At 71.6% G+C, this 54495-nt stretch carries 58 protein-coding genes (2 of these 58 cut by a window edge); 29 read left to right on the top strand and 29 right to left on the bottom strand.

Annotated features, from left to right (window positions below; translation table 11 throughout):
* The 3 genes from AC067U_RS01920 to AC067U_RS01930 form a co-directional block, all read right to left on the bottom strand.
* A protein-coding gene (locus AC067U_RS01920; protein WP_478827628.1) for an SCO6745 family protein crosses the window boundary here: on the bottom strand, positions 1-310 show its 5' portion. Its footprint begins 548 nt before the window's first position; the window shows 310 of its 858 coding nt (coding positions 1-310); it begins with the start codon at positions 308-310; its stop codon lies beyond the left edge, outside the window.
* Positions 311-450: 140 nt separating this feature from the next.
* Positions 451-954, bottom strand: coding sequence for an NUDIX domain-containing protein (locus AC067U_RS01925; RefSeq protein WP_478827629.1), 504 nt, complete (start codon positions 952-954; stop codon positions 451-453).
* Positions 955-960: 6 nt separating this feature from the next.
* Entirely contained in the window at positions 961-1185 is a 225-nt protein-coding gene (locus tag AC067U_RS01930) for a hypothetical protein (RefSeq protein ID WP_478827630.1), read from the bottom strand.
* Between the two features lie 195 nt (positions 1186-1380).
* Between AC067U_RS01930 and AC067U_RS01935 the strand changes: the two genes are divergently transcribed.
* Positions 1381-2934, top strand: coding sequence for a M1 family metallopeptidase (locus AC067U_RS01935; protein ID WP_478827631.1), 1554 nt, complete (start codon positions 1381-1383; stop codon positions 2932-2934).
* Between the two features lie 42 nt (positions 2935-2976).
* Here the strand turns inward: AC067U_RS01935 and AC067U_RS01940 are convergent, their stop codons facing one another.
* Positions 2977-3843, bottom strand: coding sequence for an oxygenase MpaB family protein (locus AC067U_RS01940; RefSeq protein ID WP_478828262.1), 867 nt, complete (start codon positions 3841-3843; stop codon positions 2977-2979).
* A gap of 142 nt (positions 3844-3985) precedes the next feature.
* Here AC067U_RS01940 and sph point away from each other — a divergent pair, with 142 nt between their 5' ends.
* Positions 3986-4978: a sphingomyelin phosphodiesterase gene (gene sph / locus AC067U_RS01945; protein WP_478827632.1), complete on the top strand. Its 993-nt coding sequence runs from the start codon at positions 3986-3988 to the stop codon at positions 4976-4978.
* A 15-nt stretch (positions 4979-4993) separates the two neighbouring features.
* On the opposite strand, the gene AC067U_RS01950 is transcribed toward sph, so the two are convergent.
* Positions 4994-6589, bottom strand: coding sequence for a recombinase family protein (locus tag AC067U_RS01950; RefSeq protein ID WP_478827633.1), 1596 nt, complete (start codon positions 6587-6589; stop codon positions 4994-4996).
* On the bottom strand, positions 6586-6780 hold the full coding sequence (locus AC067U_RS01955) for a hypothetical protein (RefSeq protein ID WP_478827634.1): 195 nt from the start codon (positions 6778-6780) through the stop codon (positions 6586-6588). The genes AC067U_RS01950 and AC067U_RS01955 overlap by 4 nt, the downstream gene beginning before the upstream one ends.
* A gap of 217 nt (positions 6781-6997) precedes the next feature.
* Between AC067U_RS01955 and AC067U_RS01960 the strand changes: the two genes are divergently transcribed.
* Positions 6998-7936, top strand: coding sequence for a hypothetical protein (locus tag AC067U_RS01960; protein WP_478827635.1), 939 nt, complete (start codon positions 6998-7000; stop codon positions 7934-7936).
* A gap of 54 nt (positions 7937-7990) precedes the next feature.
* On the top strand, positions 7991-8245 hold the full coding sequence (locus AC067U_RS01965; RefSeq protein WP_478827636.1) for a hypothetical protein: 255 nt from the start codon (positions 7991-7993) through the stop codon (positions 8243-8245).
* 51 nt (positions 8246-8296) lie between these two features.
* Here AC067U_RS01965 and AC067U_RS01970 read toward each other — a convergent pair whose 3' ends face one another.
* Complete coding sequence (locus AC067U_RS01970; RefSeq protein ID WP_478827637.1) at positions 8297-8848, bottom strand: flavoprotein; 552 nt, start codon at positions 8846-8848, stop codon at positions 8297-8299.
* A gap of 93 nt (positions 8849-8941) precedes the next feature.
* On the opposite strand from AC067U_RS01970, the gene AC067U_RS01975 reads away from it, so the two are divergent.
* From AC067U_RS01975 to tgmC, 5 genes are all read left to right on the top strand, one after another.
* Complete coding sequence (locus AC067U_RS01975) at positions 8942-10117, top strand: helix-turn-helix domain-containing protein (protein ID WP_478827638.1); 1176 nt, start codon at positions 8942-8944, stop codon at positions 10115-10117.
* 92 nt (positions 10118-10209) lie between these two features.
* Entirely contained in the window at positions 10210-10638 is a 429-nt protein-coding gene (locus tag AC067U_RS01980) for a DUF6415 family natural product biosynthesis protein (RefSeq protein WP_478827639.1), read from the top strand.
* Positions 10639-10723: 85 nt separating this feature from the next.
* Positions 10724-10978: a putative ATP-grasp-modified RiPP gene (tgmA, locus tag AC067U_RS01985; RefSeq protein ID WP_478827640.1), complete on the top strand. Its 255-nt coding sequence runs from the start codon at positions 10724-10726 to the stop codon at positions 10976-10978.
* Positions 10978-11943 (top strand): ATP-grasp ribosomal peptide maturase, encoded by a 966-nt coding sequence (gene tgmB / locus AC067U_RS01990; protein WP_478827641.1) that lies wholly within the window; start codon positions 10978-10980, stop codon positions 11941-11943. Before tgmA ends, tgmB begins: the two co-directional genes overlap by 1 nt.
* Complete coding sequence (gene tgmC, locus AC067U_RS01995) at positions 11940-13106, top strand: ATP-grasp peptide maturase system methyltransferase (protein WP_478827642.1); 1167 nt, start codon at positions 11940-11942, stop codon at positions 13104-13106. The genes tgmB and tgmC overlap by 4 nt, the downstream gene beginning before the upstream one ends.
* Positions 13107-13306: 200 nt before the next feature.
* Here the strand turns inward: tgmC and AC067U_RS02000 are convergent, their stop codons facing one another.
* Positions 13307-14188 (bottom strand): MmyB family transcriptional regulator, encoded by an 882-nt coding sequence (locus tag AC067U_RS02000; protein ID WP_478827643.1) that lies wholly within the window; start codon positions 14186-14188, stop codon positions 13307-13309.
* Positions 14189-14302: 114 nt separating this feature from the next.
* Between AC067U_RS02000 and AC067U_RS02005 the strand changes: the two genes are divergently transcribed.
* Entirely contained in the window at positions 14303-15334 is a 1032-nt protein-coding gene (locus AC067U_RS02005) for a zinc-dependent alcohol dehydrogenase family protein (protein WP_478827644.1), read from the top strand.
* 37 nt (positions 15335-15371) lie between these two features.
* Here the strand turns inward: AC067U_RS02005 and AC067U_RS02010 are convergent, their stop codons facing one another.
* Positions 15372-17012: an ankyrin repeat domain-containing protein gene (locus AC067U_RS02010; protein ID WP_478827645.1), complete on the bottom strand. Its 1641-nt coding sequence runs from the start codon at positions 17010-17012 to the stop codon at positions 15372-15374.
* Positions 17013-17046: 34 nt separating this feature from the next.
* The gene (locus AC067U_RS02015) at positions 17047-18885 is read right to left on the bottom strand and encodes an AMP-dependent synthetase/ligase (protein ID WP_478827646.1); all 1839 of its coding nucleotides are present in this window, start codon (positions 18883-18885) and stop codon (positions 17047-17049) included.
* A gap of 91 nt (positions 18886-18976) precedes the next feature.
* On the opposite strand from AC067U_RS02015, the gene AC067U_RS02020 reads away from it, so the two are divergent.
* Positions 18977-19714: a MerR family transcriptional regulator gene (locus AC067U_RS02020; protein WP_478827647.1), complete on the top strand. Its 738-nt coding sequence runs from the start codon at positions 18977-18979 to the stop codon at positions 19712-19714.
* Positions 19715-19744: 30 nt separating this feature from the next.
* On the opposite strand, the gene AC067U_RS02025 is transcribed toward AC067U_RS02020, so the two are convergent.
* Both AC067U_RS02025 and AC067U_RS02030 read right to left on the bottom strand, forming a co-directional pair.
* Entirely contained in the window at positions 19745-20317 is a 573-nt protein-coding gene (locus tag AC067U_RS02025; protein ID WP_478827648.1) for a YceI family protein, read from the bottom strand.
* 70 nt (positions 20318-20387) lie between these two features.
* The gene (locus AC067U_RS02030) at positions 20388-21278 is read right to left on the bottom strand and encodes a hypothetical protein (protein ID WP_478827649.1); all 891 of its coding nucleotides are present in this window, start codon (positions 21276-21278) and stop codon (positions 20388-20390) included.
* 255 nt (positions 21279-21533) lie between these two features.
* Between AC067U_RS02030 and AC067U_RS02035 the strand changes: the two genes are divergently transcribed.
* Positions 21534-22217: a maltokinase N-terminal cap-like domain-containing protein gene (locus AC067U_RS02035; RefSeq protein ID WP_478827650.1), complete on the top strand. Its 684-nt coding sequence runs from the start codon at positions 21534-21536 to the stop codon at positions 22215-22217.
* Positions 22218-22316: 99 nt separating this feature from the next.
* Here AC067U_RS02035 and AC067U_RS02040 read toward each other — a convergent pair whose 3' ends face one another.
* Genes AC067U_RS02040 through AC067U_RS02060 form a run of 5 tightly spaced genes read right to left on the bottom strand, consistent with a single transcriptional unit; the run spans position 22317 to position 29063 of the window.
* Positions 22317-24485, bottom strand: coding sequence for a 3-hydroxyacyl-CoA dehydrogenase NAD-binding domain-containing protein (locus AC067U_RS02040; RefSeq protein ID WP_478827651.1), 2169 nt, complete (start codon positions 24483-24485; stop codon positions 22317-22319).
* Between the two features lie 44 nt (positions 24486-24529).
* Positions 24530-25744, bottom strand: a complete 1215-nt coding sequence (locus AC067U_RS02045) for an acetyl-CoA C-acetyltransferase (RefSeq protein WP_478827652.1) — start codon at positions 25742-25744, stop codon at positions 24530-24532.
* A gap of 21 nt (positions 25745-25765) precedes the next feature.
* Positions 25766-26908: an acyl-CoA dehydrogenase family protein gene (locus AC067U_RS02050; RefSeq protein ID WP_478827653.1), complete on the bottom strand. Its 1143-nt coding sequence runs from the start codon at positions 26906-26908 to the stop codon at positions 25766-25768.
* Positions 26909-26922: 14 nt separating this feature from the next.
* Positions 26923-27948, bottom strand: a complete 1026-nt coding sequence (locus tag AC067U_RS02055) for an LLM class F420-dependent oxidoreductase (RefSeq protein WP_478827654.1) — start codon at positions 27946-27948, stop codon at positions 26923-26925.
* Positions 27948-29063, bottom strand: a complete 1116-nt coding sequence (locus AC067U_RS02060) for a CaiB/BaiF CoA transferase family protein (RefSeq protein WP_478827655.1) — start codon at positions 29061-29063, stop codon at positions 27948-27950. The genes AC067U_RS02055 and AC067U_RS02060 overlap by 1 nt, the downstream gene beginning before the upstream one ends.
* A gap of 354 nt (positions 29064-29417) precedes the next feature.
* Here AC067U_RS02060 and AC067U_RS02065 point away from each other — a divergent pair, with 354 nt between their 5' ends.
* The gene (locus AC067U_RS02065) at positions 29418-30686 is read left to right on the top strand and encodes an FAD-dependent monooxygenase (protein ID WP_478827656.1); all 1269 of its coding nucleotides are present in this window, start codon (positions 29418-29420) and stop codon (positions 30684-30686) included.
* Between the two features lie 65 nt (positions 30687-30751).
* On the opposite strand, the gene AC067U_RS02070 is transcribed toward AC067U_RS02065, so the two are convergent.
* A complete protein-coding gene (locus AC067U_RS02070) occupies positions 30752-31198 on the bottom strand; it encodes an anthrone oxygenase family protein (RefSeq protein ID WP_478827657.1) in 447 nt (148 codons plus the stop codon).
* 91 nt (positions 31199-31289) lie between these two features.
* Here AC067U_RS02070 and AC067U_RS02075 point away from each other — a divergent pair, with 91 nt between their 5' ends.
* The gene (locus AC067U_RS02075) at positions 31290-31868 is read left to right on the top strand and encodes a TetR/AcrR family transcriptional regulator (RefSeq protein ID WP_478827658.1); all 579 of its coding nucleotides are present in this window, start codon (positions 31290-31292) and stop codon (positions 31866-31868) included.
* A 64-nt stretch (positions 31869-31932) separates the two neighbouring features.
* Here AC067U_RS02075 and AC067U_RS02080 read toward each other — a convergent pair whose 3' ends face one another.
* Positions 31933-32343, bottom strand: coding sequence for an MmcQ/YjbR family DNA-binding protein (locus AC067U_RS02080; protein WP_478827659.1), 411 nt, complete (start codon positions 32341-32343; stop codon positions 31933-31935).
* 94 nt (positions 32344-32437) lie between these two features.
* Between AC067U_RS02080 and AC067U_RS02085 the strand changes: the two genes are divergently transcribed.
* On the top strand, positions 32438-33667 hold the full coding sequence (locus AC067U_RS02085; RefSeq protein WP_478827660.1) for a saccharopine dehydrogenase family protein: 1230 nt from the start codon (positions 32438-32440) through the stop codon (positions 33665-33667).
* A gap of 89 nt (positions 33668-33756) precedes the next feature.
* Here AC067U_RS02085 and AC067U_RS02090 read toward each other — a convergent pair whose 3' ends face one another.
* Complete coding sequence (locus AC067U_RS02090; RefSeq protein WP_478827661.1) at positions 33757-34434, bottom strand: endonuclease V; 678 nt, start codon at positions 34432-34434, stop codon at positions 33757-33759.
* Between the two features lie 26 nt (positions 34435-34460).
* Between AC067U_RS02090 and AC067U_RS02095 the strand changes: the two genes are divergently transcribed.
* From AC067U_RS02095 to AC067U_RS02105, 3 genes are all read left to right on the top strand, one after another.
* On the top strand, positions 34461-34760 hold the full coding sequence (locus AC067U_RS02095) for a YciI family protein (RefSeq protein ID WP_478827662.1): 300 nt from the start codon (positions 34461-34463) through the stop codon (positions 34758-34760).
* A 153-nt stretch (positions 34761-34913) separates the two neighbouring features.
* Entirely contained in the window at positions 34914-35795 is an 882-nt protein-coding gene (locus AC067U_RS02100) for a DUF7639 domain-containing protein (protein WP_478827663.1), read from the top strand.
* 109 nt (positions 35796-35904) lie between these two features.
* On the top strand, positions 35905-36561 hold the full coding sequence (locus tag AC067U_RS02105; RefSeq protein ID WP_478827664.1) for a DUF5701 family protein: 657 nt from the start codon (positions 35905-35907) through the stop codon (positions 36559-36561).
* A gap of 177 nt (positions 36562-36738) precedes the next feature.
* On the opposite strand, the gene AC067U_RS02110 is transcribed toward AC067U_RS02105, so the two are convergent.
* Positions 36739-37869: a WD40/YVTN/BNR-like repeat-containing protein gene (locus AC067U_RS02110; protein WP_478827665.1), complete on the bottom strand. Its 1131-nt coding sequence runs from the start codon at positions 37867-37869 to the stop codon at positions 36739-36741.
* Between the two features lie 341 nt (positions 37870-38210).
* On the opposite strand from AC067U_RS02110, the gene ssgD reads away from it, so the two are divergent.
* On the top strand, positions 38211-38627 hold the full coding sequence (ssgD, locus tag AC067U_RS02115) for a spore wall synthesis regulator SsgD (RefSeq protein ID WP_478827666.1): 417 nt from the start codon (positions 38211-38213) through the stop codon (positions 38625-38627).
* A gap of 226 nt (positions 38628-38853) precedes the next feature.
* The gene (locus tag AC067U_RS02120) at positions 38854-40512 is read left to right on the top strand and encodes an ABC-F family ATP-binding cassette domain-containing protein (protein WP_478827667.1); all 1659 of its coding nucleotides are present in this window, start codon (positions 38854-38856) and stop codon (positions 40510-40512) included.
* Between the two features lie 36 nt (positions 40513-40548).
* Here AC067U_RS02120 and AC067U_RS02125 read toward each other — a convergent pair whose 3' ends face one another.
* Positions 40549-40779, bottom strand: coding sequence for a hypothetical protein (locus tag AC067U_RS02125; protein ID WP_478827668.1), 231 nt, complete (start codon positions 40777-40779; stop codon positions 40549-40551).
* Positions 40780-40996: 217 nt separating this feature from the next.
* Between AC067U_RS02125 and AC067U_RS02130 the strand changes: the two genes are divergently transcribed.
* The 6 genes from AC067U_RS02130 to AC067U_RS02155 all read left to right on the top strand — a co-directional run bounded on the left by AC067U_RS02130 (position 40997) and on the right by AC067U_RS02155 (position 45326).
* Positions 40997-41290, top strand: a complete 294-nt coding sequence (locus AC067U_RS02130) for a hypothetical protein (RefSeq protein WP_478827669.1) — start codon at positions 40997-40999, stop codon at positions 41288-41290.
* A gap of 262 nt (positions 41291-41552) precedes the next feature.
* The gene (locus AC067U_RS02135) at positions 41553-42524 is read left to right on the top strand and encodes an acyl-ACP desaturase (RefSeq protein ID WP_478827670.1); all 972 of its coding nucleotides are present in this window, start codon (positions 41553-41555) and stop codon (positions 42522-42524) included.
* A 112-nt stretch (positions 42525-42636) separates the two neighbouring features.
* Positions 42637-42954 carry a hypothetical protein gene (locus AC067U_RS02140; protein ID WP_478827671.1) on the top strand — a complete coding sequence of 106 codons (318 nt, stop codon included), beginning with the start codon at positions 42637-42639 and terminating at the stop codon, positions 42952-42954.
* A 124-nt stretch (positions 42955-43078) separates the two neighbouring features.
* Entirely contained in the window at positions 43079-44098 is a 1020-nt protein-coding gene (locus AC067U_RS02145) for a hypothetical protein (protein ID WP_478827672.1), read from the top strand.
* Positions 44095-44715: a hypothetical protein gene (locus AC067U_RS02150; protein WP_478827673.1), complete on the top strand. Its 621-nt coding sequence runs from the start codon at positions 44095-44097 to the stop codon at positions 44713-44715. The genes AC067U_RS02145 and AC067U_RS02150 overlap by 4 nt, the downstream gene beginning before the upstream one ends.
* Positions 44712-45326: a hypothetical protein gene (locus AC067U_RS02155; RefSeq protein ID WP_478827674.1), complete on the top strand. Its 615-nt coding sequence runs from the start codon at positions 44712-44714 to the stop codon at positions 45324-45326. The genes AC067U_RS02150 and AC067U_RS02155 overlap by 4 nt, the downstream gene beginning before the upstream one ends.
* Before the next feature lie 13 nt (positions 45327-45339).
* Here the strand turns inward: AC067U_RS02155 and AC067U_RS02160 are convergent, their stop codons facing one another.
* The gene (locus AC067U_RS02160; RefSeq protein WP_478827675.1) at positions 45340-45588 is read right to left on the bottom strand and encodes a WhiB family transcriptional regulator; all 249 of its coding nucleotides are present in this window, start codon (positions 45586-45588) and stop codon (positions 45340-45342) included.
* 71 nt (positions 45589-45659) lie between these two features.
* A complete protein-coding gene (locus tag AC067U_RS02165; RefSeq protein ID WP_478827676.1) occupies positions 45660-46460 on the bottom strand; it encodes a VOC family protein in 801 nt (266 codons plus the stop codon).
* Between the two features lie 118 nt (positions 46461-46578).
* Between AC067U_RS02165 and AC067U_RS02170 the strand changes: the two genes are divergently transcribed.
* A complete protein-coding gene (locus AC067U_RS02170) occupies positions 46579-47247 on the top strand; it encodes a TetR/AcrR family transcriptional regulator (RefSeq protein ID WP_478827677.1) in 669 nt (222 codons plus the stop codon).
* Here the strand turns inward: AC067U_RS02170 and AC067U_RS02175 are convergent.
* From AC067U_RS02175 to ligD, 3 genes are all read right to left on the bottom strand, one after another.
* Positions 47210-48652, bottom strand: coding sequence for a DHA2 family efflux MFS transporter permease subunit (locus tag AC067U_RS02175; RefSeq protein ID WP_478827678.1), 1443 nt, complete (start codon positions 48650-48652; stop codon positions 47210-47212). The genes AC067U_RS02170 and AC067U_RS02175 overlap by 38 nt on opposite strands.
* Positions 48649-49575 (bottom strand): alpha/beta hydrolase, encoded by a 927-nt coding sequence (locus tag AC067U_RS02180; RefSeq protein WP_478827679.1) that lies wholly within the window; start codon positions 49573-49575, stop codon positions 48649-48651. The genes AC067U_RS02175 and AC067U_RS02180 overlap by 4 nt, the downstream gene beginning before the upstream one ends.
* Before the next feature lie 155 nt (positions 49576-49730).
* Positions 49731-50756: a non-homologous end-joining DNA ligase gene (gene ligD, locus AC067U_RS02185; protein WP_478827680.1), complete on the bottom strand. Its 1026-nt coding sequence runs from the start codon at positions 50754-50756 to the stop codon at positions 49731-49733.
* Between the two features lie 96 nt (positions 50757-50852).
* On the opposite strand from ligD, the gene AC067U_RS02190 reads away from it, so the two are divergent.
* Entirely contained in the window at positions 50853-51923 is a 1071-nt protein-coding gene (locus AC067U_RS02190) for an ATP-dependent DNA ligase (RefSeq protein ID WP_478827681.1), read from the top strand.
* 172 nt (positions 51924-52095) lie between these two features.
* On the opposite strand, the gene AC067U_RS02195 is transcribed toward AC067U_RS02190, so the two are convergent.
* A complete protein-coding gene (locus AC067U_RS02195; protein WP_478827682.1) occupies positions 52096-53199 on the bottom strand; it encodes a saccharopine dehydrogenase family protein in 1104 nt (367 codons plus the stop codon).
* A gap of 82 nt (positions 53200-53281) precedes the next feature.
* Here AC067U_RS02195 and AC067U_RS02200 point away from each other — a divergent pair, with 82 nt between their 5' ends.
* Positions 53282-54289 carry a helix-turn-helix domain-containing protein gene (locus AC067U_RS02200; protein ID WP_478827683.1) on the top strand — a complete coding sequence of 336 codons (1008 nt, stop codon included), beginning with the start codon at positions 53282-53284 and terminating at the stop codon, positions 54287-54289.
* Here AC067U_RS02200 and AC067U_RS02205 read toward each other — a convergent pair.
* Positions 54276-54495 carry the 3' end of an NAD(P)/FAD-dependent oxidoreductase gene (locus AC067U_RS02205; protein ID WP_478827684.1) on the bottom strand. Its footprint extends 1235 nt past the window's final position, so the window shows 220 of its 1455 coding nt (coding positions 1236-1455); the start codon falls outside the window, past its right edge; its stop codon occupies positions 54276-54278. The two genes, AC067U_RS02200 and AC067U_RS02205, sit on opposite strands and share 14 nt — an antisense overlap.

The following is a 54495-nucleotide window of genomic DNA, read 5'->3' on the forward strand; positions in this document are numbered from 1 at the left end:
GTCGCCGCAGGGTGGCGTCGGCGGCGCTCAGGCGGGAGGCGAGGACCTGTCCGGGCGTGGCGGTGTCCCAGACGGCCGGAAGGTGCCGGGCTATGAGCTCGTAGCGGTAGTTGTAGAAGGCCGCGGCGACCGTGCCGGCACCGACCGCACCCATGGCGGCGGAGCGGGAGGCCAGGTTCTGTGCGAGGCGGTCGGTGATGCCGAGCTCGCCGAACGCGGTGACGGCGTCCGGCGAGAAGTAGACGGTGGAGTGCATCGGATTGATGGCGCCGTGCCACACGCGGCGGGCGGCTCGCGGGTCAACAGTCATGGACCGGAGGTTACCGACTGCTTAGTCGGTGGGGAACCCTGCCCCGGGGCAACCCCGTTGCCCGCGGCTCCGCCCCCGCGCACCGGCCCGGGGGCACCGGTCCCACCGGCCGGCGACCTCGGTCGTACCGGCCGGGTACCTCAGTCCCCCCAGTCCCAGGAGTCGAAGTACCCCGTGGTCCCGGACGTTCGTGCCCGCATCACCGCCTCCAGTCGCGCGTAGTCACGCGGGGGCATCAGCGGGCACCACTCCTCCAACGGGAGCACCCGTACCTCGTCGTGCTCCTCCGGGTTCAGCACGATGTCCCGCACCTGCCCGTCGGTGAGCCAGCCGCCGTCGAAGACGAATCCGACGGTGCTCAGCGGCCAGGTCTTGCTCGGCAGTCCGAACACGGTGGCCAGCAGTCGCCGGGGTCCCCCGTACACGATGCCGGTCTCCTCCCGGCACTCGCGCAGCGCGGTCTCCCACGGCCTCTCCCCCGGGTCCATGCAGCCCCCCGGCCACTGCCAGGGATGGCTCTGCGAGTACACCGCCCGCAGCTGGACCGGCCGGTCGTGCTCGTCGGTGAAGAACATGGTTCCGAACACGCTCGCCTTCGGCAGCGTCTCGGCGAACTCCTCGGGCGGCAGCCAGGTTCCGGCCATGCTCGCTCAGCCGCCGATCGTGCCGTTCCGGGCCTGCTCGGACAGCGAGGACAGGTCGCCGGCGAGGGCCTCCACGTCCACCGGGGGCCGTTCGACGAGGTTGCCCGCCGTCGTGCCGGCCTCCGCCACGGCCCGTTCCACCGGGACTCCGTCGGCGAGGGCGGTGCCGGAGAAGCCGAGGGCGGCGGCCCCGGCGGCGAGGGCGACGGCGAGGGTCTTCTTGATCGTCATGCCCGGACCAACGAGCGCCGCCCCCTCGGGACACCCCTGCACACCCCCTGGTTTTCGGCCGTTCCGAGCCGGTCCAGCCAAGATCGTGACGGCCGAATGGCGATCGTGTGACAGGAGGGGCCATGGACACCACCTGGGCCCGGGACGGTGAATACGGTCGAACGGAACAGCGCCCCCTACCCCTTGGAGCCTTTCGTGCACCGCAAAGTCATCGCCCCGAGCGTGCTCGCCGCCTCCCTTCTGCTGGTGATCCCGGCGTCGGCGGCGACTGCCGGTCCGGGCACGCCGGGTCTCGGCGACACCTACTACCCGGCCAGCGGCAACGGCGGATACGACGTCTCGCACTACGACCTGCGGCTGAAGTACGAGCCGAAGACGGACCTGCTGGAGGGCACGGCCACCCTGCTGGCCACGGCCAAGCAGGACCTGTCCCGGTTCAACCTGGACTTCGGGCTCAAGGTGAGCGAGGTCCGGGTCAACGGGGCCAAGGCGAGGTTCGCCACCTCCGGGACGCAGGAGCTGGAGGTGACCCCGGCGAAGCCGCTGGCGAAGGACAAGCCGGTGACGGTGGTCGTGAAGTACGCCGGGAAGCCCTCGGAGCTGAAGGTGGACGGCTGGACCGCCTGGCACCGCACGCCCGACGGCGGGGTGGCCGCGCAGGAGCCGGACTCGGCGATCTGGTGGTTCCCGAGCAACGACCACCCGCTGGACAAGGCCACCTTCGACGTGTCCGTCAGCGTTCCGGACGGCACCCAGGCCATCAGCAACGGCGTGCTGCAGTCACAGAGTTCACGGCTCGGCTGGACCCGCTGGAACTGGCGGTCCAACAAGCCGCAGGCCACGTACCTGGCCACGCTCGCCATCGGCAGGTTCGACGTCACCACGGACACCACCGCGAACGGCCTGCCGATCCTCAACGCCTACAGCAAGGACCTCGGCGACAACGACGGGGCGGCGCGCGCCAGCATCGAGCGGACCGGCGAGGTCGCGGAGTGGCTGGAGGGCGTGTTCGGCCCGTACCCGTTCAACGCGCTGGGCGGCTACGTGCCCAACGTGACCAGCGGCTACGCGCTGGAGACGCAGACCCGTCCGTTCTACAGCCCGCGCCAGTTCGCGAACGGCGCGAACGTGTCGGTGGTCGTGCACGAGCTGGCCCACCAGTGGTACGGCGACAGCGTGTCGGTGGACAACTGGAAGGACATCTGGGTCAACGAGGGCTTCGCCCGCTACAGCCAGTGGCTGTGGTCGGAGAAGGAGGGCGAGGGCACCGCGCAGGAGCTCGCCGACTGGGTGTACGCCTCACGGCCGGCCGAGGACCCGTTCTGGCAGGTCAAGCCGGGTGACCCGGGGGCGGCGAACCAGTTCCACCTCGCCGTCTACGACCGTGGAGCGCTGGCCCTGCAGGCGCTGCGGAACGAGGTCGGCGACGGGAAGTTCTTCGAGATCCTCAAGGGCTGGCCGACGGAGCGGAAGTACGGCAACGCCAAGGTGGGCGACTTCGTCGCGTACGCGGAGCGGGTCTCCGGCAAGAAGCTCGCCGCACTGTTCCAGACCTGGCTGTACACGGCGGGCAAGCCGGCCACCGGCCCGGCCCCGAAGGCCGCCAAGCCCCCGAAGGGGCGTTCCTTCGCCGCCCCGGCCGCGCCCTCCGCCGAGCCCAAGTCGTGGAAGAAGATCGCCGCGACGAACACCGTGCACGACCACGGCGGCGACGGCGGCCACGTCGGCCGTGACGGGCACGGCCACTGACCGTACGGGCAGGTACGGAGACGGTGCGCCGCCGCACGCTCCTCAGCGGGCAGCGGCGGCGCGCCACCGCGCCCGGGCCTCCCGGGCCAGCGGCAGGTACCGCCACCGTTCCGGCAGCAGCGGTACGAGGTGCCGTACGGCGAAGCTGAACCGGCGGAGCCGGCGTTCCTGGGCCTCGGTCCACTCCAGTCCGATGGCGGCCCGCGCGTCGGGCGGCATGTAGCCGACGGTGACGAAGGCGCGGAAGCGCAGGAACAGGGTGCGCAGCAGCGGCCAGGCCAGCCGGGTGAGCACCCGCAGCGGCAGCGGCCCGCCCTCGGGCCGGGGCAGGGGGACATCGGTGGCGAGGAGTTCCCGTGCCACCTTGGTGTTCTCGATCTCCTCCGCGAGCATCCGCCGGTAGTAGGGCCCGAACTCCTCGATGGTCTGCGGCATGTCCCGGTCGCGAATGCCGAGGATGCGGCCTACCTGGAGCCATTCGCGGTAGAGCTGCCGTTCCTGGGCCGGGGTGAAGGGCCGGTAGAGGTAGCGGGCGGCGTGCGAGTAGACGGGGTAGCCGGTGGCGTGCACCCAGGAGTAGCAAGCCGGGTCGAGGGAGTGGTAGCGGCGGCCCCGGGTGTCGGTGCCCTGGATGTCCTTGTGCAGCCGGCGGACCCGGCGGCCCTCCTCGGCGGCCCCCTCGCCCCCGTACACCCAGAGCTGCACGGACCGGAGCGAGCGCTCCCCGCGGCCCCACGGGTCGGTGCGGAAGACCGAGTACTGGTCGACCCCGGCGCCGATCGCCGGGTGCGCGACCTGCATGGTGAAGGCCGCGGGCAGCATGAGCAGCTGCCGGATGTCACCGGAGATCGTCCAGAGCACGCCGCCCGGCGGTGGCGGCTCCGGATCCTTCCTTCGGTCGCCCCTCATCGCTGCCTTCCCCGCTTCGATCTTCACACCTCCAGTATGGCCATGGCGCGTCAAGATTCTCGGTGCACGGGTGTTACCCGGAGGTAACTGGGGCTGCTTGTATGGCGCGGTCGCTCTTCCCCACAGGAATGCTGGAGACCGCATGCCGCTCAACGAGCAGTTCCGCAGCAAGGCCGCCGCCACGGCCGTCGCGGCCGTCGCCACCGCCGCCCTGGCCGCCACCACGACGCCGGCCGTCGCGGAGCCCGCCGCCACTCCGAATCTCAGCGTCCTCACGTACAACGTCTTCCTGTTCAGCAAGAGCCTGTACCCGAACTGGGGCCAGGACCACCGGGCCGCGGAGATACCGAAGGCCTCCTTCTACCAGGGCCACGACGTCGTCGTCCTCCAGGAGGCCTTCGACAACTCCGCCTCGGACGCGCTGAAGGCCAACTCGGCCGCGCAGTACCCCTACCAGACGCCGGTGGTCGGCCGGAGCAAGAGCGGCTGGGACGCCACCGGCGGCGCGTACTCCTCGACCACCCCCGAGGACGGCGGCGTCACGATCCTCAGCAAGTGGCCGATCGTCCGCAAGGAGCAGTACGTCTACAAGGACGCGTGCGGCGCGGACTGGTGGTCCAACAAGGGCTTCGCGTACGTGGTGCTGAACGTGAACGGCACCAAGGTGCACGTGGTCGGCACCCACGCGCAGTCCACCGACCCGGGCTGCGGCGCCGGCGAGGCCGCCCAGATGCGCAGCCGCCAGTTCAAGAACATCGACGCCTTCCTCGACGCCAAGAACATCCCGGCGAACGAGCAGGTCATCGTCGCGGGCGACATGAACGTCGACTCCCGCACCCCGGAGTACAACACGATGCTCGCGGACGCGGGCCTGGCCGGCGCCGACTCCCGCACCGGCCACACCTACTCCTTCGACACCGCGGACAACTCCATCGCGAAGTACCGCTACCCGACGGACCCCCGCGAGGACCTCGACTACGTCCTCCACCGCACGGGCCACGCCCGCCCGGCCGGCTGGGAGAACAACGTGGTCAAGGAGCAGTCGGCCCCCTGGACGGTCTCCAGCTGGGGCACGTCCTACACGTACACCAACCTCTCCGACCATTATCCTGTTATGGGGTACGCGGCCCGGTAGCCAAGTCCTGGTGGCTCAAACGGTAGTGGGCTCCGCGTCGGGCGTCTGGTCCGCCGGAGCCCACACCGGCACCACCCGGACCACCTTGTGCGCGCAGATCTCCACCCGCCGGATCAACGACGCCAGAATCGTGCGCTTCGACTGCACACTGATCGTCGCCCACTCGTCAAGCAGACCCTGCACAACCTCGCGGAAGGGCACCGGGCTCAACGACTCCGCCTGCTCCTTCGGCAGCGCGTCCAGCTTGCGCTGCACATCCGCCATCTCCGCCGTGAGCATGTCGCGCGTGCGCAGGTACGAATCACGCGGGATGTCCCCCATGACGTGCCCAGTTGTCGCCCGGTCGATGGCCACGGAGAGCTTTCCTAGCTGCACCTCCAGCGCTTTCCGCTGGCCGCTGACGTCGGGCGCCCGGCGCGGCGTCGGGAGCACTACGGTGCCGGCCGCGATCGCGTCAATCTCGTCGCGCACCTCGAATAGCCACTCGTGGACGCGCTCCTCGACGAGCGCTCTCCGGATCCACACGGTCTCGTGCTCCACCGCATGGCGGGCGCGCGCGCCGCAGTGGTAGGCGTAACAAGACTGCTTGTTGTTGTCGTTGATCGGGTACCCGCCGCACTCCCCGCAGCGGATAAGGCCCGTAAGCGGGTACGCCGGATTGTGACTGCGGGGGGACATCTCTCGCCGCGCTTTGCGGCGGGCTTGGTAGGTATCCCATTCCTCCCCGGTCCAAATCGCCTCGTGCTCGGCGGGCAGATGGGAGTAGTGCGGCGGCTTCTGGCACCGGCCGGGGTCGCTGCACTGGACGTCGGGGCGGTGGGTGACGAGGAGGCCGGCTCCGAATCCGCTGTCGTAGTACCAGCGGACCGTTTGGTCTTGCCAGGGGCGGCCGCGGGTGTTGACGACGCCGAGTTCGTTCCAGCGTGCGGCGATTTTGCCGTATCCGGTCTTGCCTTCGTTGTACCCCTGGATGCCCTCCAAGGACAGCTCGGCGAGGGCAGGATCCACCTCGTAACGCTCCTCTTGGACGCGCATTCCGCCCTGGCCGTCCGGGACGCGCCGGGGGTGCCAGATGTATCCGAACCGGCGTCCGCCGGTGGCGGGTAGGCCTTTGCTGCGGCGGAGGTCGTGGGCTTCCTTCCACTGTTCGCCGGCCCGGTCGGATTCGAAGGCGGCGAGTTCGAGGAGCATGCCGCGGGTGAACCGGCCGACGGCTGTTTTTGGGTCGACTTCCTCGGTGGCGGACACGAGGTCTCCGCCGACTGCCTCGATGCGTGCCAGGTTGACCGCAACTCCGTGCCGATTGCGTCCGAAGCGACTGAATTTCCAGGCCCAGACCTCACGTTCTGGGCGGACGGCGTCTTCGACGATTTCGATCGCGCGCATGACCTTGCGTTTGAAGTTGCGGCCGGTTGCGTCGGGGTCGACGATCCATTCGGTGATGCATCGCCCTCGCCTTTCGGCAACCTCCTCGACAATCTTCCGTTGAATCTCGACGGAGATCATCTCTTCGCGCCACGTAGAAACCCGGGCGTATCCGATCGCTGGGATCAGGCCGCCCGGGTTTCCTGCGCTGCGCAAGTCCGTTGCGCTCAGCCGCTCTGTGCTCATGTCCTCGCCTGTGCGCTCCCGTCGCGACGCATGAGCTGGGAAGCCTGCGCGGGGAACGGCACGATGTCTCCCCGCGGTTCTGCCTGCTCGGCCGCGTCGCGCATGTTGATCTCGGCGGCCCGCCATCCAAGTTCCGTATACCGCTGACGCTCGCGAGCCGTCAGGTGCGCCATCTGCACCTGGAGCGCCATGACTCGGTTGGTGTCCTCGCGGTTGCGCGCCGACACTGCCCCTGCGAGTCCGCAGAGCAGGGGCACGAGGCCGGCTCGGAAGAGTGGTGTCTGATCGGTGAGTGCCGAGGCAATGACGAGGGCAGCCCCCACAGCTACTGTCGCCACGGCAACGGTCACGGCTCTTGGTACGTGCATCCGTTCACCCTTCTGCGGCAGCACCCCCCGCGGAGCTGCTTTGTGCGTCGCCTTGCTTGCGCAAGCGCCTGACCATCGTGACGAACCAGTCGCGATCTTCCCGTGGGACGCCTGCCGCTTCTGCCAACTCCTCGGGCGTCAGGGATTTTTCGGACGATACCGCGCCGCGGCCGGTTTCATGCCTCGAATGTTGAAAGTCGCCTTCCGCTGCCTTGCCGGTGCGGACGAGGAACTCATCGAGGGGCACGAGCAGATCTACACCGGCGGGACCACGGTCACCCTGTCCGGCACCGGCGAGCTGTCCGTGACCCTGGTGACGAACGACGCCGCGGGCGTTGAGCCGGCGACCGGGCGTGCGTGGATCGTCGAGGAGCGGATCACCGGCCAGCCGTACCGGCGCCGGGCATTCGCCCTCGACACCGGGGACGGTTCTCCGATCGATCTCGTGGATCTCGTCGTGGCGGATCCGGCACTGCCCGGGTACGTGCGGGGCGCGACCGGGCCCGCGAGGCCGACCGGCCCTCAGGGCGCGACCGGGGCGACCGGCCCGGCCGGGCCGCCGGGATCGGAGGCCGAGGCCCAGGCGTATACGGATGCCGCGGTCGCGGCGCACGCCGCGGACGCGACGGGCGTGCATGGGATCGCGGATACGTCTGCCCTGGAGACGACGGCTGGCGCCACCGCGAAGGTCAGCGCGCATACGGCCGCGGTCGACCCGCACGGCGACCGGGCGTGGGCCGCCGGCCAGTTCTACCCGAACGCGAGCGGTGTCGCCCTGGACGGGTATTTGAACGACGCCCTGAACCGGATCACCAGCCTGGAGACCCGGATGACGAACGCGGAGAACGAAGTTCGGTCCGCGATCAAGTCGGCTGACGAGCCGGTCGTTTCGTCGACCACGCTTCAGGACGACGACCACCTCGCGCTGTCCGTCGTGGCGGGCGGCTGGTACGCCATCGACGCGTTCCTCGATGTCTAGGGCGACCCGGCGGGCGACGTGACACTCGGCTGGTCGGTGCCAGCCGGGTCAACGATGTCGTGGACGGAGGGCGGCATCAGCGCGGGGAACACCAACAACATCGGGTCCATCAAGCTGCAGCGGAACGACGCGGCGACGAGCAGCGGTGTCGGCATCATCGCGGCTGGCTCCGCCGTCCGACCAGCTGGCCGGCTGGTCGTGGGCGGCACCGCGGGCACGCTCCAGTTGCGGTGGGCGCAGGCGAGTTCCTCGGCAACGCCCACCATCATCAAGACCGGGTCCTGGTTGCGGTTGACCCGGATCCTGTGACGCGAATGCCCCCTCTTGGCCTCCGGGCCGGGAGGGGGCGCTTTCGTGCGTCTACGCCCCGGCGGCTGGGAGCAGACCGTCCACGGCGTCCAGGGCCAGCCCCCACGGATATGCCTCCGGTCGGCCCTGGCCTGGCTGGTTGGGCACGAACCCGCCCTCGCCGTAGAGGACCCTCACGCCCATTTCGCGCAGCTCCTGCACGGACCGCTCGAACGCCCGGTGCTGGACGTAGGCCGCATTGACGCACGGCATGACCGCGATCGGGATGCCCTTGCCGATGCCTTCCGCGACGACGCCGACAACGAACCGGTCCGTAAGCCCGAGCGCCCACGCGTTCACGGTGTTGAAGGTGGCTGGCGCTACGAGGATGGCGTCTGCCTTGGGCCACACGTCCGGGTCTCCGGGGCGCTTGTACCGGCTGCGGACCGGGTGCCCGGTGAGCGCTGCGAGGCCGTCGAGACCGTCCTCCAGCCACTCCGCGGCGGTCGGCGTGAGGCCGAGGCAGACGTCCCAGCCGCGGGCCTGCGCGTCCTCGATCACGCGAGCGATGTCGAACACGGGCGGGGCGGCCGAGCCGAACAGATACAGGGTGCGCGTCGTCATGGGGACCGAGCCTATGCAACCGCCCCCGGTCCGGGCGGAGTCGGGGGCGGTGGCGGTACGGTCCTTGATGACGAGTCTTGGACGGAGACCAGTATGCCGCTACCCGACGATGACCACACCGGTTCCCGGATTCGCGCGCGGCGACGCCTTGCCCGGCTGTCGCAGCGCGAGTTGGCCGACCGGATCCCGTACAGCCTCAGCCTCTTAAGCCAGGTCGAGTGTGGGGCCCGCCCCGCCACTCCCGGGTTCGTGGCGGCTGTGGCGCAGGCGCTGCGCGTGGACACGTCCGAGCTGACAGGACCGCCCGCCGTGACATCCCTGCCCCCTGACCGCCTGCTGTCGCTGGTCGCACCCATTCGGGAGGCCCTCGACCGGTACGACCTCGGCCCGAACCCCGACCTCACCACTGTTCGGCCCGTGCCCGATCTCGTGGCAGAAGCGGAGACGCTGTGCCAGAAGGTGAGAGCTACCCACCTGCGGGCCGCAGCCAAAGCCGTGCCCGCGCTCATTGTGGAGCTCACCCACACGGCGTGGACCACCCCCACCACCGAGACGTGGCGGGCCCTCGCCTCGGCGTACCGGACTGCGCACGACGTGGCGCTCAAGCTGGACCACCCCGACCTAGCGCGCGTCGCCCTGGACCGCATGGGCTGGGCCGCCGGCCGAGCCTCGGATCCGTGCATGGAGGCGGTGCAGCGGTACAAGCGCGGCACCCTGTGGCGGTGCGCGACGAGTGTCCAGCTGATCAGGTCGGGGCAGGCGCTGCTGACCGGGCAGACCAGCCGTGAGGCCCTCGCCGTGACTGGCCAGCTGCACTTGGGCTTGGCCACTGTGGCAGCGAAGCAGGACGACGGCGCTGGCGTAGAGGCACACCTCGCCGCTGCGCGGGAACTGGCGAAGCGTGTTGGCGGCGAGGCCGGAGAGGTCCACTGGCTCAGCTTCGGGCGTACGAACGTCCGTCTGCACGAGCTCGGCACGTCGATCGCCATGGGTGACTACGACACCGCCCTTGGGCAGGCTCGCGCGCTGAAGCTCCCCGCCTCGACGCTGACCTCGCGGCGCGCCCGCTACCTGGTGGACCGCGCCTTCGTGGAGATGGAGGCCGGCTCCCCGAAGACGTCCCTCCGGTACCTGGCGGACGCCCGGAAGATCGCGCCGGAGCAGACCCGGCACCTGCCGGGCACGCGGGCCACGATCCGTGGCCTGGTCCACATGTCGCGGCGTGCGCCGGACAGCCTTGGTGGGATGGCTCGTTGGATCGGCATGTAGCAGGCGGAGCACTCACAAAAGTGTGAGTGTTCTGGCCTCCCTGGGGCGTCACGCTGGTGTCCATCACCCGCTGACGAGGTAGGGAGCACGGGATGACCACCCCGGTAGACGTGGACACCGGCACGGCCCTGGTCCTGAGGGCCCTGGTGCCGTACGGCCAGCGGCCGGCGGCCGAGGACGTGGCCGCGCTGATCGCGGATCTACTCACCTACGGCAACGACCTCGTAGCTTTGGTCGGGGTCCGCTCGGCCGCGGCCTCGGCGGTGGACGAGTGGATCCACCTCGCCGGAACCGGCCCGGCCGACACCCCGCACGCCAACTGGAATCACGCTCGCGGCCTGGCGCGGATCATCTCGCGCCTGCACCGCGCCATCGGCGTCGTCCGGAACAGCTACGGGCCCCCGTACATCGGGCGCCCCGGGCTCCCACCGCTGTCTCCCGAGCAGCCTGCGGGACCCCCTCAGGGCCACACGAGTGGCGTCGACAGGCCCAATACGTCGCGACCGTCGTCGGCCCGCTGACCGCAATCGTCGTCGGCAGTAACCGACCCCCGGGTTCCACCCGGAACCTGGGTTCACCCACACCGATCGGAGTCCCATGACCATCATGCCTCCTGCCCCCGTCACCCCCTGGGGGAGCAGCCGCCTCGCGCCGTTCAGCACCACCGTGCGTGTCCCGCACGCCTCTGCGACGATCGACCCCGTCACCCAGCTCGGCATCTTCCGTGACCAGTACGGCCGGGTGGTAGAGATGGGCAAGCACGGCACCAGCAGCGCCACGGGAACCACGACCTCGACCAGCCCCGACGGTGGGCAGGGCAGCGGCGACCAGGGCAGCGACCAGGACAGCCAGCAGGACTGATGCAGACGACCGAGGAGAGGCCCATCCTGGTGGCCACCGAGGCGGACGACGTCACCGCTGACATGGTCATCACCGAACTCAACCGGCGCAGTATGCCGGTAGTCAGGTTCAACCCCGCCGACATCGGCGACAGCCTGACGGTCTCGGCTCGGTACGGCATCCGCCCGGCCCACGCGGCCGGGCGGATGCTCACACCGTCGAGAACGGCCCACCTGGATGCCGTGCGCGCCGTGTACTGGCGGCGGCCCACCTGGCCGGACTTCCCGCATCTGAGCCCCGACGACGCCCGGTTCGCCGCCGCCCAGACGCGGCACGGGCTCGGCGGCGTCCTACACGCCCTCGACGGTCCCCTCTGGGTGAACCACCCCCTACGGAACACCGAGTCCGACTACAAGCCCCACCAGCTCGCGCACGCCCAGCGTCTTGACCTCGCCGTGCCGGCCACCCTCATCACCAACGACCCGGCCGAGGCGCGCGAATTCATCGCGGCACACCCCGCAGTGATCCACAAGACCTTACGGGCAACGTCCTACCAGCGCGACGGCGTCCCCATGGTGTCATGGGCGGAGCCGGTCACGGCGGACGAGATCGACGACCGCGTCCGAGTCACCCCGCACCTCTTCCAGGCACGCGTCGACAAGACGTGTGACGTCCGCGTCCTGATCGTGGGCCGCCAGGTCTTCGCCGTCCGCATCACGTCCGATCTCCTGGACTGGCGGCGGGACTACTCTGCCCTGGCCTACTCGGTCATCACCCTGCCCACACCTCTGGAAACGGCGCTCCTCGCCTTCCTCGACGCCTTCGGCCTCGCCTCTGGCAGCTTCGACCTCGCCGTCGACCGCGCCGGAACGTACTGGCTCCTGGAACTGAACCCCAACGGCCAATGGGGCTGGCTGGAGGAGCACACCGGGCTCCCCATGGCCGCCGCCTTCGCTGACCTGCTCACCCAGGGAGAAACCCGTTGATCGACACCAGCCCCGAGCGACAGGCCCTCGCCGACCGCCTCGAAGCCGCAGGAGCCATCCGTACGCCCGCGTGGCGGAAGGCCGTCGAGGCCGTCCCCCGCGAACTGTTCCTGAACCCCGGCGTCTTCCTGCCCACGGACAACGGGCTCTGGCGTCCGACGACGGCCTCCGGCACGGACCCGGCGGAGTGGGTCCGGACCGCGTACTCCGACGAGTCTCTCGTCACGCAGCTCGACAACCAGCTCACAGCCGATGAGGCTCCCGGCCCAGTACCGGGCATCCCGACGTCCTCGTCCACGGTCCCGCGGCTGGTGCTGGAGATGATCGAGGAACTGGAGGTCGAGGACGGTCACCGTGTGCTGGAGATCGGCACCGGGACCGGGTACTCCACTGCCCTGATGTGCCACCGTCTCGGCGAGGACAACGTCACCACGATCGAGGTCGACCCCGAAGTCGCCGCCCGCGCCGACGCAGCCCTGGAGACCGCCGGGTTCTCCACCTGGACCGTCACGGGGGACGGACTCCTCGGCCTGCCCCGCCGCGCTCCGTACGACAGGGTGATCGCCACGTGCGGAGTCCGGCGCATCCCCTACACGTGGTTGCGACAGACGCGTCCCGGCGGCATCATCCTCGCCACCGTCGGATCACTGCTCACGGGGACCGGCCTCGCCAAGGTCACGGTTCGCGACGACGGAACGGCCGAGGGTCGGTTCGTCGCCCACACCAACTTCATGCAGGCGCGTTCCCAGGCCGTCACGCCGATCGCCGGAGACCTGTCCTCCCGCGTGGCGTACCCCGGCACCGAGCGCCGGGCCCTCGTCCCCCCGACCGACCTCGACGAGCCGATGCCGGCCTTCCTGGCCCAGCTGGCGGCGCCGACGGCACAGGTCTTGCGAGCCCAGGCCAGCGATGGCAGGGCCCTCGTCTACCTCTTTGACCCGGACCGGGAGTCGTTCGCCGAGCTCGCAGACGAAGGCGAGGGGTGGCTCGTACGTCAGGGCGGTCCTGTCTGCCTGTGGGACGACATCGAGCGGTCGCTCCTCGGTTGGGACGAAACGGGGCAGCCCGCCATCACCGAGGTGCACCTCCGCGTGACCGATCGATCCCATACGTACTGGATCAATGACTCCTCGGACCTGCATTGGCGTCATCCGGTTGCCTGAGTCATGACATACGCCCCGGCCGGCACCCCTTCCGTCGGCCGGGGCTACTCGCGGACGAGGTCGGGCGCCTCCTCGGCCGGAGCCCACACCGGCACCGCCGTGTACAGCGACAGCCCCAGCAACGGGACCCAGGTCGCTGACGACCAGGGCGACTCCCGGGACGTCTCAGCCGGGGCACCTGAAGCCTTACGGGGCAGCCCTCAGCCCTTCGCCCTCGTACGGGTGCCCGTCGTGCGGGTGCCCGTCGTGCGGGTGCCCGACGTGCGGGTGCCCGTCGTGCGGGTGCCCGACGTGCGGGTGCCCGCGCGGTGGTGCAGGAGGGCCGCGGTGGCCGCGTCGGCCGGCAGGAACGCCTCCAGGTGCAGTTCGGCCAGGGTGACGTCGACGGCCGTGGCGAAGGAGGTCACGGTGGTGAGCAGCCGCAGTTCACCGTCCGCCGTGCGCAGCCGCAGCGGTGCGGCGAACCCCACGTGGTCCGGGCCGGTCGGGGGTTCGGGCGGCAGGTAGCCGGTCAGCTCGGCTGCCAGTGCGTCGAGTTCGGGATCCGGGTGGGCGGCGGCGCGCGTGCGCAGGTTCGTCGTGATGTGCCGCCCCCACACGGCCAGGTTCGCCACCCGGGGCGCCATTCCCTCCGGGTGCAGGGCGAGCCGCAGCACGTTCACCGGCGGCTCCAGGAGGTGGGCGGCCGCGCCTTCGGTGAGCAGCCCGAACGCGTCGTTGGCGAGGACCAGGTTCCCGTGCCGGCCGACGGCCACCGCCGGATAGGGCAGGTGGCCGGTGAGGATGGAGCACAGTGCCGTCATGACCGGTTCGACGGCCGCGGCGTCCCGCGCCGATTCGGCGTAGGCCGGTGCGTATCCGGCGGCCAGCAGCAGGGAGTTGCGTTCCCGCAGGGTCAGGCCGAGGGATTCGGCCAGCCTGACCACCATGGCCCGCCCGGGGACGGAGCGGCCGCTCTCGATGAAGCTGACGTACCGCTGGGTGGTGCCGGCGCCGGTGGCGAGCTCCAGCTGGCTCATCCGCCGCAGCGTCCGTCGGCGGCGCATCTCCCGGGCGAACGGCGAAGGTGTGGTCGTGGCCATGAACCCTTTCTAACGGCCGCCGGGCGGACCGTGCGATTCCCCAGAGGGAATTGCCGGGCGCACGTCCGGCCCCGAGCATCGGTGGCACCGCAGGAAACCACTCTGGAGGCCGTGATGCGTGCGTACCGTCTGGAATCGTTCGGCGACGTCGAGGGGATCGTGCTCGGTGACCGCGGGCCGCGGGTGCCCGAGCCGACCGGTCCCACCGGCATCGTGGTCGCCGTGCGGGCCGCATCCCTCAACCGGCGCGACCTGATGATCCTGGACCGGTCCTACCCACTGCCCGCCGTGCCGGGGGTGGTTGCCCTCAGCGACGGCGCCGGAGAGGTCGTCGCCGTCGGGGACGCGGTGACCCGCTTCGCGGTGGGCGACCGGGTGGCCTGCGCGTACTTCCCGCGCTGGCGCACCGGTCCGATCACCCCGGAGGCCATCGATCAGCCCGGCTGCACGCTCGACGGATTGCTCGCCGAGTACGCCGTGCTGGACGAGGAGTGGGCGGTGGCCGTCCCCGCTCACCTGTCCTGGGAGGAGGCCGCCACCCTGCCGTGCGCGGCGGTGACCGCGTGGAGCGCGCTGACCGGCGGCGCTCCGCTGCTGCCGGGGCAGACGGTGCTGACCCTGGGCACCGGCCCGGTGGCCCTGTTCGCGATGCAGTTCGCCGCCATGCTGGGCTGCCGCATCGTGGCGACGACCTCGGGCGGTGCCGACAAGGCCGAGCGGCTCAAGCAGCTGGGCGCCGAGAGCGTCATCGACTACGTGCGCGAACCCGAGTGGGGTGCGCGGGTGAAGGAGCTCACGGACGGCCGGGGCGCCGACCTGGTGGTGGAGACCGGCGGCCCGGCGACCATCGAGCAGTCGGTGCGGGCCAGCGCCCTGTACGGCCAGATCGCCCTGCTGATCACCTCCGGGGCCGGCCGGGCGGGGATCGAGATCTCGAACGAGGCGTACGCGTCGAGCCTGGTCACGATCCGCCGCGAGTTCGTCGGCAGCCGTGACCGCTTCGAGGCCATGAACCGGGCGATCGACACGTTCGGTCTCCGCCCGGTGATCGGCCGCGTGCACTCCTTCGACGAAGCCCACGCGGCCTACCGCGGCTATGCCGAGGACGCCCCCTTCGGCAAGGTCGTCATCCGGATCGGCGCCTGAGCCCGCCGCGCATCGGCGACCGGGTTCGCCCCGCCGGTCACCCCCACGCGTCGAGCAGCGGACTGCCCTCGGGGATCCGCACCCAGCGGCGCGGCCCGCCGGAGACGCCCCGGGGGTCGGGCACCCGTAGGCCGGCAAGGTCGCAGGCGTAGGCCAGCTCGTGGGCGTTCGACAGGCCCGGTTCGCGATCCCACTGCCAGAAGCGGTGGAACCAGTGGCCGGCGCCGGCTTCGGCACGGGGCGACAGGCCGATCTCCTCCCGGAGCTCGGTCCGGCCGTCGACGGACAGGGCGCCGAACGTGCCGCCCTTGGGGTTGAAGTACACGCCGTAGGCCCGGTCGCCACCGGATACCGCGTCCAGTACCGAGGACGTGTTCATCAGGTACCAGCACGGCTGGAACAGCACGCATCCGCCCGGAACCCCGGTGACGCCGACGAAGCGCTCGGCGCCTTCCGCCCACGGGTCGAACCCGTCGGGATCAGGGTCGCCCACCTCGTGCGGCCCGAGCACCGGTGTGCGGGCCGGGTCGGCACCCAGGCGGCGGATCACCTCGTCCTCGTCGACCCCGCCGACGAACGCCACCGAGATCCCTTCGGTGTGTACGTCCCGGAAGACCTCGGCCTGTTCGTCCGCGGCGCGGAACGCCTCGCGCTCCCCCTCCGTGAGAGGAACCGCACCGGGCAGCGCCTCGAAGGCGGATGCCAGGCCGGTGGCGAGCGCAAGGCGTCCGGGCGACCAGGCACCCACCTGCGGCGTCCAGGCGTCCGCCCCCGCTCGGAGCAGAACGGCGGTGTTGTCGGCGGCGCCGTGGCACACCGCTTCCCAGAGGGCGGTGACGCCCTCGCTGTGCACCGCGTCCACGTCCGCCACCAGCCGGACCAGCTCGGCCACCGACTCCGGCCGCCCCGACGCGGCGAGCCGGTGCAGCGGTGCCGCCTCGGGGTCCTCCGGGTCCGCGCCGGCCGCCAGCCGGGCCCGGACCAGCTCGGGGTCGGCCCAGCCCTCGTACCCCATGTAGTCCCAGTCGTCGCGGTCCGACGGCGGGACGGGCCGTGCCTGGGCTTCGTACTGCCAGAAGGGGAGAACGGGCGGCTGGGCAGCCATGATCTCTCCGGGGCCGCGGCTCCACCAGGCGAACCCCTCCGACTCCCCGTCCTCCGGCCCGGGCGGCGGCGGGAGGTCCGGCCAGATCTCGACCGCCCCGGCCGCTGCCGCACGCAGAGCCGCGCCGTCGAACTCCGTCCGGGTCTCGGGCACCCCCCGCGCGGGCCACTCGGTGATCAGGGTGAGCGGCCCGTCCGGCGGCAGCTGCGAGAGGTGCAGGTCTACGCCGTGGTGGAAGGGGCCACTGGCGCCTCCGTGGACCCGGAGGCTCGGCCGGGCGTCCTCGTCGTCCAGGGTGCTGACGACTCGGCCGTCCGCGAACCGCACCGCGACGCGCAGCCCGTCCGGGCCGCCCCCACGGTCCCCCTCCGGCGTGCGGCGCAGGAAGACGCCGAGCCTGATGCCCAGTGAAGCCGGCCAGACCTCCCAGCCGGTCAGCACGATACGGACGTCCGGTCCGGCGCCGGCCGCCGTGGTCTGCGGCAGCCGGGCCGGGACGTACCAGTGGTCGGGCGGGTAAGGCTCGTCGCCGTCCCCGGCGGTGTAGGCGGTGAGTTCCCCGAATTCGGTCATGGGGACGATCGTGGCAGCTGCCACTGACAACGGGTCAGGAAGCGGGCGCGTCCTGTTCGTACATCCCGTCGATGGCCTCCGCGTACCGTTCGCGGACCGCGCGGCGGCGGAGTTTGAGGGACGGGGTCAGTTCGCCGGTTTCCGGGCCCCACTCCTCCGTCAGGACGCGGTATTTCTTGATCTGTTCGGTGCGGTTCAGGCGGGCGTTGGCCGCTTCGACCGCGCGGGCGATCTCCTCCCGGATCCGGGGGTGGGCGGCGAGGGCGGTGAGGGTGGTGTCCTCGATACCGTGGGCGGCCGCCCAGACGGGGGCCAGTTCCGGGTCGAGGACGAGGAGGGCGACCAGGTAGGAGCGGCCGTCGCCGTGCACCAGGGCCTGGCCGATCAGCGGGTGCTCCTTGACGGTGTTCTCCACCAGCGCCGGCGCGACGTTCTTGCCGGTGGAGGTGATGATGAGCTCCTTCTTGCGGTCGGTCAGCCAGAGGAAGCCGTCCTCGTCCAGCCGTCCGATGTCGCCGGTGGGGAACCAGCCCTCGGCGTCGCCCGCGCTCTCCACCGAGCCGTCCGGCCGCAGGTAGCCGTCGAAGACGGTGGCGCCGCGGGCGAAGATCTCGCCGTCCTCCGCGATCCGCAGTTCCAGGCCCTCGATGGGGCGGCCCACCGAGCCGAGCCGGAACGCGTCCGGGCTGTTGACGGTGCACACGCCGGAGGTCTCCGTCAGCCCCCACGCGTCCATGATGGTGATGCCCCAGCCGGCCCAGAAGCGGGTCACGTCGATCGGCATCGGCGCGGTGGCGCTGGCCGTCCAGACCAGCCGGTCGAGCCCGGCCAGGGTCAGCAGCGGGTCGAGGACGCGCTCCTTGGCGCGTGCGTACGCGGCGGCCGTCTCCGCCGGGACCTCCTCACCGCGCTCGTGGTGCGCGGCCCGGGCGCGCGCCAGGTCGTTCGCGGCCTCGATGGCGGTGCGCTGGTCCGCCGGCAGCTTCGCCAGGACGGCCCGTACGGACGCGGCGAGCTTCTCCCAGACCCTGGGTACGCCGAAGAACTGGACGGGGCGCAGCTCGCGGACGGCGCCGGCGACGGCCGCGGGGTCGGCGCACAGCCGGACGTGCGCGGCGCGCAGCAGCGGCAGGTAGATGCCGAGGATGCGTTCGGCGATGTGGGCCAGCGGCAGGTAGCTGATGTGTTCGGCGTGCTCGGGCAGGTCCGTGTTCCGGTCCAGCCGGACGGCCTGGAGCATGATGTTCCGGTGGGTGAGCCGGACGCCCTTGGGGTCGCCGGTGGTGCCTGAGGTGTAGACGACGGTGAGCGCGTCCTCGGGCCGGGACTCCTGCCAGGCCTTCTCGAAGCCCTCCGGGCGGTGCAGCCGGGCTCCGCTCGCGTACAGGGAGGCGTACGTGCCGTGGCCGCCGGCCTGCGCGGCCTCGGCCACGACCAGCCGCTCAAGCCGGGTGGTGGGGTCGGCCAGCAGCGGTTCCCAGCGGGCCAGTTCGCGGGTGCCCTCGACGACGGCGAGGCGGGCGCGGCTGTGCCGGGCGATGTGGGCGATCTGCTCGGGGGCGGAGGTGCCGTACACGGTGACGGGGACGGCGCCGAGGTGGACCAGGGCGAGGTCGGTGAGCCAGTGCTCGGGGCGGTTGCCCATCATCATCAGCACGTGCTCGCCGCGTTCGACGCCGAGGGCGGCGTAGCCGGCGGCGAGGAGGGCGACCCGGTGGCGGACCTCGGACCAGGTGAGGGTCGACCATTCCGCTCCCCCGCCGGTGCGCCAGGACAGGGCGGGCAGTTCGGGGTGCTCGGCGGCGTTTCGGGCGAGCAGGGCGGGCAGGGTGAGCGCGTCGGCGGGTGCGGGAAGTCGCAGGTTCGTCGTCATGGGCAGCTCCTGGCCGTTTCACATCGTTGGTGCGACAGCAATACTGTTGAACCTGAGGCGCAGATCAGAGAGCGAGAGCGAGGCACAGCCGATGAGCAGCCAGGCGCAGGAGCCCACGCCCACGCTCACGCTGACCGTGGACGAACTCGCGGCGCGAGCCGGTGTCACCGTCCGTACCGTACGGTTCTACAGCACGCGCGGGCTTTTGCCCCCTCCCGTGATCGGCCCCCGTCGCGTGGGGCACTACGGGCCGGAGCACCTGTCGCGGCTGGCGCTGATCGAGGAGCTCCAGGTGCAGGGCATGACCCTGTCGGCGATCGAGCGCTACCTGGACGCCCTGCCGGACGATCTCAGCGCCCATGACCTGGCCATTCACCGGGCGCTGGTGGCGAGCTGGGCGCCCGACCCGGAGCAGGAGAGCTCGCGGGCGGAGCTGGAGAAGCGGGCCGGCCGGACCCTGTCGGACGCCGATGTGCGGCGGCTGACGGCGATGAACGTGATCGGTCCGGCCGGCGACGGCTTCCGGGTGGATCCGGCGCTGCTGCGGCTGGGGGTGGCGCTGTTGGACGTGCCGATCGCGCACGAGACGATCCTGGCCGCCCGGACGGTGCTGATGGAGCACGCGCGGGCGACGGCGCACGAGCTGACGGCGCTGTTCCGGGACGAGGTATGGGGTCCGTTCACCCGGGGAGAGGACGATCCGGAGCGGGTGGAGTCGATGAAGGCGCTGTCCGCGCACATGCAGCCGCTGGTGGTGCAGGCACTGGTGACCTCCTTCCAGCGGTCGCTGCGCGACGAGCTGCGGGCGGCGTTCGCCGGCGAGGACTGACCCGGCCCGCCGCGGATCCCCGGGGCCGCCTCATCCGGCCGCCCCGCCGGGCTCCAGGACCGCCTCGATGTCGACGACGACGTCGATCTCGTCACTGACGACCACGCCGCCCCGGTCGACCGCGTCGTTCCAGCTCACCCCGAAGTCATGGCGGTTGATCCGGGTCGTGGCGGTGAAGCCGGCCCGGCGCCGCGGTCCGAGGTTCCGGCCTTCCTCCCACCACGGGGTGTTCCACTGCCCCAGGTAGGTGACGTCGAAGCACACGGAACGCGTCACGCCGCGGACGGTGAGGTCACCCGTGACCTGGAACTCGGTCCCGCTCATCTGCCGGACCCCGGTCCCGGTGAACGTCCACGTCGGATGGTGCTCGACGTCGAAGAAGTCGGCGCTGCGCAGGTGGGCGTCACGCCGGGGTTCACCGGTGTAGACCTGGGTCGCGTCGACGGTCGCCCGGATGCGGGCCGTCTCCGGCGCGTCCGGATCGACCTCCAGCCGGCCTTGCATGTTCTTGAGCTGCCCCCGCACGGGGGCGACCATCATGTGCCGGGCGCGGAACTCCGCCGCACTGTGGCCGGGCTCGAAGAACCACGTCGTCAGGGTCATGGCGGTTCCTCACGGTCATGGCGCTTCCTCGCGGTCGTGAACGCCGCGCGCCCACCGTGGACTTGCGCGCTCACACACCGCCCTCGATGATCGACCAGCCCGAGGAGACGTCGCTCAGCGGGCCGACGTTGCGGTAGTTCCCGTTGTTGAGGGTCGAGGTCCAGGCGGTGCCGTCGGTCTTGTAGAAGAACAGGCTGTCCGCCGTCCGGCCCACCGTGTTCCACACGCCCGACGTGCCGATGTCCTCGAACTGGCCGACCTCGCCGTCGGCCGCCGTGGTGACCTTGTACGTGAGTTGCGTGCTGCTGGTCTTGGCCAGGCCCATGACGGAGTTCTGGGTGGCGATCAGCGTTCCCAGGAACACGTCCCCGTCCCTGTTGCCGGTGTTCCGGTAGACGCCGCGCTGGAGCGTCCCGAACCCGACGTTGCTCTCGGGGAATTCGGTGGAGCCCCTCCTGGCCGTCGTCGCCACCAGCGTGTCGCAGGAAGCGGCCATAGAGGCCCAGCCGGTGCTGAAGTTGTCGTACGTGCGGACCTGTTGGTACCTGCCGCCCTTCAGCGTGCCCGATCCTCCGTGACCGGTGGCGGAGTTGTAGGCGAGCACCGAGTCGCCGGACGCCTCCAGCTGGGTCCAGCCGGTGGAGAAGTTGTCGTAGGTCTGGACGCGCCGGTACCGGCCTCCGGTGAACGTGCCGCTCTCCCCTTCCCCGGTGTTCGCGTCGTACAGCAGCAGTGAGTCGCGGCTCGCGGCGGCGTGCGTATACCCGGAGGGGAGGCTGAGTGCACCCGTGTATCGCCAGCGGCCCGCCGACAGCGTGCCGGTTCCCGCCTCACCGCTGCTCTTCTTGTAGAAGAAGAGGGAGGTGTTCGGGGTGGTCTGGTCGCAGAAAGCCGAGGCGGACGCGGGTGTCGCCGGCGCTGTCAGCGTGACGGCCAGCGTGGCCGTGGCAAGGGTGGCCACCAGGGATTTCCTCATGATTCTCCCCGTTCTTCGCACATGAACGCATATGAACGCACATGAAGAGGTGCTCCCCCAAGCCGTGCACGGCGCGGGAAAAGGGCGCGTGCCCGTCCATCGTGCGCCGGGTCCGGCGGCCTCGCATCTCGGGTACCGGCCACTGCCGGCTCCGCGGCGGGCAGTACCCGCGGGGACGGCCCGCGGGACGGCCGTGCCGGATCGCCGAACTCCGGCTCGGCGCCGGGTAGGTTGGCGGGCATGGCAGTCATTCACAGGACCACGATGGAACCCGGCAAGCTGGAGCTCCTCGCCTCCTGGCTCCCCTCGCAGCCGTGGTACGGCGGCGGGTCGGGGGCCTCGCCGGAGTTGGCCAAGGCCGGAGGCTTCCGGCTGGAGGACCCGGAGGGCGAGGTCGGCATCGAGTTCATGGTGGTCACCGACACCTCAGGTGCCGCGCCGGCGGCGTACCTCGTCCCGCTGACCTACCGGGACGCGCCGCTGGAAGGAGCCGTGCAGGGCCTCGTGGGCACGTCGGAGCACGGGGTGCTGGGGCGCCGGTGGGTCTACGACGGGACGCACGACCCGGTACTGGTCGCGCAGCTGCTCGCGCTGCTCCAGGGGAAGGCCGAGGCGCAGCACCAGAACGAGTCCGACACCCCCGACCCCACGGTCACCGCGGCGTACGCGGGCCCGGGCCTCACGGCCGCTCCCGGCGCCGCGCCCGCCGTCTCGCACACGGTGCGCGGGACCGGGATCGCGGTGGTGGCCGACGGGGACGGCGGCCGGCTGACCCTTCAGGTGACCCGCCTGCTGCGGCCCGGCGGACCCGGGGACGAGAACACGGCCGCGGGCGCGCCGGGCCACGTCACCGCCGGCTGGACGGCACCCGACGGCACCGCGGAGCGCGGGGTGTTCGCGACCGTGCGCGGCACCACGGCCTGAGCACCGGGCCCGCGGACGACCTGGTCCCGCCCGCCCGTACACCGGGCGGGCGGGACGGGCCGCGAGCGGGTCTGCGGCCGTCACCCGTGACGGCGGCCGTCAGTCGGTGAAGGTCTCGCCGCGCTCGGCCTTCTCCAGCAGCAGGGTCGGCGGGGTGAACCGCTCGCCGTAGGTGGCGGCGAGGTCGCGGGCGCGGGCCACGAAGCCGGGCAGGCCGCCCTCGTAGCCGTTGATGTACTGGAGCACGCCGCCGGTCCAGGCCGGGAAGCCGATGCCCATGATGGAGCCGATGTTGGCGTCGGCGACCGAGGTGAGCACGCCCTCCTCCAGGCACCGGACGGTGTCCAGGGCCTCGGCGAAGAGCATCCGCTCCTTCATGTCCTCGAACGGGATCTCGTAGCCGGGCTTGGTGAAGTGCTCGCGCAGCCCCGGCCAGATGCGGTCCCGCTTGCCGTCCGTGTAGGTGTAGAAGCCGGCGCCGCCGCTGCGCCCCGGACGCTCGAACTCGTCGACCATGCGGTCGATGACGGCGTCCGCCGGGTGCTCGGTCCAGGTCCGGCCCTCCGCCTCGACGGCCTTGCGGGTCTCGTTGCGGATCTTCCGCGGCAGGGTGAGGGTCAGCTCGTCCATCAGGGAGAGCACCTTCGCCGGGTAGCCGGCCTGCGCGGCGGCCTGCTCGATGGAGGCGGGCTCGATGCCCTCGCCGACCATCGCCACGCCCTCGTTGATGAACTGGCCGATGACCCGCGAGGTGAAGAAGCCGCGCGAGTCGTTGACCACGATCGGGGTCTTGGCGATCTGCCGGACCAGGTCGAAGGCGCGGGCGACGGCCTCGTCCCCGGTCCGCTCGCCCTTGATGATCTCCACCAGCGGCATCTTGTCGACGGGCGAGAAGAAGTGCAGGCCGATGAAGTCGGCGGGCCGGGAGACTCCCTCGGCCAGGCCGGTGATGGGCAGCGTGGAGGTGTTGGAGCAGAGCAGCGCGTCGGGCGCGACCACGTCCTGGATCTCCTGGAACACCCGGTGCTTGAGGGCGGTGTCCTCGAAGACCGCCTCGATGACGGCGTCGCAGCCCGCCAGGTCGGCGACGTCCCCGGTCGGGGTGATCCGGGCCAGCAGCTCGGCCCGCTTGGCCTCGGTCGTACGGCCCCGGGCCAGCGCCTTGTCGAGGAGCTTCTCGGAGTACGCCTTGCCCTTCTGCGCGGCCTCGGCGGTGACGTCCTTGAGGACCACCTCGATGCCCGCCTTGGCACAGGAGTACGCGATGCCCGCGCCCATCATGCCCGCGCCGAGCACGGCGACCTTGGTGACCTTGCGCGGCTCCACGCCCTGGGGGCGGCTGCGTCCGGCGTTGACGGCCTGCAGGTCGAAGAAGAACGCCTGGATCATGTTCTTCGCGGTCTGGCCGGTGACCAGCTCGGTGAAGTAGCGGGCCTCGATGGTGAGCGCGGTCTCGAAGTCGACCTGGGTGCCCTCGACGGCGCAGGCGAGGATGTTGCGGGGGGCCGGGTAGGGGGCGCCGTTCAGCTGCTTCTTGAGGTTGGCCGGGAAGGCCGGCAGGTTGGCGGCGAACTTCGGGTTCGCCGGGGTGCCGCCCGGGATCCGGTAGCCGGGTACGTCCCACGGCTGCTTCGACTCGGGGTTGGCGTCGATGAAGGCGCGGGCCTTGGCAAGCATCTCCTCGGGGGTGGCGGCCAGTTCGTGGACCAGGCCGTTGTCCAGGGCGCGCTGCGGGTTGTACTGGGTGCCCTGGAGCAGCACCTTCAGCAGGGCGTCGGCGATGCCCATCAGACGGACCGTACGGGTGACGCCGCCGCCGGCCGGCAGCAGGCCGAGGGTGACCTCGGGCAGGCCGATCTTCGATCCGGGGGCGTCCAGCGCGATCCGGTGGTGGGAGGCCAGGCAGATCTCGTAACCGCCGCCGAGGGCCGAGCCGTTGATGGCGGCGACGACCGGCTTGCCGAGGGTCTCGATGCGGCGCAGCGAGGCCTTGATGGCGTTGCCGGTGTCGAAGGCGAGCCGGGCGTCCTCGGGACGCAGACGGATCATGTCCTTGAGGTCGCCGCCGGCGAAGAAGGTCTTCTTGGCGGAGGTGAAGATGATGCCGCGGATGGAGTCCTTCTCGGCCTCGGCGCGGTCGGCGACGGCGGCGATGGAGTCCTTGAACGCCTGGTTCATCGTGTTCGCGGACTGGTTGGGGTCGTCCAGGACGAGGGTGACGACGCCGGTCTCGTCCTGCTCCCAGCGGATGGTGCTGTTGCTGCTCATGCGGGTCTTCTCCGTGAGTGTTCGCGGGGCGGGTGGGCCGGGTGTCAGATGCGCTCGACGACGGTGGCGATGCCCATGCCGCCGCCGACGCAGAGGGTGGCGAGCCCGTACCGCTTGTCCTGGCGCTCCAGTTCGTCGACGAGGGTGCCGAGGATCATGGCGCCGGTCGCGCCGAGCGGATGGCCCAGGGCGATGGCACCGCCGTTGACGTTGATCTTGTCCAGACCGATGCCCATGTCCGCGGCGAACCGCAGCACGACTCCGGCGAACGCCTCGTTGATCTCGATCAGGTCGATGTCGTCGATGGTCAGCCCGGCCTTGGCGAGCGCCTTGCGGGTGGCCGGGGCGGGACCGGTGAGCATGATGGTGGGCTCGGAGCCGGACACCGCGGCCGAGATGATCCGGGCGCGCGGGGTCAGGCCGTTGCGCTCGCCCGCCTCGCGGGAGCCGATCGCGACGAGCGAGGCGCCGTCGACGATGCCGGAGGAGTTGCCGGCGTGGTGCACGTGGTCGATCTTCTCGACCCAGTGGTACTTCTGCAGCGCAACGGCGTCGAAGCCGCCGAGGTCGCCGATGTCCGCGAAGGACGGCTTGAGCTTGGCCAGCGAGTCGGCGGTGGTGCCCGGGCGCATGTGCTCGTCGTGGTCGAGGACCACCAGGCCGTTGCGGTCCAGGACCGGCACGACGGACTTGGCGAACCGGCCGTCCTTCCAGGCGTTCGCGGCCCGCTCCTGGGACAGCGCGGCGTACTCGTCCACGTCGCGCCGGGAGAACCCGCCGATGGTGGCGATCAGGTCGGCGCCGATGCCCTGCGGCACGAAGTTGACGAGGTGGTTGGTCATCGGGTCGGCGAACCAGGCACCTCCGTCGGAGGCCATCGGCACCCGGGACATCGACTCGACGCCGCCGGCCAGCACCAGGTCCTCCCAGCCGGAACGGACCTTGGCCGCGGCCAGGTTGACGGCCTCCAGGCCGGAGGCGCAGAAGCGGTTCTCCTGCACGCCCGCCACCGTGTCCGGCAGCCCGGCGGCGATCGCCGCGATCCGGGCGATGTCCGAGCCCTGGTCGCCGACCGGGCCGACCACGCCGAGCACGATGTCGTCGATGGTGCCCGGGTCCAGTCCGGGGTTCCGCTCGCGCAGGGCCTGGATGAGACCCACGACCAGGTCGATCGGCTTGGTGCCGTGCAGGGCGCCGTTGGCCTTGCCGCGGCCCCGCGGGGTGCGGATCGCGTCGTATACGTAAGCTTCGCTGCTCACTGTCAAGCCTTTCGAGGGGAGTTAGCCGAGCAGGGAACGACCGATGATCTCCTTCATGATCTCGGTGGTCCCGCCGTAGATGGTCTGGATGCGGCCGTCGGTGAAGGCCCGCGCGACCCGGTATTCGGTCATGTAGCCGTAGCCGCCGTGGAGCTGGAGGCAGCGGTCCGCGACCCGCTTCTGCAGTTCGGTGGCCCACCACTTGGCCATCGAGGCGTGCACGTGGTCGAGTTCGCCGTTGGAGTGGTCGACGATGCACCGGTCGAGGAAGGTGCGGGTGACGGCGCACTCGGTGGCCATCTCCGCGATCTCGAAGCGGATGTGCTGCAGCTTGGAGAGCGGCCGGCCGAACGCCTCCCGCTCCTTGACGTACTCGGTGGTGATCTCCAGCAGGTGCTCGGCGGCCGCGATACCGGCCATCGCGATGCCCATCCGCTCCTGCGGCAGGTTGCCCATCAGGTGCAGGAACGCACCGTTGAGCTCGCCGAGCAGGTTCTCCTTGGGCACGCGCACGTCGTGGAAGAACAGCTCGGCGGTGTCCTGCGCCTTCTGGCCGATCTTGTCGAGGTTGCGGCCCCGCTCGAAGCCCTCCGTGCCGCGCTCGACGACCAGCAGGGACAGGCCGTGCGCCCCGCCCTCGGGGGTGGTCTTCGCGACCACGATGACCAGGTCGGCCAGGATCCCGTTGGAGATGAAGGTCTTGGACCCGTTGAGCACCCAGTGGTCGCCCCGGTCCTCGGCCGTCGTACGGATGCCCTGGAGGTCCGATCCGGCCCCCGGCTCGGTCATCGCGATGGCGGTGATGGTCTCGCCGCTGCAGAACCCGGGCAGCCAGCGGCGCTTCTGCTCCTCGGTCGCCAGCGAGGTCAGGTAGGGGCCGATGATGTCGTTGTGCAGGCCGATGGCCAGTCCGGCGGCCCCGGCCCGGGTGAACTCCTCGGCGATCACTGCGGCGTACCGGAAGTCCGGGTTGCCGCCGCCCCCGTACTCCTCCGGCACGGCCAGGCCGAGCAGCCCCTGCCGGCCCGCGGCGAGCCAGGCCTCCCGGCTGACGATGCCGTCCTTCTCCCAACTCTCGTAGTACGGCAGCACCTCCTTGTCGAGGAAGGTGCGCACGGTGGCCCGGAACGCCTCGTGCTCGGCTTCGAAGATCCGCCGCTTCATGTGTCCCCTGCCCCCTACAGCCAGTTCTTGACGGTTTCGATGGTCCGGGCCGGATCCGGCCCGACGGGCGTCACGTTGAGCATGGTGACCCCCGCCTCCCGGAACGCCTCGATGCGTTCGCGCACGTACCCCTCCGGCCCGCAGAGCGTCATCAGCTCGCAGAACTCGTCGGGGACGGCCGCCGCCGCGTCCCGCTTGCGCCCGGACAGGTACAGCTCCTGGATCCTGCGGGCCTCCTCCCCGTAGCCGTAGGCGACGGCGAGGTCGTTGTAGAAGTTCTTGCCGACCGCGCCCATGCCGCCCACGTACAGCGCGATCCGGGGGCGGGCCAGGTCGCGGGCGGCGGCCGCGTCCTCGCCGATGGCGAGCAGCCCGCCGGCCACGGTCTGCAGCGGCCCGAGGGCGGGGTCGCGCTTGGCGGCGCCTTCGGCGAGGGCGGGGCCCCAGACCTCCCGGGCCTTCTCGGGCAGGAAGAGGGTGGGCAGCCAGCCGTCGGCGATCTCGGCGGTGAGCGCCACGTTGGCCGGTCCGAGCGAGGCGACGTAGACGGGGATGGCGCTCCGGACGGGGCGGGTGAGGATCTTCAGCGGCTTGCCGTGCCGGCCGCCCTTCTCCGGCGGCAGCGGCATGTCGGTGATGCCGTGGTGGTCGATGGTCTCGCGGCGCCAGATCCGGCGGCACAGCTCGACGGTCTCGCGGGTGCGGCCGAGCGGGCGGTCGTACGGCTTGCCGTGCCAGCCCTCGACCACCTGCGGCCCGGACGCGCCGAGGCCGAGCAGGGCGCGGCCGCCGGAGAGCGCGTCGAGTCCGGCGGCGGTCTGCGCGATGAGCGCGGGCGTGCGGGAGTACACGTTGACGATCGCCGAGCCGATCTTCATCCGTTCGGTGCGGGCAGCGAGATAGCCCATGATCGTCGGGGAGTCGAAGCCCCAGGCCTCGGCCACCCAGACGGCGTCCAGACCGGCCGATTCCAGGGCCGCGGCCTCGTCGGCGGCTCGGCGCGGGTCGCCCGCGTAGTCGAGCAGCATGGACAGTTCCATCAGGTGTCCTTCCCGGGCTTGGCCTCGGCTCCGTTCCCGGCCAGCGCCGGCACGTCCCAGTCTCGCGCGACGGCCTCGGTGTCGGCACCGGGCAGCGCCGGGCCGCCGGTGACCACGGCCGGGGTGGCGGAGAACCGCGGCGCCGGCGCGGGCTGCACGATCCCCGCGGCCTCGGTGAAGGTGCCGCGGGCGGCGAGGTGCGGGTGGGCCGCGGCCTCGCGGAGCGAGAGCACCGGGGCCACGCAGGCGTCCGTCCCCTCGAACACCGCCGTCCACTCGTCCCGCGTACGGGTCCGGAAGCGTGCGGCCACGGTTTCCCGCAGCTCGCCCCAGCGGGCCAGGTCCTTGCGGGCCGGGGCCTGGTCGGCGATGCCGAGCAGCTCGGTGAAGGTGTCGTAGAACTGCTGCTCCAGCGCGCCGACCGCCATGTACTGCCCGTCGGAGGTCTCGTAGGTGCCGTAGAAGGGGCAGCCGCCGTCGAGCAGGTTGGCCCCGCGCCGGTCCTGCCAGCCGCCGGCCGCCATCATGCCGTGGATCATGGCGGTGAGGTGCGCGGTGCCGTCGACGATGGCGGCGTCGACGACCTGGCCGGTGCCGCCGGGGGTGCGGGCGTGCTGGAGGGCCGCGAGGACGCCGACGACGAGATAGAGCGAGCCGCCCGCGTAGTCGCCGACCAGGTTGGCGGGGACGGCCGGTGGCTCGCCCGGGTTGCCGATCATGCCGAGCGCGCCGGTGACCGCGATGTACGCGATGTCGTGGCCGGCGCTGTGGGCGAGCGGTCCGTCCTGGCCCCAGCCGGTCATCCGGCCGTACACCAGACGGGGGTTGCGGGCGTGGCACTCGGCCGGGCCGACACCGAGGCGCTCGGCGACACCGGGGCGGAAGCCCTCGATCAGGATGTCGGCGCGCTCCACCAGGTCGAGCACCCGGGCCGGACCCTCGGGGGACTTGAGGTCGAGCAGTACGGAGCGCTTGTTGCGGTTGGTGATGTCGTAGGCCGGGTTGACCGCGAGCCCGCCGCCGCCGGGGCGGTCCACGCGGACGACGTCGGCGCCGAGGTCGGCGAGGAGCATGGCGGCGAACGGGCCGGGGCCGATGCCGGCGAGCTCCACCACGCGCACTCCGGCGAGGGGACCTCGGGGCGCGCGGCTCCCGGGGCCGGCGGACGTGTCGCCCGCTGCCTCGTCCCCTGCCCTGTCCCCTGCCTCTTCCCCTGCGTCGTTTCCCGTCACTGCCATCGGGCCCCCAGGTGACCGCGTATGTGACACAACTGATGTAACACCGGTGATGCTAGGAACACGTTCCATTCAGCACAAGCCCTTGGAGCGAGTCGCACCCTCTTTTCGGCAGACAGTTGAACGACTGTCTTATACAAACGTCTTGCACAGTTGTATGGATCGTGGGTACGGTGAGGTCACGACATCGGGACGGGCCCGCGGGGCCGGAACCGACCTCACCGAGGGGGAGACATGCAGCAGCAGACCCGGAGCGCGAGCCCGAGCCGGATCCCGAGCCGGAACCAGAAGGTCCTGATCTCCGGCGCGAGCGTGGCCGGCACCACGCTCGCGTACTGGCTCCGGCAGCACGGCTTCACCCCCGTCGTGGTCGAGAAGGCCGCCTCCGTCCGCCCCGGCGGATACAAGATCGACATCCGCGGCGCGGCCCTGAAGGTGGCCGAGCGGATGGGCGCCCTCGACGAGATCCGCCGCAACCGCACCGACGTCCGCGAGGCCGCAGTGGTCGACGCCGGCGGCACCCGGGTCAAGAGCATGGACGCCGACAGCTTCGGCGGGCGCGTGCACGGGGACGCGGAGATCATGCGCGGCGACCTCACCCGCATCCTGTACGGCCTCACCGCGGACACCGTCGACTACCGCTTCGGCGACTCCATCGCCCACCTGGAGCAACAGACCGACGGCGTCCGGGTGACCTTCGAGAGCGGCCGCACCGAGGCCTTCTCCTACGTCATCGGCGCGGACGGCCTGCACTCCCGCACCCGCGCCCTGGCCTTCGGCCCCGAGCAGCGGTACGTCCGCGACCTCGGCTACCACGTCTCGATCTTCAGCGTCCCCAACCACCTCGGCCTCGACCGCGAGGAACTGACCTACGTGGGCCCCGGCCGCACCGCCCTCACCTACACCACCGCCCAGGACACCGGCGCCAAGGCGATGTTCCTGTGGTCCTCCCGGCCGCAGGACCGCAACGGCCACGGCGAGGGCGACAGGCCCGGCCCCGCCGCGCAGCAGCGGCTGCTCGCCGAGGCCTACGCCGGCGAGGGCTGGGAGGTACCGCGCTTCCTCGAGGCCATGCCGGAGGCTCCCGACTTCTACTTCGACTCGCTCAGCCAGGTGCACATGGACACCTGGTCCACGGGCCGGGTGGCCCTGGTCGGCGACGCCGCCTACTGCGCCTCCCCCGCCTCCGGGCAGGGCACCAGCCTCGCGATGGTCGGCGCGTACGTCCTGGCCGGCGAACTGGCCGCCGCGGAGGGCACCCCGGGCGGCGGCACCGACGGGCTCGCCGCGTACGAGCGCGCCCTGCGGCCGTTCGCCGAGGCCAACCAGAAGCTCGGCCCGGCCAACGTCAAGCGCATGGTCATGGCGGGCCGCGCCCAGGTCCGGATCTCGATGCTGATGCTGCGCCTGCTCCAGCTCATGCCCGGCAAGGACCGCATGATGGCGAAGGTGCTGGAGCCGATCCAGCGCGCGGCGAACGCGATCGAGCTCAAGACCTACTGAGCCCACCACCTCGCCGCCGGGAGAGTGGGGATGGTGCGCCACCGTCGCCGTGTCGGCCCGCGGGCTCAGGTGAGGGCGGCGACCAGCAGGACGAAGGCGGCGATGATGACGGCGACGCGGACGTAGTGGAGGCGCTCCCAGCGGTTCAGCTGCTGCTTCCAGTCGGCGGGCCGGTTGTCAGGGGTCCACGTCTTGTTCCGGTTGTTGATCGGAACGAGCAGCAGGACGGACATGACCACGCTGAGGACCAGAAGCGCGCCGGCGGTGACGACGAGGCCGGCGCCAGGGTGGGGCCACCCGGCGACAGCCCAGATGCCGACGAGGGCGAGCGAGCCGATGTACCAGACCGGCATCACGGCGCCGAGCATCCGGCCCCCGTGGGCGTGGCCGAGTTGGCTGCTGTCCTCCGGGAGTGCGTCGAGGATCCGGTTCATGACGAAGGCGACGGAGAACTCCACCCCCACCATCACGCCGACGACCACGGTGGTGATGACCTGAAGTGCGTTGAGCATGACGACCCCTCCTGAGATCTAGCGTCGCTAGATGATGAGGCAACGCTAGCGCTGCCGCCGCTCACTTGTCTAGCGGTGCTAGGATCGGCTCATGTCGGTACAGGAACGCAAGCAGCGGGAACGGGCGGAGCGCGAGCGCCTCATCGTGGCGACGGCCCGTGAACTCGCCGAGCAGCAGGGCTGGGACGCGGTCACCACCCGCCGGCTCGCCGAGCGCATCGAATACAGCCAGCCCGTCCTCTACAGCCACTTCCGCGGCAAGCGCGAGATCATCGGCGCCGTCGCCCTCCAGGGAGCCACCGAGCTGGCCGCGGCGGTGCGGGCCGCAACCGCCGCCGCGGGCGGCCCGCGCGAGCGGGTCGCCGCCCTCGCGCGCGCCTACCTCGACTTCGCCGAACGCAACCCGGCGGTCTACGACGCCATCTTCCAGCTCGACGGTGGTCTGGCGTACGCGCAGGAGGACACCCCGGAACCCCTCAAGGACGCCTTCGCCGCGCTGCTGGAGAGCCTCGGCGAGGTCGCCGGGGACGGCGTCGACCCGGGGCTGTTCACCGAGACGTTCTGGGCCTCCCTGCACGGGGTGGCGACCCTGACCCGGTCGGGACGGCTACCGCCGGAGTACACCGAGTCGAGGGTGGAACTGCTGGTGGACCGGCTCGCCATCGTCTGACACCCCGTCCCGGAAGGTGCGCTGCTCATTGATCACGACCCGATAGGCGCCGTACGGACAGGCCCTAACCCGCCGCCCGGCCTCCGGGTCCGCCGGCGGCGCGTTCGTCCAGTTCCTTGACGTGGCGCTTGAGGGCCACTGTCCGGTAGCTCTCCTCCACCCACTCGCACAGCACCTCGGCGCCGGGGGCTCCCCTCTCCCCCAGCGGCACGGTCACCCACCCGGCCCTGCCCAGCCCGTAGCCGGTGGGCTGGGCCCCGGGAGCGGTCATCGCATGCCCGTGCAGCGCCTCGTCCTTCAGCTTCACCGACAGGCCCGGCGGCTCCGGCCCGTCCGTGTTCCCCAGGAAGACGAAGATCTTCTTGTTGACCTTCACCACACAGTCCTCCGGGCCCCAGGGATACTCCTCCACCGCCTCGGGCAGCCCGAGCGCGAACTCCCGGACCTTCTCCCACTTGCGCACCGCGGCCTTCATCAACGCCTCCACTTACCGCAGGTCACACCTGCTCGCACGGACAGCCGGGGCTCACGCTAACCTCAGCCACCGACACCAGCTGGGAGGAGCGGGGATGAACAGGCCGGACGCGCCACAACGCGCTTACGACGTCGTACTCTTCGGGGCGACCGGGTTCGTGGGCGCGCTGACCGCCGAATACCTCGCGGAGCACGCGCCGGCCGACTGCCGGTGGGCGATCGCCGGCCGCGACACGCGGAAACTGGAACGGCTCCGCGAACGGCTCGCCGAGCTCAACCCCGACTGCGCGAAACTGCCGCTGCTGCGCGCGGACGCGACGGACCGGGAATCCGTACGGGAACTGGCCTCCGCCACCCGGTTGCTGGCCACCACCGTGGGCCCGTACGTCTGGTACGGCACCGAGCTCGTCGCGGCCTGCGCCGAGGCCGGCACCGACTACCTGGACCTCACCGGCGAGCCGGAGTTCGTCGACCGGACGTACGTCGACCACGACGCGCGGGCCCGCGAGACCGGGGCCCGGATCGTGCACGCATGCGGCTTCGACTCCATCCCGGCCGATCTGGGCGCGTACTTCACCGTTCGTCAGCTGCCCGAGGGCGTCCCGCTGACCGTCGACGGCTTCATGATCGCCGGCGGCCTGTTCTCGGGCGGCACCCTCGCCTCCGCGCTCACCGCGCTCGGCCGCGGCCCGCAGACCCTGGCCGCGGCCCGGGAGCGGCGGCTGCACGAGCCCCGGCTGCTGGGCCGCCGGGCCCGGGGACCCGTCGGCGCCCCGCGGTTCAGCCGGGAGACCGGCACCTGGGCCCTGCCGCTGCCCACCCTGGACCCGCGGATCGTCTCCCGGTCGGCCGCCGCCCTGGAGCGCTACGGGCCCGACTTCCGGTACCGGCACTACGCCTCGGTGGCCCATCTGCCGGTGGCGCTGGGCGGCGTGGCCGCGGTCGGGGCGCTCGCGGCACTGGCCCAGGTGCCGCCGGCCCGCCGCTGGCTGATGAACCGCTGGGAACCGGGCCAGGGCCCGGACGCGGAGCGCCGGGCACGCAGTTGGTTCCGCGTCCGGTTCGTCGGCGAGGGCGGCGGCCGTCGCGTGTTCACGGAGGTCTCGGGCGGCGACCCCGGCTACGGGGAGACCGCGAAGATGCTGGCCGAATCGGCGCTCTGCCTCGCGTACGACGACCTGCCCGCCGCCGCCGGCCAGCTGACCACGGCGGTCGCGATGGGCGACGCGCTGCTGGAGCGGCTCCAGCGGGCGGGGATCAGGTTCCGGGTGGCGGACGTACGGGACGTGCGGGAGGCGCAGGACGTACCGAAGGCGCGGGACTGACTGGACGGACGGGAACGTCGGGACGGACGGGCCGGGCCGGGCCGGGAGAAGCCGAGTGGCCGGGGCCTCGGGCTCCGGTTGCGGGACGCTCAGCCGGCCTCCCGCAGCGCCTTCCGGCAGAGGGAGTCGGACAGCCGGGTGGTCTCGGGGATCCGGTAGCGGGGGCTGAGCGCGAGGACGTGCGCACACGCGTTGTCGAGCGAGACGCGGTGTCCGACGGACACGTAGACCGGCTTGATGCCGTCCTGGGTGCGCACGGCCCGGCCCACTTCGGCGCCGTCGGAGGCGAGCAGGGGGGAAGTGCTGCCGCGCCGCTCGTCCGGCTCCTCGTAGGTGAAGGTGAACGGGTTCTTCGCCACACCCATGGTGGGCAGCCCGGTCACCACCCCGAGGTGGCAGGCCAGCCCGAACCGGCGCGGGTGGGCGAGACCGTAACCGTCGCAGACGACGAGGTCGGGGACGGCGGTCAGCGCGTCGAGCGCGGCGAGGACGGTGGGCAGCTCGCGGAAGGCGAGCAGGCCGGGGACGTAGGGGAAGCTGACGTGCCCGACGGCCGTGGCCTCCTCGACGACGTCGAGGGTGCCGGCGTCGAGGACCACGGCGGCGGCCGCGACCAGGTCCCGCTCGTCGTCGTAGGCGACGTCCACACCGGCGACGAGCCCCCGCCCGGGGACCGGCCCGTCCTCGCCGAATATCACCCGACTACGCAATTCGTCTTGTATCGCCCGGGCCTCGGCCTCGTCGGCGGGAGTCTTCACGCTCGTCATGATGCGACGAGAGTAGCCTGGCGATCATGTTCGTAATGGAGTTGACCTACACGGCCCCCATCGAATCGGTCGAGGAGGAGATGGACGCCCACATTGCATGGCTCAACAGCCACTACGCGGCGGGGGTCTTCCTCGCCTCGGGCCGCAAGGTGCCGAGGGACGGCGGCATCATCCTGGCGGGCGGCGTCTCGCGCGCCGAGATCGAGAAGATCGCAGCGGATGACCCCTTCGTGGTGGCGGACGTCTGCACCTACCGCATCATGGAATTCATCGCGACGAGGACTTCGTCGGACCTGTCGACGGTCAAGGAGACTCTGGGTGCTTGAGTCGGCGCTCCCTTCCCCGCGCGACGGGGTCCCACGACGGTAACGGCAACCCACGACGGTTCAGCCGCCGCCGGCGACCCCCTCCCGCCTGCCGTGGCGGGATTTCGCACCGCGTCGGCAGCCCCATCGCCACACCGGGGATAACGTGCACCCATGAGGTGGCGGGGACCTACATATCGGCTGGTCGACGGAGAGAGAGTCGACGGCGAGTGGTGTCACGTATGGCGTCGCGGATGGGGCAGCGCCTACCAGGTGGAGGATCTGTTCGCCTTCGCGGACGGCACCATCCGCTGTGACGGTCTCACCGACCTGGCCGGACTGGCGCGCCTCCTCTCCTCCGGCCGGATCTCCCCCACCGACCCGGCGCACCGCAACCTGCCGCCCGAGCCTTCGCGATGGCGTTCCCGGCGTGCCGCACCGCTCACGCCGGAAGGATTCGTCCAGGAGGTCACGGACCGCATCGAGGCGCTCAACAACCGCCCGACCAGCACGCACCGCTGCTGGGACGCGATCCGCCGCTACCGCGACGATCCGACCGAACCCCACCGCCTCGCACTGCGCGAGGCCTACCTGAAGGTGCCACCACACCTTCGGATCCACGTACTCGGTGACCTGGACCGGCAGGACCGGCCCCTCCGCATCCTCACCACGGACATAGGGCAGCCCGTGGACGGCGACGGCCCGGTGGTCACCGCCTTCATGCACCAGCAGACCCTCGACTACTTCATCCGCGCGGAGGACCTCCCCCCCACGCCCTCCGCGCCACACACCGTTTCCCTCCCCGGCCTCGACGTCTCGGACCTGCTGGCCGCAGCCCAGGAGCACTCCCCCGGCACCCGGCTCTCGGTGGTCACCGACCTCCTCCGCAGCAGGATCACCCGACAGCCCGACCTCACGGCGGCCCTCCTCTCCACCGGTGAGGCCCCCCTCGTCTACGGCCGTCCCGCCCCCTCCTACTGGCAGGACCGCCTCGGCCACCTCCTCGAACTCATCCGCTCCGAACTCCTCATGACGGACAGGAACCCGCCACCGTGAGCCAACCGGACGCAATCCGAGCAGCGGCGGTGGTCCGGGAATATTCCACCGGGCCGGGTCGTTCCTCCCCTCCGCGTCCAGCATTCCGCACCGCGAACCGAGGAGCGCCTTGCCCGACACGTCGTCCACCACCACGATCGCCCCTCTCCCGCCCCTCAGCACCCAGGCCGAACGACTGATCGAACTCGGCGTGCACGAGCTCGCCGGGATTCCCGCCGATGACCTGCGCACGTTCGCCGGGAAGGCCGAGGGCGAGGAAGGCGGCTCCCTGCTCGCCGTCCATCCGGACCGCGCCCCCGCCTCCGCCCTCGCGCCCCTGCTCCGCCACGACGGCAAGCCGGGCTTCGTCGTCACCGACATGTCCGACGTCGACGACTTCACCCCGTACGCCGTCGAGTTGCCCGACGCCCCTCTCTACGTCGTCACCGGCCTCGACCGCGGCGACCGCATGGCCAACTGGAGTCCGGAGGAGGCACTGCCCGCGCTCACCGCGGAGGACCGCACCCCGCTGGTGCTCACCGAAGGCATCCACTGGGTGCTCCAGCAGCCCGCGGCCCTGGAGCGGAACCGCTGCTTCATGACCATCGGCTCCCGCCTGCGCAAGCCGAACGGCACCCTGGACGCCCGCACCCCGGCGATCTGGATCAGCAACGGCACGGGACGCGACGGCCGCGACCGGGACAACGCCCCGAAGGTCGGCTGGTGCTGGTGGGGCAACCGCCACACCTGGCTCGGCTTCGCCTCCACGACGGGCCGTATCGGCTGACCGGCGGGGCGGGGGTCGGTATGCGCCGCCCCCCGCCCCCAGGCCACTCGCGCCGGCGCGACGTCAGGCCCCTCACGCCGGTGCGACGTCAGGCCCCCGGCCCCGCCCACCCACTCGTCCCGTCCACGCGAAGCCTGCCCGCCCCCGACCCACCTCCGCCGGCGGCCCGCCGTCACCTCAGCGGGCCTCCAGCCTTCCCACCCTTCCCTTCTCTCCCGCCGCCCAGCAGGCCGCCTCCGTGCAGGCCACCGTGTCGAACGAACCCGCATCCAGCGGGCGCCAGGTCTTTCCGGCGTCCAGGGTGACGTCCGTGCCCGTCGGGCCCACCGTCAGTGCGGCCGACGGCAGGAACGGGAGCCAGGTCACCCCGGAGCGGTAGGCGGCCGGCGGTACCGTCGACGGCCGCCAGGTGCGGCCCCTGTCCGCCGTCGTCGCCGCAGCCTGTGGCGACGGTTCGCCCGTACGGTAGTCACCGCCGACCGCCAGCCCCCGCCCTCCGCGGAACGCCAGCCCGAACACCCCCTTCGCCGGGTCACCGCCCGGTACCGGCGCGTCCGTCACCGTCCACGTCAGCCCACGGTCACGGGAGTGCATGACACGCGCCGTCGCGCCGCCGCCCGTGGCCAGCCACACGTCCCGTGCTCCCGAGCTCACCAGGCACTGCCCGCTCGCCGCGAAGCCCGCCTCGCCCGGCAGGGCGGCCGGCATGCCCTCGTTCGGGAGGACGCGCCAGCTGCGTCCGCCGTCACGCGTCGAGAGGATGCGGAACTTGCCGTCCACCGGATCGCTCATCGCCAGACCGTGCCGGGCGTCGAAAAACGTCAGGCAATCGTAGAAGGCGCGCGGGTCGGGGTTACGGAAGGTCTCCGCCCAGGTCGCGCCGCCGTCCTCCGTGCGGAAGATCCGCGAGGCCTCGCCCTCACCGATGGACAGCGCGACGGCACGGCGCGCGTCGAACGCCTCGATGTCGCGCAACTGCAGGTCCTGCGCTCCCGGCGGTGACACGTTCTGCCAGCTGCGCCCACCGTCCACGGTGCGCAGCACCGTGCCCTTCGTCCCCGACACCCACGCCGTGGAGCGGCTCACCGCCGCCAGTCCGCGGAAGCGGGCGTCCGTCCCGCTCTCCTTCATCGCCCATCCGACGTGCCCGCTCCCGGTCCCGTCCCCGGTCCCGCTCGCACCTCCGCTCCAGGCCGCCAAGGCGTCCGTCAGTGCCCGCGCGGATCCGCGATCCGCTCCCGGTGCTCCTCCGTCCGCCCCCGCCGCGGGCACGGTCAGCAGTCCCACCGTCAGCATTGCCGCGCACATGCCAACCCCAACTCCGAGAAGTCTCATGGCGCCGGAAGCTAACGCACCCCCGAGATCGCCGTCCAGGGTGCCTGCGCGAACCGCGCGGGCGCCGCTTTGGGCCTGTGGAGTGATCGCGAATCGGTCGTTGTGGACGGCCCGACTCCGACCCGCGCTCCGCCGCCGGCCCCGAACCCAGCCGCCCGCCGATCACTCTGTGCGATCACACGGGCAACATCCGGCCATTCGGTGACGCAGGTCACGCACCCTTCGCATGCACGGATCCGACGGATCCAGCGTCTAACCGGATGCCGGGCCTCACCCCACGTGCCCGGAGCCGATCCGCTGCAAGGGAGCGAGCCATGATCACTGTCATCGAGCAGGCCGTGGAGGCCCGACTGGTCGCCACCGCGCCGAAGGTCGAGACCGTTCCCGTCACTCTCCGCTACGACCGGTCGGACCCGTTCGCCCTGCACATGGCCTTCCCCGCTCCGGCGACGCTGGAGGGGGTCGAAGTGTCCTGGACCTTCGCGCGGGACCTGCTGACCGCTGGACTGGACCGCGCGGCGGGCCACGGCGACGTACGGGTGCGGCCGTACGTCGCGGGCCGGACGGTGGTGGAGTTCCACGCCGCCGAGGGCGTCGCGATCGTGCTCATGGACAGCGCCGAGCTGCGCAGTTTCCTCGACCGCTCGTGCACGGTGGTCCCGCCGGGCCTGGAGCACCTCTACCTGGACATGGACCACAGTCTGGCCGAGCTGATGCGCGGCTCCTGCTGATGCCCGGCTGCTGCTGACACCCGGTTCCCGCGGCCCGGGCCCGGCCCGGCACCCACCCACTCCCGTTAATCGTTTGCGGGCGGCCACGAGCCGCCCGTAATTTCGTAGGCGCCCCATCGCCTTCGACAGGAGTAGGACGTTGCTCTTCTGAGGTTCGAGACACCCACTTCCTCACCGGTGTCTCCCCCACGTTGCAGTTCACCCTTCACGCAACCTGGAGACCTCCATGAGTCACGCCCAGACCACCTTCGTCACCTGCTCCTCCCTCTCCTTCGACTGGCCCGACGGGACCTCCGTCTTCGACGGCCTCGACCTCACGGTCGGCCCAGGCCGCACCGGGCTGATCGGGCTCAACGGGTGCGGCAAATCCACCCTCCTGAAGCTCATCGCCGGTGAACTCCGCCCGGCGGACGGCCGGACCGCCGTCGCCGGCACGGTCGGCTACCTCCCCCAGGGCATCGCCCTCGACGCCACCGGCACCCTCCGGGTGGACGAGGTGCTCGGCATCGCCGGTGTCCGGGCCGCCCTGCACGCCATCGAGGCGGGCGAGGCCACCGAGGTGAACTTCGCCGCGGTCGGCGACGACTGGGACGTCGAAGAGCGGGCCACGGCCGTACTCGACCGGCTCGGTCTGGGCCGGATCGGCCTGGACCGCGGTGTCGGGGACCTTTCCGGCGGCGAATCCGTACTGCTCCGCATGGCCGCGCTGCTGCTCGCGCGGCCCGATGTCCTCCTGCTCGACGAGCCGACCAACAACCTGGACCTGCGGGCCCGGCGGCGGCTCTACGAGGCCGTGGACTCCTGGTCCGGCGTGATGGTCGTGGTCAGCCACGACCGTGAGCTGCTGGAACGCGTCGACCAGATCGCCGAACTCCGCGAGGGCGAAGTCCGCTGGTACGGCGGAAACTTCACGGCCTACGAGGAACTGGTCGCGGCCGAGCAGGCGGCGGCCGAGCGGATGGTCCGGGTCGCCGAGGCCGACGTACAGCGGCAGCGGCGCGAACTGGCCGACGCACAGGTGAAGTCGGCCCGCCGGCAGCGCTACGGCCGGCAGCAGTTCGAGAACAAGCGGATGCCCCCCATCGTGGCGGGCGCGCTCAAGCGGTCCTCGCAGGAGACGGCCGGCAAGCAGCGCACCATGCACACCGAACGGCTGGCCGAGGCGCGGGAGCGGCTGGACCAGGCGGTCGAGGCGGTACGGGACGACGACGCCATCCGGATCGAGCTGCCGGCGACGGCGGTGCCGACGGGGCGGCAGGTGCTGACCCTGAGCGAGCTGGAACTCGCGCACGGAGGCGGCGTACGGGCCGTCCGGGGCGAGTTGGACCTCCGCGGTCCGGAGCGGATCGCCCTGGTGGGGCGGAACGGGTCGGGCAAGACCACGCTGCTCCGGACGATCGCCGGGCTGCTGGAACCGGTGTCGGGCGAGGCGGTCACGCACGTTCCGGCACGGTTCCTGCCGCAGCGGCTCGACCTGCTGGACGACGGGCTGTCCGTGGTGGAGAACGTCGCGCGGTTCGCGCCCGAGGCCACCAACAACCGGATCCGGGCGCGCCTGGCGCACTTCCTGTTCCGGGGAGCGCGGGCGGACCGGCCGGCGGCCACGCTCTCGGGTGGTGAGCGGTTCCGGGCGACGCTGGCGGCACTGCTGCTGGCCGAGCCCGCACCCCAGCTGCTGATGCTGGACGAGCCGACGAACAATCTGGATCTGGCGAGTGTGAGGCAGTTGACGGAAGCGCTGGAGTCCTACGAGGGGGCGCTCGTGGTGGCCAGCCATGACGTGCCGTTCCTGGAGTCGATCGGGATCACTCGGTGGCTGATGCTCGACGGTGAGCTCCGTCCGACGACTGCGGAGGACGTACGGGCGTCGCTGTGGGAGGACTGACCGCTCCTCCTCATCGGGGTCGTCTCAAGGACGGTGTCACGTCCGACCGGGGAGTAACGCCCAGGACTTGGTCCCGCCCGTGGGGGTGAGGACCGGAGTCAGCCCCCAGTCGCCCCCGTTCGCCTCCACGGCCGCGGCCGGCAGCCACATCGCGCGGCTGCGCTGACGCCGGCACTCCTCGCTCCGCACGGGCGAGGAGTGCGCGGGGTGCTGGTCATAGAGGACGATCCGCAGTGCGTCGAAGCGCCAGCGGACCTTGAGCAGCATCTCCCTCTCCGGCGTGAACCAGTGGGCGCACGCGACGAGCTCGGAGGCGGCGAGGGCCGCCGGGTCGCACAGGTGGGACAGGCCGTGCCGGATGAGCAGCGAGCGTACGGCGGACCGGGCGACACCCGCACAGTGTGCGCCGCCGGGGGCCTATGGAGTAGCTCAGCTTCTCGGCATCCGGCGGGATCCGCCGTGACTCGCGGTCTGCACGGTCCGCGTGATCGGCGCGGTCCGAGTCGTCGGCGCGATCGGCGCGATCGGCGCGATCCACGTCGCCGGCAAGGTCCGCGTGGTCGGCAGGGCCCGCGTGGTCCTGGATCACCGGCAGGCCACGGAGAGTGCCCGTCATCGTGCTGCTCCAGCCAACTGCTTCCGCTTCGGCCGGCACGCCGAGGGCGACGCGTACATCGGGACGACGGACTCCGCCGCGTACGTCACCGACTCGATCGAGGCACTCCGCGCGCTGATCTCCGCGGTGAAGGCGGGTGAGGCGGACCACCTGCTGCCGTGAGCGCGGAGCGATCGCGCGGCGACCGCGCGGCCCGCCCCGGGGCGGCGACGTACGGCTACCAACGGGTGACCGGACGGGGCGACCGGTGGACCGGCCTCGCGCGTCTCATTTTGCCCGCCCAAACGCCCTTCCACCTGCATACATAACTAAACGTAAAGGGACATAGCGGTGGGCCGGACTTGGCCGCCCTTGACGCCATGCTTAACCTACGGGTTCGTAGGCTACGGAACCGTAGGTAATTCGCTTGTCCCCAGGAGCACCCGTGACGATCACCTCTCCCCACCTCGGCAGCTCGGAGGCGTGGACCGACGCGAAGCTGCTGTACGCGCTGGAAGAGGTGGTGGAGCAGGAGCTCAACCGCCATCTGAAGATCACCAAGGACTGGATGCCCCACGAGTACGTGCCGTGGAGCGACGGCCGTAACTTCCCCGGCTTCTTCGAGGACGGCGAGGCCTGGGACCCGAGCCAGTCCAAGGTCACCGAGATCGGCAAGATCGCCCTGGTGGTGAACCTCCTCACCGAGGACAACCTGCCCAGCTACCACCACGAGATCGCCACGCTCTTCGGCCGTGACGGCGCCTGGGGCACCTGGGTGCACCGCTGGACCGCCGAGGAGGGCCGCCACGGCATCGTGATGCGCGACTACCTGCTGGCCTCGCGCGCCGTGGACCCGGACAAGCTGGAAGCGTTCCGGATGCAGCACATGTCGGAGGGCTTCGAGTCCGACAACCGGCACTCCATGCTGCACTCGGTGGCGTACGTGGCCTTCCAGGAGCTCGCCACCCGCATCTCGCACCGGAACACCGGCCACCAGTCCGGCGACCCGGTCTGCGACCGGATGCTGGCGCGCATCGCGGCCGACGAGAACCTGCACATGATCTTCTACCGGAACCTGCTGGGTGCGGCGTTCGAGATCGCGCCGGACCTGACCATGCAGGCCGTCCGGGACGTGGTGGTCAACTTCCGGATGCCCGGACACGGCATGCCGGGCTTCGAGCGGATGGCCGCGCAGATGGCCATCGGCGGCGTCTACAACCTGCGCATCCACCACGACGACGTGCTGGCGCCGGTGCTCCGCTTCCTCAAGGTCATGGAGATCCCCGACCTCGGTCCGGAGGGCCAGCAGGCCCAGGACGAGCTCGGGCTGTTCATGAACGGCCTGGACACGGAAGCGACGAAGTTCGACGAGCGGCTGGCGGCGCGGCGTGCCCGCCTGGAGGCCCGCAAGGGCTGACGCCCACCGCGTACCGCGCTCCCGCCGGGCCCTGACCTGGCCGAATCCCCGTCCCCCCTGGGGGTGACGGGGATTCCCGCGTCCGCCCGCGGCTCTGCCAGGCTTCACCGCCATGACCACTCTCCGGGCGGACTACGACCAGCTGACCCGTTTCACCCAGTCCCTGGACACCTCCCTGACCGCGCTGCGGGACGCCCGCCGGGCCCTGGACCACGTCCGGGAGGACCAGCTGGGCACCGCCGAGCTGGACGCGGCGTGCGACCGGTTCCAGAAGCGGTGGGCGTACGGCGCGAAGCAGCTCTCGCAACGGGTGAAGGCGGTCCGGGAGGGCGTGAAGGGCAGCGCGGCGGAGTACCGGGCGCTGGACACGGCGATCCGCGACGCCTTCGTACGCGCGAACGCCGCCGGCGGGGAGGCCCGGCGTGGCTAGCGCGGGTGCCGGGAGCGCGGGCGGAACGCTCGGCTTCGACCCCGCCCCGGGCTCCCCTCCGGCGGTCCTGGCCCTCGCGGCGAAGCTGCGTACGTCGGCCTCGTCTCTGGGCGAGGCGGCCCGTGTGGTCGATGCGCTGGTGTCACGCAGCGGCGGGTGGGAGGGCGAGGCCGCGACGGCCTTCCGCGAGGTCCTGTCCGACGACCTCCCCCGCTACCTGCGCTCGGCGCACGAGTCCCTGGCCGAGGCGGGGCGCCGGCTCACCGCCTGGCACGACTCCCTGGTCGCCCACCAGGCCCTGGCGTCCCGCTACGAGTCGATGGCCGCCGCGGCGACCACGCCGGAGCAGCTCGCGGACGCACGGCGGCTCGGCGCGGAGCTCCGCGCCCAGCACGCGGCGGACGCCCGCCGCGTGGCGAAAGCACTGGATTCGGCCACGGACCGCCTGGCCCCGAAGGAACCGGGCGCCCTGCAGAAGATCTGGCGCGAGATCGTCGACGATCCGGCCGATGCGCTTTCCAACTCCGCCGCCGTGCTGGGCGCAATCGGGCTGGTGGCGGCAGCCGTCTGCCCGCCGGCCGGTGCAGCGATCATGATCGGTGCGAGTGCGCTCAGTCTGGCCGCCCTGACGATGCACATGTCCGATCCCAAGTTCCGCAAGCCATTGACGGATGGCTTCACGAAGGGTGAGTTCGACGCCGACTTCTGGAAAAGCGGCGTGACCTTGCTGGGAGATAGCTTGGGCTCGGTTCCCGCCCTGGGCGTCCTGGCTACCGGCGCAAAGGCTGGCACCACAGCCGTCAGGGCTAGCGCAGCGGGGGCCGAGGCCGCCACGGCGGCTCACATTCGGTCCGCGGCCGGGACAGCAGCCCGCACGGCGTGGTCGTCTGCCCAGTCATTGGAACGCGTCGAAAACCCGCTGTTCACGTGGGGTTTGCGCAGCGCCCATCCCAATGTTCAGAAGGCAGTTCGTGTCTCCATGCCGACGGCAGGGGCCGCCACTGCCACTCTTGACTATGTGCCAGACAAATCCGAGGCACACGAGGTCTCGGCGACGACGGCAGACGGTGTCCGCGGCGTAGTGGATGACGCCCCGACGGCTATGGCTCGGACCTCCCACTTGTGGTCTCTGGTGAGGCCATGACCCATCACCCCGTGTCGCCCTTGTGGTTCCGCCTACCGCCGGGCTTCCACGACGTGTGTCTCGACGACCTCGACCGCATCGACCACATCATCGGACTCCTGACGGACGGACAGCAGGCCGCCGCAGCACGACGTGATCTGGACAACCTCATGGACCTGCTGGAGCGGCTGTCAGACCAGAGTCTGCTTCACACATCGATCGGCCTGCATCCGGAACAATCAACGGGCGTGGCGGCCTCGGTGTTCTCTCTAAGCCTTCGCCCCACGGGGCAGCACAACCCACAGATCACCGTGGCGAAGGCACTTCTGGCCATGGCGAGATCCCCTCGATTGCGATCCTCAGAGCAGAAGTTGCTCAGCGTGCCATCGGCCGTACCCTGCGGGCTCGTCGCGGGCATGCTGTCCCTGCCTGGTATTGACGTACCGCTGTTCCAAGCTCGGGTCGCCCTCGCACACGCAGATTCTGGTCAGCTGGTCATTGCTGACCTGACCAGCGCCTCGACGCAACATGCAGCTGAGTACACCGCAATCCTTGAAGGCATTGCTCACACCATCTCCTTCATTGACCCGATCCCCCGACAAACAGCTCCGGCTTCACGCATCCAGGAACTGATGTGACCATCTCCGTCACGAAGGCCGCATGGATGCATCCGCCCACCCGCCGCGGGTATCGGAACCTCGTACGTCGACGGGCGATGTGGCTCGCAGCATTCAGCCTGTCCACGTTCATCACGCTCATGGTGCCGGTGATCCATTCCTCAGCGGTGAGCCAATACCTGGCGTTCATCGCCACGGTCCTGCTGAACGTGCCAATACTGCTGCTCATGGCTCTGCTCTATAAGCGTCGCCTGCGCGTCCTGGCTGTGCTCCGCACATATCCGTGGCAGGACCACCCCTGCGAGTACAGCTCCGGAGCGGACTCGAGCACAGATGCAACACTGATCCGCATCTACTTCGACGTGTCCTACACACCTCAGTTCCGCCTCTTCCCCTACCCCCTGGACCTTGCCCGCAAGGAAAACAACCACCCAGACCGTGTCTGGTTTGCAGGCGACCCCCGATACGGCGGAGTCGTATCCCCCGTCGGGGGCCACTACCCCGTGCGGGTCGTGCCGCACAGGATGCCCGAGGGGCACTGGGTCAGGGAGGGGCACGGCGACGAGCCCGATGCGGTCGCGGTGCGCGTCGGGCTCGTGCGGAGGCGGAGTGGGAAGGGGACGCAGACTTAGCCGGGAGGCGGAATCAGCGGGGGCGGAGCGCGGAACGCTCTCGTTCCGAGAGGCCGCCCCACACGCCGAAGCGCTCGTCGTTCGCCAGGGCGTACTCCAGGCAGCCGGCTCTCACCTCGCACGCCCCGCACAGTCGCTTCGCGTCCCGGAGGGAGGTGCCCGGCTCCGGGAAGAAGAAGTCCGCGCCGGTCTGGGCGCACAGGGCGAGTTCGTACCAGGCAGTGCTTGGCGCTGCCTCCGCAGCGGTCGTGTTCATCGGCATGGGGAGATGCTCGCCGCCCCGGATGTACGTCTCATCAACGTCTGATCAACAACCGTTTCGACAACCGTTCATCACGGGCCCGCCGGGCCTGCGCTCGCTATCACCGCGAACCGTGCCCCGTCGGGGTCCGCCAGTTTCGCGAAGCGTCCCGCTCCCTCCATGTCCAGCGGGGTGAGCCGGACCTTGCCGCCCAGTTCCTCCGCTCGTGCCGCCGTCGCGTCGCAGTCGGCGACCTCGAAGTACGGGGTCCAGTAAGGGTGTCCGGTGTCCTCCACCGGGTCGGCGGCGACGGGGACGAGGCCGGCGAAGCCCGTGTCGGCCGTCGGCGCGGAGCCTGCCGGTCTGGCGAGTGTGTACGTGCCGCTTTCCAGCTCCGCCTCGACGATCTGCCAGCCCAGCACCGCCCGGTAGAAGGCGGCCGCGGCGGGCACGTCCGGCGTGTACAGCTCCGTCCAGGACAGGCTGCCCGCTTCCAGCACCGCGTCCAGGCCCTTTGTGCGGCCGGGCTGCCAGATGCCGAAGGCGACGCCCGCCGGGTCGGCGAGGACCGCCGCCCTGCCGTGGTCGGTGACGTCCATCGGCTCCAGCAGGACCGCGCCGCCCGCACCTCTCGCCGCGGCGGCCGTCGCGTCCGCGTCCGGGGTCTGGAAGTAGACCGTCCAGGATGCCTCGGTCTGCTCCTCGGGCAGGGTCATGCCGCCGGCGACCCTCTTTCCGCCCAGCCGGAAGGTGCCGTAGCCGGCGATCGCTTCGCCGCCCGGGTGGTACTCCCAGCCGAAGAGGTCCCGGTAGAACCCGGCCGCGCGGGAGATGTCCGGCGCTGCCACGTCGACCCAGTTGGGTGCGCCGTCCCGGTAGTCCGTGGTCAGCATGGTCCGCTCCTTCCCGAGTCGTTCCGCCCCCTCTACGAGCATGGCACCTGGGACTGACAGCGGAGGCGAAGCTCCTGCGCAACAAGGTGAACGACCGTGCGTTCGGTAGGATGACCGTATGGCAGACGGACGTGTGGAGCGCGGTAACCAGACCCGGCGGACCGTGCTGGAGCGGACCATGAGCATCGCCTCCGTGGACGGCCTGGAGGGACTCTCGCTCGGCAGGATCGCCGCTGATCTCGGGCTCAGCAAGAGCGGTGTGTTCGCCCTGTTCGGTTCGAAGGAGGACCTCCAGCTCGCGACCGTGCGCGCCGCCGTGGAGGTGTTCGTCGACCAGGTGGTGCGGCCCGTCCGCGAGGAGCCTGCCGGGCTGCCCAAGGCGTGGCGGCTGTGCGAGCTGTGGCTGGATTACTCCCGGCACCGGATCTTCCCCGGCGGCTGTTTCTTCTACGGGGTGTCCGCCGAGTACGACGCGCGGCCCGGCCCCGTACGCGACGAGATCGCCAAGGCACGGACGGACTGGACCCGCTACATCGAGCGGCTGCTGGACGAGGCCCGCACGATGGGCGGCTTCCGGGAGGGGCTGGGCGCGGAGGAGGTTCCGCAGCTCGCCTTCGAGATCATCGCGCTGATGGAGCTGGGGAACGCGCACTCCGTGCTGTTCGGGGAGGGTTCGGCGTACGAGCGGGCCGAGCGGGGGATCCTCGCCCGGCTCCGCTCGGTCGCGGCCGACCCGGAGGAACTGCCGTCTACGCCGCCCGCCCGGCACGCTCCGGCCGCATCGTGAGGGCGGCCGCGGCGGCGGCCAGCGCTGCAGCGGCGGTCATCAGGAAGACCGGCTCCCAGTGGTCGCCCCTGCCCCCGGTGAGCAGGGCGGCCATGGCGGCGATGCCCAGTGCCCCGCCGAGCTGGCGGGCCGTCATCAGCAGTCCGGTACCGGCGGCGAAGCGCTGCGGCGGCAGGCGTACGGAGGCTGCGGTGGAGAGGGCGGTCAGCGCGATGCCGATACCGAGGCCGCCGAGCAGCCCGGCGGGCAGGAAGACCTGGGCGTACGTGGTGGATTCGCCGGCCCAGCCCCACAGGAGCAGGGCGTTGGCGGCGAACAGCAGCGCGCCGGTGGTCACGGCCGCCCACTGCAGCCTGGCCGGTACCCGGCGGCCCGCGAACAGGGCCCCCGCCGTGGCCAGCACGGCGCCGGGGGTGACCCCGAGCCCGGCCTGCAGGGCGGAGTAGTCCCAGCGGGCGATGAGGTACGAGGGGCCGGTGAGCAGCCAGGCGTACATCGCCGCGCCGAACAGCAGGGCGGTGAGGTTGGCGCGGGCGAAGGCCCGGTCCCGCCACAGGTCGCGGTCGATGGCCGGGGCGGGGTGGCTGCGGGAGCGGGCCAGGGCGAGGGCGGTGCACAGGGCGCCGCCGCCGAGGAGTCCGAGCACGGCAGGGTCGGTCCAGCCCCATTCCTCGCCCTGGGTGAATCCGGTGACCAGCCCGCCGATGCCGAGGACGAGGGCGAGCGTGCCGACGGGGTCGGGCAGCCGTTGGGACGGCCCGGTCTCGCGCGGCACGGTCCGGGCGGCGGCCAGGCAGATGGCGAGGCCGAGGGGGAGGTTGATCAGGAAGATCGCCCGCCAGCCCTGGAGCTCGACGAGCAGTCCGCCGGCGCTGGGGCCGATGGCTGCCGCAAGTCCGCCGGCGGCACCCCAGGTGCCGAGTGCGGCGGCCCGGCGGGCGGGTGGGGTGTGGGCGAGTACGAGGCCCAGCGCGGCGGGGATCATGCCGGCGGCGGCCACGCCCTGGAGGGCTCGGGCGATGATCAGCAGGTCGGCGTCGGGGGCCAGCGCCGCGGCGAGCGAGGTGGCGGTGAACGCGGCCGTCGAGCCGAGGAAGAGGGTGCGCCGGCCGAGGGTGTCGGCGAGCCGTCCGGCCGCGGCGAGGAGCGCCGCGAAGAGGACGGCGTAGGCGCTGACGACCCAGGTCAGGCGGGGCAGGGTGACCTGGGGGAAGGCGGCCCGCAGGTCGGCGAAGGCGACGTTGACGACGGTGGCGTCGAGGAAGGCGAGGAAGGTGACGGCGGAGGCCACCGCGAGGATCGCGCCGGGCCGCACCCCCGTGGCGGCCCGGCTGTGGACGGCGGCCGCCGCCGAGGACAGCTCGCGCGATTCGTCGGCGATTCCGCTGCGCGTCGGCGTGCTCATCGGGTCACCGCCCCGGTTTCGGCATGCGCCCCGGTTGGCGCGTGCGCTCCCGCTGCCGTCACCGCCTTCGTCGCGGACCGCGCCCCCACGAACTCCACCACCTGGGCGATGACTTCGGCGTCGCCCAGGATCCGGCGGTGTCCGAGGCCGGTGGTCAGGACGAGGCGGGCGCGCGGGCCGAAGGCGGCGGCGATGGCGCGGGACTGGTCGGCGGAGACGGTGTCGTCCTCGGTGTCGTGCACGAGCAGGACCGGTGCCGGCATGCCCTCCGGGCGCCAACGGGCGTCCAGGCGTTCCCAGATGTCCGCCTCGCCGGGGACCAGCCGGTGCTGCACGTGGTGGCGCAGGGCTTCCCGGACTCGGCCGTTCAGGGCGAGGCCGGCGCAGAACCGGTCGAGCAGGTAGTCGAACTGCGCCACACCGCCGATGGCTGCGACACGGTCGGCGCGAACGCCGTCGCGTAGGGAGAAGAAGGTGGCGAGCACGCCTATGGAGTGGGCGACGACGGCGGAGAAGTCGCCGTGTTCGGCGTGCAGTCGGCGGATGACGGCGCGCAGGTCGAAGACGGTGGTGGCGTCGCCCGCGGAGGCTCCGTGACCGGGCGCGTCGAAGGACACGACGGTGTGGCCCTGTGCGCGCAGCGCCTCGACGGCCGCGGCGAACCGGGAGGCGCGCGAGGACCAGCCGTGCACCACGAGCACGGGCCGGGGTCCGTCGCCCCACCGGTAGGTGGTGACGTCCACGCCGTTCACGGTGATCTTCCCGGTGACGGCCCGCGCCATGACCGGCTCTTCCTGCGGCCGCACGCGGGACCGGCCCAGCGGCCGGACGAAGGCCCGGAAGGCGATGCGCCCGGCGAGGGCGGGGGGAAGGCGGGAGGTGAGGTTCAGGGTGGTGCTCAGGACTGCAGCGACGGTACGCATGTCCGGCTCTCCGGATCTCCTCATAGTGGCAGGATGCCGAGATATTAGCACGACCGTTCGTTCATTTTTGGGAGCAGCCATTCTGGAGCAGTGCTCAGGCCGACGCCGTTTCGCCCGGGCCGGCCGGCCCGTCAGCCCGTCAGCCCGTCACTCGGTCAGTCCTTCGAGTCGCGTTTCGCGCGGCTCGGCTGCACCCGTTTGGGCTCGCCGGGCATCTTCGGGTAGTCCGGCGGGTACGGCATGTCGCCCAGGCCGTGGTCCTGTTCGTGGCGTTCGGAAAGCTCCAGCGCCCGGTCCAGGGTGAAGGCGTGCTCGTCCATGTCCGCGTGCAGGTCGCCCAGTTCGGCGTAGCGGGCCGGCATGGTGACGATGTCGAAGTCGCGGGGTTCGACCGAGTCGATCTCGTCCCAGCGCAGCGGGGCCGAGACCGGGGCGTGCGGGCGCGGCCGGACCGAGTAGGCGGAGGCGATCGTGCGGTCACGGGCCGTCTGGTTGTAGTCGACGAAGATCCGTTCGCCGCGCTCCTCCTTCCACCAGGCCGTGGTGACGCGGCCCGGCATCCGCCGCTCCAGCTCCCGGCCGATGGCGATGGCGCAGCGCCGGACCTCGGTGAAGGTCCAGCGCGGTTCGATCGGCACGAACACGTGCAGCCCGCGTCCGCCGGAGGTCTTCGGCCAGCCGCGCAGGCCCAGCCCGTCCAGCAGGTCGCGCAGCTCGTGGGCGGCGGCCACCGCGTCGTGGAAGTCGGTGCCGGGCTGCGGGTCCAGGTCGATGCGCAGTTCGTCGGGACGGTCGGTGTCCTCCCGGCGTACGGGCCACGGATGGAAGGTGAGGCAGCCCAGGTTGGCGGCCCACAGGACGGCGGCCGGCTCGGTGGGGCAGATCTCGTCGGCGGTGCGGCCGCTGGGGAAGGCGATGTGGGCGGTCGGGATCCAGTCCGGCAGGTTCTTGGGGGCGCGCTTCTGGAAGAAGGACTCGCCCTCCACCCCGTCCGGGTAGCGCTCCAGGGTGGTCGGACGGTCGCGCAGGGCGCGGGTGATGCCATCGGCCACGGACAGGTAGTACCGGGCCACGTCGAGCTTGGTGAACCCGCGCTCCGGGAAGTACACCTTGTCCGGGTTGGACAGCCGCACCGGCCGCCCTCCCGCGTCGAGCTCGATGGCATTGCCGGCAGCACCCATGTGCGCCACGGTAGGCGGGCCCGCCCCGGCTCGCACACCGGGCGCTCCGCCCCGTACACCGGGCGGGTGCGGGCGGAACGGCGCAGAATCGGGGGCATGGATCTGCCGGTGATGCCGCCCGTGAAGCCGATGCTCGCCAAGTCCGTGGCGAAGATCCCGCCCGGCATGCAGTACGAGGCCAAGTGGGACGGCTTCCGGTCGATCGTCCACCGCGACGGCGACGAGGTGGAGCTGGGGAGCCGTACGGGCAAGTCCCTGACCCGGTACTTCCCGGAGCTCGTGAGCGCGGTCAAGGAGAACCTGCCCGCCCGCTGCGTCGTGGACGGGGAGATCGTCATCGTGCACGACGGGCGGCTCGACTTCGACCGGCTGACCGAGCGGATCCACCCCGCCGCCTCCCGCGTGAAGATGCTGTCGGAGACCACGCCCGCCTCTTTCGTGGTCTTCGATCTGCTCGCGCTCGGCGACGAGGCGCTGCTCGACCTCCCGCTGGCCGACCGCCGTGCCGCCCTCGTGGAAACCATGCACATGGCCCGTCCCCCCGTGTACCTCGCGCCCGCCACCACCGACCCCGCCCTCGCGCAGGAGTGGTTCGAGCGGTTCGAGGGCGCCGGGCTGGACGGGGTGATCGCGAAACCGCTCGATCTCCCCTACCGGCCCGATGCCCGCCTCATGTTCAAGGTCAAGCACGAACGTACGGCCGACGTCGTCGTCGCGGGCTACCGTTTCCACAAGAGCGGTCCGATTGTCGGATCGCTGCTCCTGGGCCTCTACGACGCGCACGGCGCGCTCCAGCACGTCGGCGTCTGCGCCGCCTTCCCCATGAAGCGCCGGGCCGAACTCGTCGAGGAGCTCGAACCCCTCCGGCTGGCGGACGCGTCCGGTCACCCTTGGGCCGCCTGGGCCGAGGAGGCCGCGCACGAGAGCGCCCGGCTGCCCGGTGCGCAGAGCCGCTGGACCGGTAAGAAGGACCTGTCCTGGGTGCCGGTGCGTCCCGAGCGGGTCGTCGAGGTCGCGTACGACCACATGGAGGGCGACCGGTTCCGGCACACCGCGCAGTTCCGCCGCTGGCGCCCGGACCGCACCCCGGAGGGCTGTACGTACGCCCAGTTGGAGGAGGTCGTCCGGTACGACCTCGCGGACGTGCTCGGCACGGACCGCGCCTGAGGGCCCGCATCCGCACCGCCGTCCTGCGGGCATCGCTGCGGCGCGCCGCGGGCGCGTTGGCCGGGGCCCTGCCGGCCCTGCCGGTGCCGCTGTCGGCCGCCGGTGCGGCGTCGGCGGGCGGCGATCCGGCAAGGGCGCACCGCCCGACTCCTGGGGCCGGCCCGGTGCCGGGTCAGGTCCGCAGGTCCAGGGACAGGTGCGGGGCCAGGGCCCGCAGGAAGTCCGCGGCGTCGAAGAGGGCCCCCGCGGACAGGACACCGGCCGCCCGGCCTTCCGCTCCTTGTCCACCTTGCCCACCGTGCACGCCGGGCGCGCCTTCCCCACCCGCCCCGCTCGGCGTCACCCGTCCCGTCAGGATCCGCTGCACCGCCTCCACCGCGAGCGGCGCGGTGATGGCGTAGATGTCCCGGCCGCTCGCGACGGCGCGCCGTTCGCCGTCCCCGGAGCGCACGACCACGTCCACGAGGAAGGTCTGCTCGGACCGCCCGTGCGCGTCGGCCGCGGTGGGCGCCGGCGTGTCCGGCGCGGACAGCTCCCGGACCGCCTCGACCGTCATGTAGCTGCGCACCTCGCGCACGGGCAGGTGGCTGGGCACGGTGACGACATCGGCCATCGTGAACTCCCCGATGACCTCCCGGGGACCCATCGGCTCCGGGAACGGCCACTTCTGGGTGGGCGGGGCGTCATCGCGGTACTCCAGCCGCCCGTCCGCCCAGCGGACCCGCCGGCCGTCCCGCCGCTGCCGGGAGACGGCGCCCGCCGCGCGCGTCCCGGCGGTGGGGTGCCAGCCGCTCAGCCCGTAGGCGATGTGCACCTCGTCGGCGCTGGTCCAGTCGCCCATGGCGGCGGTGGCCAGCAGGTCGCCGAGGCCGCCGAAGAAGGCCATCGCGGGGACGACCGGCACCTCCGCCGCGCGGGCGCGGTCCGTGAAGTGCGCGAACGTGTCGGCGTTGGCCTCGATCTCGGCGGCCACGTCCACGTACGGGATCTCGGCGCGCAGGGCCGCCCCGATCACCGGGGCGGCCGTCGTGGCGAAGGGTCCGGCGCAGTTGACCACGGCCGCCACCCCGTCCAGGGCCCGGTCGAGTGCGGCCGGGTCGTCGACCGCCGCCGGCCGGACGTCCGCACCGGGAAGGTCCGCCGCGATCAGCGTCAGCTTGCCGGCGTCGCGGCCGGAGAGCACGGGCACGAACCCGCGCTCCCGCAGCTCCGCCACCACGAAGCGCCCGGTGTGTCCGTACGCACCGTAGACCGCCACCCTGTGCCCGGATTCCATGATGTGCCCTCCTGCGCCGCCGAAAGATCCAGTACGGCCATCCTGGCCGGGCCGGGTGCTCGGCACGAGTGTCCGGAACGACATGACCCGTACAATTCCCGACGTGGACACCGTCACCGCGCACACCGTCGCCCTGGCCGTCACGGACGGGATGCTCCACTTCGAACTGGCCATGGCCCAAGAGGTCTTCGGGGGCCGGGCCCCGCTCGGGACGGACCCCCGCCGCTGGTACCGCACCGTCGTCTGCGGGCCGGGCCCCGTACGGGTCGGCCGGTTCCTGATGGAGCCCGACCACGGCCTGGAGCACCTGGCGCGGGCGGACACGGTGATCGTGCCGGGATGGGCGGATGTCGACGTGGACCCGCCCGCCGGTCTCGTCGACGCCGTCCGGGCGGCCCACGAGGCGGGCGCACGCGTGGCCTCCCTCTGTACGGGCGCGTTCGTCCTGGCCGCCGCCGGCCTGCTGGACGGCCGGCAGGCGACCACGCACTGGGTGCACGCCCCGGCCCTGACCTCCCGCCACCCCGCGGTCCGGGTGGACCCTGACGTCCTCTACGTGGACAGCGGCAGCGTGCTCACCTCCGCCGGCAAGGCGGCCGCCATGGACCTGTGCCTGCACCTCGTGCGCCTCGACCACGGCTCCACGGTCGCGAACGTGCTCGCCCGCCGGCTGGTCGTCCCGCCGCACCGGGGCGGCGGGCAGGCCCAGTTCGTCACGACCCCGGTGCCCGCCCCGGACAACCATCCGCTCGCCGACCTGTTCCCCTGGGTGCTCGCCCGGCTGGACCGCCCGCTGACCGTGGAGGACCTCGCCCGCCAGGCACGGATGAGCTCGCGCCACCTGGGCCGCCACTTCAGGACGGTGACCGGTACGACCCCGCTGCGATGGCTGCTCACCCAGCGGATCCGCCACGCGCAGGAGCTGCTGGAGACCACCGACGACAGCGTCGACACCATCGCGGGGGCCACCGGCATGGGGACCGCCACGACACTGCGCCGCCATTTCAACCGCACGGTCGGGGTGCCGCCGGACACCTACCGCCGTACCTTCCGCGCACGGACCCGTGAGCGGCTGCTCAGCACCCCGTGAGCTTCTCCCATTCGCCGCGGCTCGGCCCGCCCGCGTTCGGCACGTACCCCGGCCGGGCCGCCAGCCAGCGTGCGACGCGGGCGTGGACCTCCGGGTCCGCGTAGGCCCGTTCGGGTGACTCGATCAGGTGGCGGACCCGGGCCCGGGCCCGCATCACCTCGGGGTCGTCGAGCGCGCAGTCGAACAACGCGGCCCGCTCCCGCGCG

Source organism: Streptomyces sp. NPDC043853, from assembly GCF_056436025.1.

Coding starts and splice junctions, on each gene's coding strand:
- AC067U_RS02085 (WP_478827660.1), top strand. CDS start 32,438: ATGAACAGGCCGGACGCGCCACAACGCGCTTACGACGTCGTACTCTTC.
- AC067U_RS02195 (WP_478827682.1), bottom strand. CDS start 53,199: ATGGAATCCGGGCACAGGGTGGCGGTCTACGGTGCGTACGGACACACC.
- AC067U_RS02140 (WP_478827671.1), top strand. CDS start 42,637: ATGACCACTCTCCGGGCGGACTACGACCAGCTGACCCGTTTCACCCAG.
- AC067U_RS01950 (WP_478827633.1), bottom strand. CDS start 6,589: ATGAGCACAGAGCGGCTGAGCGCAACGGACTTGCGCAGCGCAGGAAAC.
- AC067U_RS01925 (WP_478827629.1), bottom strand. CDS start 954: ATGGCCGGAACCTGGCTGCCGCCCGAGGAGTTCGCCGAGACGCTGCCG.
- AC067U_RS01930 (WP_478827630.1), bottom strand. CDS start 1,185: ATGACGATCAAGAAGACCCTCGCCGTCGCCCTCGCCGCCGGGGCCGCC.
- AC067U_RS02180 (WP_478827679.1), bottom strand. CDS start 49,575: ATGCGTACCGTCGCTGCAGTCCTGAGCACCACCCTGAACCTCACCTCC.
- AC067U_RS02025 (WP_478827648.1), bottom strand. CDS start 20,317: ATGACCCTGACGACGTGGTTCTTCGAGCCCGGCCACAGTGCGGCGGAG.
- AC067U_RS02080 (WP_478827659.1), bottom strand. CDS start 32,343: ATGAAGGCCGCGGTGCGCAAGTGGGAGAAGGTCCGGGAGTTCGCGCTC.
- ligD (WP_478827680.1), bottom strand. CDS start 50,756: ATGGGTGCTGCCGGCAATGCCATCGAGCTCGACGCGGGAGGGCGGCCG.
- AC067U_RS01955 (WP_478827634.1), bottom strand. CDS start 6,780: ATGGCGCTCCAGGTGCAGATGGCGCACCTGACGGCTCGCGAGCGTCAG.
- AC067U_RS02120 (WP_478827667.1), top strand. CDS start 38,854: ATGAGTCACGCCCAGACCACCTTCGTCACCTGCTCCTCCCTCTCCTTC.
- AC067U_RS02100 (WP_478827663.1), top strand. CDS start 34,914: ATGAGGTGGCGGGGACCTACATATCGGCTGGTCGACGGAGAGAGAGTC.
- AC067U_RS02065 (WP_478827656.1), top strand. CDS start 29,418: ATGCAGCAGCAGACCCGGAGCGCGAGCCCGAGCCGGATCCCGAGCCGG.
- AC067U_RS02110 (WP_478827665.1), bottom strand. CDS start 37,869: ATGTGCGCGGCAATGCTGACGGTGGGACTGCTGACCGTGCCCGCGGCG.
- AC067U_RS02005 (WP_478827644.1), top strand. CDS start 14,303: ATGCGTGCGTACCGTCTGGAATCGTTCGGCGACGTCGAGGGGATCGTG.
- AC067U_RS02150 (WP_478827673.1), top strand. CDS start 44,095: ATGACCCATCACCCCGTGTCGCCCTTGTGGTTCCGCCTACCGCCGGGC.
- AC067U_RS02020 (WP_478827647.1), top strand. CDS start 18,977: ATGAGCAGCCAGGCGCAGGAGCCCACGCCCACGCTCACGCTGACCGTG.
- AC067U_RS02090 (WP_478827661.1), bottom strand. CDS start 34,434: ATGACGAGCGTGAAGACTCCCGCCGACGAGGCCGAGGCCCGGGCGATA.
- AC067U_RS01975 (WP_478827638.1), top strand. CDS start 8,942: ATGCCGCTACCCGACGATGACCACACCGGTTCCCGGATTCGCGCGCGG.
- ssgD (WP_478827666.1), top strand. CDS start 38,211: ATGATCACTGTCATCGAGCAGGCCGTGGAGGCCCGACTGGTCGCCACC.
- sph (WP_478827632.1), top strand. CDS start 3,986: ATGCCGCTCAACGAGCAGTTCCGCAGCAAGGCCGCCGCCACGGCCGTC.
- AC067U_RS01940 (WP_478828262.1), bottom strand. CDS start 3,843: ATGAGGGGCGACCGAAGGAAGGATCCGGAGCCGCCACCGCCGGGCGGC.
- AC067U_RS01970 (WP_478827637.1), bottom strand. CDS start 8,848: ATGACGACGCGCACCCTGTATCTGTTCGGCTCGGCCGCCCCGCCCGTG.
- AC067U_RS02070 (WP_478827657.1), bottom strand. CDS start 31,198: ATGCTCAACGCACTTCAGGTCATCACCACCGTGGTCGTCGGCGTGATG.
- AC067U_RS02165 (WP_478827676.1), bottom strand. CDS start 46,460: ATGCTGACCACGGACTACCGGGACGGCGCACCCAACTGGGTCGACGTG.
- AC067U_RS02000 (WP_478827643.1), bottom strand. CDS start 14,188: ATGGCCACGACCACACCTTCGCCGTTCGCCCGGGAGATGCGCCGCCGA.
- AC067U_RS02095 (WP_478827662.1), top strand. CDS start 34,461: ATGTTCGTAATGGAGTTGACCTACACGGCCCCCATCGAATCGGTCGAG.
- AC067U_RS02055 (WP_478827654.1), bottom strand. CDS start 27,948: ATGGAACTGTCCATGCTGCTCGACTACGCGGGCGACCCGCGCCGAGCC.
- AC067U_RS02175 (WP_478827678.1), bottom strand. CDS start 48,652: ATGAGCACGCCGACGCGCAGCGGAATCGCCGACGAATCGCGCGAGCTG.
- AC067U_RS02035 (WP_478827650.1), top strand. CDS start 21,534: ATGGCAGTCATTCACAGGACCACGATGGAACCCGGCAAGCTGGAGCTC.
- AC067U_RS02170 (WP_478827677.1), top strand. CDS start 46,579: ATGGCAGACGGACGTGTGGAGCGCGGTAACCAGACCCGGCGGACCGTG.
- tgmB (WP_478827641.1), top strand. CDS start 10,978: ATGCAGACGACCGAGGAGAGGCCCATCCTGGTGGCCACCGAGGCGGAC.
- AC067U_RS01980 (WP_478827639.1), top strand. CDS start 10,210: ATGACCACCCCGGTAGACGTGGACACCGGCACGGCCCTGGTCCTGAGG.
- AC067U_RS02125 (WP_478827668.1), bottom strand. CDS start 40,779: ATGCTGCTCAAGGTCCGCTGGCGCTTCGACGCACTGCGGATCGTCCTC.
- AC067U_RS02050 (WP_478827653.1), bottom strand. CDS start 26,908: ATGAAGCGGCGGATCTTCGAAGCCGAGCACGAGGCGTTCCGGGCCACC.
- AC067U_RS02075 (WP_478827658.1), top strand. CDS start 31,290: ATGTCGGTACAGGAACGCAAGCAGCGGGAACGGGCGGAGCGCGAGCGC.
- AC067U_RS02190 (WP_478827681.1), top strand. CDS start 50,853: ATGGATCTGCCGGTGATGCCGCCCGTGAAGCCGATGCTCGCCAAGTCC.
- AC067U_RS02160 (WP_478827675.1), bottom strand. CDS start 45,588: ATGCCGATGAACACGACCGCTGCGGAGGCAGCGCCAAGCACTGCCTGG.
- AC067U_RS02015 (WP_478827646.1), bottom strand. CDS start 18,885: ATGACGACGAACCTGCGACTTCCCGCACCCGCCGACGCGCTCACCCTG.
- tgmA (WP_478827640.1), top strand. CDS start 10,724: ATGCCTCCTGCCCCCGTCACCCCCTGGGGGAGCAGCCGCCTCGCGCCG.
- AC067U_RS02040 (WP_478827651.1), bottom strand. CDS start 24,485: ATGAGCAGCAACAGCACCATCCGCTGGGAGCAGGACGAGACCGGCGTC.
- AC067U_RS01965 (WP_478827636.1), top strand. CDS start 7,991: ATGTCGTGGACGGAGGGCGGCATCAGCGCGGGGAACACCAACAACATC.
- AC067U_RS02200 (WP_478827683.1), top strand. CDS start 53,282: ATGACCCGTACAATTCCCGACGTGGACACCGTCACCGCGCACACCGTC.
- AC067U_RS02010 (WP_478827645.1), bottom strand. CDS start 17,012: ATGACCGAATTCGGGGAACTCACCGCCTACACCGCCGGGGACGGCGAC.